Below are 47167 nucleotides of genomic sequence, written 5' to 3'. Positions count from 1 at the left end.
GCGGGCGCCCGGTCGGCGCACCCGCCCCGACGCCGCGTCCAACCCCGCGCCGCGGACCACGGCGTCGAGCAGGGCGTCGTCGGGCAGCGCCAACAGATCCCGCGCCGCCCCGCGGGAGATGCCGTCCGCGAGGGGATCTCGCTGTAGCTGCGCGTCGACGGCGGCGCGCAACCGCTCCTGCCACGCAGCCTGGGTCGACGCGTGTACCCACCACCCGTCGACGTCGCGCACTCCGTCCGGCGCCGTCGCGCCTGCGGAGACGATGCCCAGCCGACGGAGGTGCTCGACGCGTACCGCACCGCGGCGCGCGACCTCCCCCAGCGGGTCCGCCGTCGCGCCCATCCGGGTCAGCGCCTTCGTCCGGCGCGCCCCGTCGCCGCGCCGTCGCAGCGCAGGGGGTTCGGCGTCGAGCACCAGCACGCCCCCGACGATGCGGCGGCTGCCGGGGTCGCGCACCACCAGTCGATCGCCATGGACCACCGGCAGCGCGCGGTCGAGCACGAGCCGGGCGTGATCGTCGTCGAACGGCCGGAGGCCGCAGTGCACCGCGGCGGTACCGACGTGCACGACGACCCGGCCCGGAACGTCACGAAGCGACCCGCCGGTCATGCGACGCACGTCCAGCGCGGTGGTCAGCGGCCACGCGCCGGGCGAGACCAACGCATCGCCCCGTCGCACCTCGTCGTGGGAGATCCCCCGCAGGTTCAGCGCCACCCGCGTGACCGGACGCAGCACCGTCTCGGCGTCCCCGTGCGTCTGCAACCCGCGCACCACCACCCGGCGCGCGTCGCCATCGGCACCCAGCACCTCCAACGGATCGCCACGGGTCACGGTGCCCGCCGCCAGCGTGCCCGTCACCACGGTGCCCGCACCGGTGATCGTGAACGACCGATCGATCCACACCCGAAGTCGCGCAGCGGGTTCCGGATCCGGGACGGTGTCCAGCACCGAGTCCAGCGCACCGCGCAGCTCGTCGAGGCCGGCACCGGTCACCGCCGACACCACCACGGCGGGAGCATCGGCGAGCCCGGTCCCCGCGAGTTCGGCACGCACCTGCTCGAGCACCTCGGCACTACGGTGCGGCGCCCGGTCGGCGCGGCTCAGCACGATGAGGCCATGGCGGATTCCCAACGCGGCCAGCGCGTCGCGATGGTCGCCGGACTGTGCGCGCCACCCCTCGTCGACGGCGACCACGAAACACACCACCGGCACGGGACCCAGGCCGGTCAGCGTATTGCCCAGGAACCGAAGGTGTCCGGGCACGTCGACGAACGCCACGTCACGCCCCGACGGCAACGTGGTCCACGCGAACCCGAGGTCGATGGTCAGACCGCGGCGGCGTTCCTCCTCCCAGCGGTCGGGCTCGATGCCGGTGAGCGCCCGGATCAGCGTGCTCTTGCCGTGGTCGACGTGACCCGCCGTCGCGACCACGAACGACGGTGCACTCATGCGTCGACGGCGCGCAGAGCCGTCCGCACGGCCTCGAGCAGCCGTTGGTCGTCGACCTCGGGCACACAGCGCAGGTCGACCAGGCACGCCCCCTCGTGCACGCGCGGCACCACGGCGGGATCACCGGTGCGCAGGTGCACCGCCACCGCCTCGTCCAGACGAACCGCCCATCCGGGCAGCGGAACGCCCGGCGCTCCCCCGCCGCCGACGCGTCCGTCGTGCGCCACCACGTCGGCACCCACCGCGGCTGCGAGTCGCTCGGCTCGCGCACGCAAGGTCTCCGGCGCCGCGTGCACCGCCTCGGTGACCAGTGACGTACCCGCGACCACCGTGGCCTCGATGGCTGCCAGCGTCAGCTTGTCGGCCCGTACCGCGCGGGCGAGCGGATGGCCCGCCATCCTCGACACCAGGTCGGCGCGGCCCAACACGATGCCGGCCTGCGGGCCGCCGAGAAGCTTGTCGCCACTTGCCGTCACGACGTCGGCGCCCGCCGACAGCGACGTGGCGGCGTCCGGTTCGCCCGGCAGCAGGGCGTCGGGCGCGAGCAGCCCGCTCCCGAGGTCCGACACCAGCGGAACCCCGTGCGCGCCGGTCACTTCCCGCAGCTCGGTCACACCGACGGCCGCGGTGAACCCCTCGACGCGGAAGTTGCTCGGATGCACCTTCAGCACGCAACCGGTCTCGGGACCGATCGCCTCGGCATAGTCGCGCAGATGCGTGCGATTGGTGGTGCCGACCTCGCGCAACCTGGCCCCGGTCGAGGCGATCAGATCGGGCAGGCGGAACCCCGCGCCGATCTCGATGAGTTCGCCGCGGCTCACCACGACCTCGCGGCCGCCTGCCAGCGCCGTCGTCGCCAACACCAGGGCCGCGGCGCCGTTGTTGACCACCAGCGCGTCCTCCGCGGCCGGACACGCCGCGAGCAACGCGCGCCGGGCCGCGACGCCGCGCTGGGAACGTGCGCCGCCCACCAGGTCGAGTTCCACGTCGACGTACCCGCTCGCGTCGACCAGGGCCGCCACGACGCTCGGCGAGAGCGGGGCACGCCCCAGATTGGTGTGCACCACCACCCCGGTGGCGTTGAGGACCGGCCGCAACGAGGTGGCGCGATGTGCGGTCACCGCGGCGGCCACGGCCCCGGCCACCTCGTCCGGCATGATCTCCCCACGCCGGGCGCGCTGCTGACAGTCGGTCACGATCTCGCGAATGATCGTGCTGCCGAGGCGATGTCGAGCCGCCTCCACCTCGGGCAGCGCCAAGAGCTGATCGGTTCGGGGGATCAGCCGCCGTGGGTCCGGCTCGGTCACGTCCCTCCTCGGTCTGACGTTGGCGGAGGCGGACGGGAATCGAACCCGCCAGACCGAGATACTCGGCCTCACCGGTTTTGAAGACCGGGGGGACCACCAGGAACCCTGACGCCTCCAGGCGGAGATCTTGCCACCCTGCGTCGGCCTACAGTCGAGGGGTGACCCAAACCCGACGACTGACCAGCTACGCCCACGGTGGGGGCTGCGCCTGCAAGATCCCGCCCGGAGAACTCGAGGAGGCGGTCCGCGGGCTCACCGGCCAGACCAGTGGCGACGTGCTGGTGGGTTTGGACGACGGTGACGATGCCGCGGCCGTCCGCGTCGGCGACCTCGCGATCCTCTCGACGGCCGACTTCTTCACGCCGGTGTGCGACGACCCCTACGACTGGGGCCGCATCGCGGCGGCCAACGCGCTGTCGGACGTCTACGCGATGGGCGGGCGGCCGGTCGTGGCCATCAACCTGGTGGGATGGCCACGCGAGGTGCTGCCCATGGACATGCTCACCGAGGTGCTGCGCGGCGGCCTGGCCGTCGCCACGGACGCCGGCTGTCCCGTCATCGGCGGGCACTCCATCGACGATCCCGAACCCAAGTACGGCATGGCCGTCACCGGTGTCGCCGATCCGGAGCGCCTCCTGCGCAACGACGCCGCCGAGGCCGGGCGGCCGCTGACGCTGACCAAGCCGCTGGGCACCGGCCTGTTGAACAACCGCCACAAGCAGACGGGCGACGTCTCCGAGGCGGCCATCGCCACCATGACCCGGCTCAACCGCGACGCCAGTGAGCTGGCGCTCGCCGCCGGGGCGCGCGCGGCCACCGACGTCACGGGATTCGGGCTGCTCGGGCACCTGCACAAGATGTGCCGAGCCTCGGGCGTGGGCGCCGTGCTCGATCGCGCGTCGGTGCCCGTGCTCGACGAGGCACGCGATGCACTGCGGGACGGCTTCGTCTCCGGAGGAACCCGACGCAACCTCGACTGGGTCCGGCCGCACCTGCGCCCCGCGTCCGACGTCGCCGAGGACGACCTGCTGCTGCTCGCCGACGCGCAGACCTCCGGCGGGCTGCTGGTGGTCGGCGAACTGCCCGGGCACCCCGTCATCGGTCACGTCGTCGCCGGCAGCGGCATCGAGGTGCGGTAGCGCTACTCGACCGTCGTGATCGAGTCGTCGACGACGCCGGCCGCGCGCCGTGCCGCCAGCCTGCGCTTCTGCGGTTCGATCGTGTAGCGCGGATCGGTCGCCGAGTGCAGACCGGCCTCGAAGACGCCGAAGCGCGTCAACACCGAGGCCCCGAGCAGCGCCAGACCCGACACCACCGCCACGTCGCGGCGGTGGCCGCCGCACAACGCGCCCACTCCCCCGGCGATCGCCAGCCGTTCGCTCCACCGCATCATGCGCCCCGGTGCGCCGTGATGCAGCGGCTCGGCCGCCACCGGGTCCATGCGCCGTTCCATCACCTTGGTGGCCACGACGTCGCCGACGACGCCCAGCACGGCGAGCCGGCGCGCCGGTCCGGTCTCGGCCACCGGCGTGGTGATCATCGCCAGCCCCGACGCGGCCAGGCTCGCCGAACTCGCGAACACGAACGGCAGATCCTCGTGCGCGGCGTTCCACGTCGGCGTCGCGGTGTCGGCCAACAGCACCGCGGTGTAGACCCCAAGTGGCGGGGCGAACACCGCCGCCTCCAGGCCGGCCGGCCCCTCGAGCGCCTGCAGCACCCGACGCAGCGGTCCGAGCGGTAGGCGCTCGCCGGTCATCCGGTCGATCTCGGCGACGGCGGCCACCCCGATGCCCGCGCTGAACGCCGACAGGATCCACGAGCCCACGCTCATCGGCGACGTGAGCTTGAACGTGCGCAGCATGTTGACGAAGCGCTCGGGCCTGCCCAGGTCGGCGACCAGCGCGGCGGCGCTCAGCGTCACCGCTCCGAGCCCGGACAGTCGAGCGTTGCGGCGCAACGTGTCTCGGCCCGTGAGCTGCGCACCCGCGGCCAGCAGACCGGAGCCCGCAGCGACCCCGCCGAGGAACAGGTAGGCACCCACCTCGTGACCCCACGGTGCCGGCTTGACCACCGGCCGCCCGTAGTACGAGGTGAACTCCACGTCGGGCACCATCGGCATCTCGCGGGACCCGTCACCGCCCCGGCGGCGCCAACCACCCGAGCGCTTGCCGCCCGAACGCCTGTCCCCGCGTCGCCTGCGGCCCCCCTCGTCGGGCGGTCGCAGTCCGTCGAATTCGCTGGTGCTCACTACCGCGCCGTCCAGAAGGCGACCGCGGCGGCGGCGGCCATCCCGGCACCGGCGACGACGGCGCGCTTGAACATCGTGACCAGGTCCGCCGTCGGCACCCGGGGGTCCGGCGGCAGGCCGTAGACCTCTGGTTCGTCGAGCAGCAGGAAGATCGACCCCGTGCCACCGACGCCGTCGAACTCGTTGGCGCCGTAGAGCCGAGCCTCGGTCATGCCGCGCGCGTGCAGTTGGGCGACACGCTCGCGTGCCGCGACCACCAGGTCGTCGTGGTTGCCGAACGTGATCGACGTCGTGGGGCACGTCTGCGCGCAGGCAGGCGTCTGGTCCTCCAGCAGCCGGTCGTAACACAGCGTGCACTTCTGGGCGACGCCGGTCACCGGCTTCTCCACCGGGCGGTCGTCGCGTGACGCCGGCGTCTCGAACGTCCCGTCGGGACGCCGCTCCACGACGCCGAACGGGCATCCCGCCACGCACGTCCCGCAGCCGTTGCACACGTCGTGTTGCACCACGACGGTGCCGAACTCGGTGCGGAACAGCGCGCCGGTCGGGCAGACGTCGAGGCATCCCGCGTGCGTGCAGTGCTTGCACACGTCCGAGGCCATCAGCCAACGGAACTCAGGGGTGTCCGGCGGTGTCGTGTCGGGACCCGGCGGGCCCGGGATCGCCGAACCCGCGGCATGCGCGTCGGACGGTGCTCCCACGGTCGGCATGCCCAGGCTGGTCAGCGTCGCACCGCTGCGGCGGGCCTCCTCGATGCGGTCCCGGCCCTGCTCGATGAACGCCACGTGCCGCCAGGTACTCGCCCCCAGCTCGCCGGTGTTGTCGTACGACGAGCCCAGGATCTCCAGGTTGCCGTCGAGCGGATTGCGGTTCCACTCCTTGCAGGCCACCTCACAGGCCTTGCAGCCGATGCAGATCGAGGTATCGGTGAAGAACCCCTTGCGCGGTTGGGGATTCGCCCACCGTGCGTCGCCGGTGGGATCGGTGGGACCGGCCAGCTGGCCCATCAGCCCTCCAAGGTCGAATCGGTCATGTGGGCGTTGCCGGTCTCGGTGGTGACCCCGGCGCGGGACTGATACTCCTCGATCAACCGCAACAGTGCCGCACCCTGCGGCCGGCGACCGGGCCGGATGTCGCACGACCCGGCCTTGGACTCCTGGATCTGCACGTTGGGATCCAGCGTCACGCCCAGCAGGTCGTTGGCCGCGTCCCCGCTCACCACGGCGTCGCCGCCCACACCCCAGTGATAGGGCAGGCCGATCTGGTGCACCGTGTGGCCGCCGACCCGCAGCGGCGTCATGCGGTGGGTCACCAGCACACGGGCCTCGATGGCCGCCCGCGGCGAGACGATCGTCGCCCAGCCGTACGGTTCCAGCCCGCGCTCGGCAGCCAGCTCCGGTGAGACCTCGCAGAACATCTCCGGTTGCAGTTCGGCGAGATAGGGCAGCCAGCGGCTCATCCCGCCCGCCGTGTGGTGCTCGGTGAGGCGGTAGGTCGTGAACACGTAGGGGTATACGTCCGCGCCGGGCTCCCCGGCGCTCGGCGCACTCAGATTGTCCTTGCGCGGGAACGTGATCCGCGCCGGGTTCTGCTGCTGCGGGTACAGCGCGTTGGCGACCGGCGACTCCTGCGGTTCGTAATGCGTGGGCAGCGGCCCGTCCAGCATGCCCTTCGGCGCGAACAGCCACCCCTTGCCGTCGGCCTGCATGATGAAGGCGTCGTCGCCGGCCAGCGCCGCCGGTCCCCCGACCTCCGGACCGGGACGCGCACCGGGAGCGCGGTCGACGGGGAAGTCGGGAACGTCGTCACCGACCCAGCGCTGCTGGTCCTCGTCCCACCACACGTAACGCTTGCGTTCGCTCCACGGCTTGCCGTCCGGGTCGGCCGACGCCCGGTTGTAGAGGATCCGCCGGTCGGCGGGCCACACCCAACCCCATTCCCGCTGGCTCGGGGTGGGGCCACCGTGCGGCACCCGGCGAGCCGACTGATTGACGCCGTCGGCGAACACGCCGGTATAGATCCAACATCCGCCCGACGTCGACCCGTCGGCCCTCATCTCGTTGAACGACGACAGCGGGGTTCCCGCCGCGTCGCCGGTGAGGTGGAACCCGTTGATCTCCGCCAGCACGGCCTCCGAACTGGGCTCACCGTGCGCGTCGAGGGGATAGTCCCAGGTGAGGTCGAGCAACGGCCGGTCCCGTGGATCCGTGGAATCGGCCAGCCGCGCGCGGATGCGGTTGCCCAGCTCGACGAAGAACTGCAGCTCGCTCTGGCAGTCGCCCGGCGGTTGCACCGCCTGGTGCCGCCACTGCAGCATGCGCTGCGTCTGCGTGAACGTTCCCGCCTTCTCGACGTGCGTGGCGGCCGGGAAGAAGAACACCTCGGTCTGGATGTCCTCGGTCTTCAACTCCCCGGAGGCGATCTCCGGCCCGTCCTTCCACCAGGTGGCGGACTCGATCATGTTGAGATCCCGAACCACCAACCACTTCAGGTGGGACATGCCCATGCGCTGCATGGGGCCGTGGGCCGACCCGACGGCCGGGTTCTGGCCGAGCAGGAAGTACCCCTCGACCTCGTCGTCGAGCATCGACATCACCGTCTGGTACGTCCCGTGCGGCCCGGTGAGCCGGGGCAGGTAGTCATACGCCCAGTCGTTGTCCTCGCGGGCGGCATCGCCCCACCACGCCTTCAACAGGCTGACGGTGTAGGCGTCGGCGTTCGCCCAGAAACCCTTCTGCTGCTTCGATCCCACCGCGTCGAGGTACTCGGCCAACGTGTCGTGAGTGCCTGCCTTCGGCATCGGCAGATAGCCCGGAAGCAGGTTGAACAGCGTCGGGATGTCCGTCGAACCCTGAATGCTGGCATGCCCCCGCAGCGCCATGATGCCTGCGCCGGGCCGTCCCACGTTGCCCATCAGCAGCTGCAAGATGGTTGCGGTGCGGATGAATTGAGCGCCCAGGGTGTGCTGCGTCCAGCCCACCGCGTAGGCGAAGCACGTGGTGCGCTCGCGACCCGAGTTGGCCACGATGGAGTCCGCGAGATAGCGGAAGTCCTCCAGCGAGATGCCGCAGGCGTCGCGCACCATCTCCGGCGTATAGCGCGCGTAGTGCCGCTTGAGGATCTGGAACACGGTCTGCGGATCTCGAAGCGTCTCGTCCCGCTTCACCCTGGCGTGCTCCAACGCGGGGCCGCCTTCGCCGAAGCTGTGCCCGAGCGCGTGTTCTGCGGCCTCGGTGGCCTCCTCGTCGTGACCGGGCGCCTCGACCTCGCCGCCGCCCTCCTCCTGATAGGCCCAGCTGGACGTGTCGTAGCGACCCGTCTTCGGGTCGTACCCGGAGAACACCCCGCCCAGATCCTCGGTGTCCCTGAAGTCCTCGTTGATCAGCGTCGCGGCGTTGGTGTACGCGACGACGTACTCCTTGAACCACAGGTCGTTGGTGAGCACGTGGTTGATCAGGGCGCCGAGCAGCACCACGTCGGACCCCGCGCGAATCGGGATGTGCTTGTCGCTCACCGCCGAGGTGCGCGTGAACCGCGGGTCGACGTGGATGATCCGGGCGCCGCGCCTGCGTGCTTCCTCAACCCACTGGAAACCCACCGGGTGGCACTCGGCCATGTTCGAACCCTGGATGACGATGCAATCCGCATTGGCCATGTCCTGCAGGGACTGGGTGGCGCCGCCGCGGCCGAACGAGGTTCCCAGACCGGGAACCGTGGCGGAGTGTCAAATCCGAGCTTGGTTCTCGATCTGCACGGCGCCGGCAGCGGTGAACAACTTCTTGATGACGTAGTTCTCTTCGTTGTCGAGCGTCGCACCGCCCAGGGCCGCGATGCCCATCGTGCGGCGCAGCAGGTTGCCCTTCTCGTCGATCTCCTGCCAGGCGTTGCGGCGCGCGTCGAGGAAGCGATCGGCGATCATGTCGATGGCCTTGTCGACGTCCATCCGCTGCCAGTCGCTCGCCCCCGGCGCCCGGTAGAGCATGTGGATCTGCCTGCCCGGCGAGTTGACGAGCTGCTCACTGGCAGACCCCTTGGGGCACAACCGCCCTCGCGAGATCGGGGAATCCGGATCACCCTCGATCTGGACGACGCGCTCGTCCTTGACGTACACGCGCTGACCGCACCCGACGGCGCAGTAGGGGCACACGCTCTGGACGACGCGATCGGCCGTCGCCGTGCGCGGGGTGACCGCACGGGTGTGGGCTGACGTCACCGCCGGGCCGCGGCCCAGGACGTCACCGGAGCGGAGCTGCCGGAGCACCGGCCATTCGAGGAAGAACCTACGGGCTGCCACCCGGCCCAGCCTAGTCCTTCACGCATCGTCCTTCACGCATCGTCCTTCACGCGTCTGGCGGACGTCGCGGCGCGCGATTCGACGGTTGCGGCTCGACATGGTTAGCGTGGCGAACGGTTCAACGGAAGGACGTCGAGATCGTGGCCGACATCGGCTTGCAGCACCCGAGGTCCGGCCCGCTGATCGCAGGCCTGAGCCTGGTCGCACTGACGGTCGCCGTCCTGCAGACCGCCGTCGTGCCCATCCTGGGCATCGTCGCCCACCAACTCGACGCATCGCTGCTGGCCGTCAGCTGGGCCGTCACCGCGAACCTGCTCGCCGCGGCGGCCGCGACGCCGCTGATCGGCAGGCTCGCCGACGTGTTGGACAAGAAGCACGTGCTGCTCGGGGTGCTGCTGGTGGTGCTCGCCGGTTCCGTCCTCGCCGCACTCACCACGTCGCTGCCCCTGCTGATTCTGGCGCGCGTGCTCCAGGGCGTGTCCTACGCGCTGTACCCCATCTGCGTCGCGATCCTGCGCGACGAGCTACCGGAGGGCCGGGTCGTCGGCGCACTGGCGGTGCTGTCGGGGGCGCTGGGCTTCGGCGGCGGGGCCGGACTGGTGGTCACCGGGCTGCTGATGAGCGATCCGGGCGCGGGATATCACCGGGTGTTCTGGCTGACGACCGGGTTCACCGCCGTCGTCATCGGGGTGGCCCTGGTGATCGTGCCGTCACGCGGCCGGTCCGGCGACGGCACCATCGACTGGCTGGGCGCCGGCGGCCTGGCGATCGGCCTGTCGGCCTTGCTGCTGGTGATCACGCAGGGCAATGCGTGGGGGTGGACCAGCCCCATCACCATCGCCGCGGCGGTGACGACGGTGGTGGTGCTCGTGGCGTGGTGGTTCTGGGAGCGCCGTCAGGACCACCCACTGGTCTCGACCACGATGCTGACCCGTCGGGCGGTCCTGCTCACCAACGTCGCGACGGTGTTCGTCGGCATGGGCCTCTACTTCGGGTTCCTGGGCCTCACGCAGTTCGTCCAGGCCGATCGCGAGGTCGCCGGCTACGGCTTCGGGGCGACCGTGCTGCGCGCCAGCCTGGTGTTCCTCCTGCCCGGCGCGCTCGCCGGCTTCGTCACCGCGACGCTGAGCGGCAGGTTCATCGACCGCTTCGGGGCGCGGACGGTGCTGGGGGTGGGAGCACTGGCAGGTGTGGCCGGCTTCGCGTGGCTCGCCGTGGCCCATGACCAGCCGTGGCAGGTGATCACCGCGGGCGTCATCACCAACGCCTACATCAGCCTGGCCTACGGCGCCCTGCCGGCGCTGGTGGTCAGTGAGGTCAGCGGACCCGAGACGGGCGTCGCGACCAGTGTCAACGCGATCGCCAGAACCCTGGGCAGCTCGGTGGCCGCTGCCTTGGTGGCCGTGTTGCTCGGCCACGCGACGGGCCCGTCGGGACAACCGCACGAGGCCGCGTTCATCACGATCTTCGTCGGCGGCGCCGTCACGGCGGGCCTGGCCCTCATCTTGATCGTGATCTCGGGCGCGCCGCGACGCGTCGAGACGTCCGCGTCGGCCACCCTGGACTCCCGTGCGATGAACCACGAGTGGGGCTGACCCCGGCGCGGGCCCGACGAATCCGACCACACGCCGGCGACCGATCGGTCATACGCGACAATCGGGCGTGACTTCGCGGCGTTCCGGTGTGCTCGCGGCCGTGGCGGCCGTCGTCGTGGTAGCCGCGGTCGTGGCCGCCCTGGTGACGGTGGCGGCCTCCCGGGGCGACCTGTTCGGGCGCGCCGAACCGGCCGCGGCCGCTGCTGCCCAACCCGCCGCGGTGGTCGCCGACCCGCTGGCACCGGTGCCGTCCGACGCGCCACGACCGACGCCCGCCGGGCTGGCCTCCGCACTCGCGCCGGTCCTGAACAACCCCGATCTGGGCACCCTGACCGGCCGCGTCGCCGACGCGCTGACGGGGACGTCGCTGTGGTCGCGTGACCCGGACGTCGCGCAGGCGCCGGGTTCGGTCGCCAAGGTGCTCACGGCTGCCGCCGCCCTGCTCACCCTGCCGATGGACCAGCGACTCAGCACCACCGTCGTCGCGGGCGCGACGCCCGGGCAGGTGGTGCTGGTCGGTGGCGGTGACGCCACCATCACCGCGCAGCCGCCCGGCAGCCAGGGCTACTACCCGGGCGCCGCACGGCTCGACGACCTGGTCGACCAGGTGCGCGCATCGGGCCGCAGCGTCACCAGCGTGGTCGTGGACGCCTCCCGCTTCCCCGGACCCACCTTGGCCTCGGGCTGGAACCCGGTGGACATCCCCGGGGGCAGCATCGCGCCGATCGAGGCGGTCATGCTCGACGGCGGCCGACTGAATCCCACCCAGGACTACTCCCCCCGCAGCGCCACCCCGGCGCTCGACGCCGGGCGCACCCTGGCGCAGCGACTCGGCGTCGACCCGGCCACCGTCACCATCGGGACCGCTCCCCCCGGTGCCGATGCGTTGGCGACGGTGCACTCGGCGCCGCTGAGCACCCGGCTGCACTACATGATGGTGGTCTCCGACGACGTGACCGCCGAGACCATCGGCCTGGAGATCGCCGCAGCGCGAGACGAACCCGAGACGTTCGGCGGCGCGGTCGCCGCGGTCACCGACACCCTGGCCGAGGCCGGTTTCGACACCGCGGGCGTGCGCCTGTCCGACGTCAGCGGTCTGTCGACGGACGATCGGCTGCCGGCCCGCCTGATCGACGAGGTACTGCTCGCCGTCACCGGTGACGGCACGCACGCCGAGAAGCTGCGGCCGATGGTCGACGACCTGGCCGTCGGCGGCGGATCGGGCACGCTGTGGGACCGGTTCGTCAGCCCGTCGCCGGGCGCCGGATGGGTGCGGGGCAAGACCGGCACCCTCGACGGCGTCAACGCGTTGGCCGGCATGGTCACCGACGTCGACGGTCGCGTCCTGGTCTTCACGCTGATGTCGAACGGCACGCCCTCGGAGGTGGCGAAGCCGGCGCTCGACGCCGTTGCGGTGGCTCTGCGCGAGTGCGGTTGCCGCTAGCCAGGAGTCGAAGCCGGACCTGGCGACGCCGGGTTGATGGCCGCCAACTCCGAGGCCAGCACCACCAGGACGCGCGCAGAGTCCTTGGGCACGGTCATGTCCAGACCCGTCAGTTCCTTGAGCCTGCGGATGCGCTTCATCACCGTGTTGCGATGACAGAACAGGGCGGCGGCGGTGGCGCTGGCGTCGCCGGTGTCCGCGAACACCCGGATGGTCTCCATCAGCGCGGCCAACTCGGCGGGCCGACATGCCCGCAGCGGTCCGCGGATCGACTCCTCGAGCGCGGGCAGGCGCGCCTGCAGCGCGGCTCCGGCGGTCAGATGCCACACGTCGGCGATGGTTGCGGGCCCGTCGTGCTCGGGATGCATGGAAAGCGCGATCTCACAGGCGACTTCGGTGGCGAAGCGCAGCTGAGACAGGCCCAGGTAGAGCGGCGCGACGCCACAGCGCACCGACAGCAGGTCACCGTAGTCGAGGCTCGATCGGCACCCCTCCAGGACGCCCACCAGGTCCCGCCCCACCTCACCGGCCGACCACACCGCCACGATGCACTCCCGCATGGTGTAGGTGTAGGCCAGCCGTCCACGCCGACGTAGCCGTTCGGCGAACTGCTGCAGGGGATTTCCCTCGGCGGCCAACGCCGCGGCCACCCAGATGCCGTCGACCTCGCGGATGCCCAGGGCCTGCCCGGCCCTGGCGATGAACGTGACGGACGGGTATTCGTCGTTGACCAGCTGCGTCAGCAGTGACTGGACGCTCAGTGAGCGTTCCTGCGCGATCGCGACGACCTCGTCGAAGTACGCGGCATGAACCCGGCCCGCGAAACCGTCGACCACGCGCCACACGTCCTCGGCGTGGGAGGCCAGCACGGCGGCGTCGGCGTCGTCGGACAGCTCCAGCAACGCCGCCCACAGCACCGAGAAGTCGCGATGGATTGCGGCGGTGAGCTTTTCGGACTCGACACCCTGGCGTGCGCGGCGCACGCCGAGCGTACGGGTGATGCGCCGGTCGTCCTCGGTGATGGGCGCTCCATGCAACTGCCGCAGCAGCATCGTGAAGGCCGTGCGGGCTCCGTCGCGCAGGTCGGCGTTCTCCACCCGTGATTCGTAGTAGAGCCGGCCGTCCTCGATCTGCGCCATGAACGCGTCGACGAGTCGTTCGCGCTGCTCGGTCACCTTCTCGATCAGCTGCATCCAGCGTCGATGCGACCCCTCGGCCGCCCCCGATGCGATCGCCACGAGGTCCAACCGTAGCGGTCGGAGGGCCGGATGGGGTGGCTTCGGCACACCACGCCGTGTGCACCTGCACACGATTCGGCCGGGATTCCGGTGCGAGACGTCCTAGGACGGTGAGTTTTCGTCACCTAGATTGTTGTGATCGGGGCCACAGCGCCGGACTCCTCGCCTCGTCCGGCCGGCCGCCGACGCACGGGTCGATCGCCATCTCGGCACCAACGACGGAAGTGAACGACACCCCCATGACCACGACACTGATCAGCGGCGGCACCATCGTCAACGCCACCGGAACCTGCGTCGCCGACGTCCTCGTCGACGGCGAGCGCATCGTCGCCCTGCTCGATCCTCGGCTCGGCGGCATCACCGCCGACCACACCATCGACGCCACCGGCAAGTACGTGATCCCCGGCGGTGTCGATGCGCATACCCACATGGAGATGCCGTTCGGCGGCACCAACGCCTCGGACACGTTCGAGACCGGGACGCGCGCGGCGGCCTGGGGCGGCACGACGACCATCATCGACTTCGCCGTCCAGAAGTCCGGTGAGAACCCGCTGACCCAGTACGAGCTGTGGCACGGCAAGGCCGGCGGCAACTGCGCCATCGACTACGGCTTTCACCAAATCCTCAGCGACGTCGACGATTCCTCGCTGGCGGCCATGGACGAGTTGGTGCGCGAAGGCGTCACCAGCTTCAAGTTCTTCATGGCCTACAAGGGCGTCTTCCTGTCCGACGACGGCCAGATCCTGCGGGGGATGCAGCGCGCCAGCGAGAACGGTGCGCTGATCATGATGCACGCCGAGAACGGCAGCGTCATCGACGTGCTGGTGCAACAGGCCATCGCCCGCGGCGACACCTCCCCCTACCACCACGGGTTGACCCGCCCCTGGCAAGCCGAGGCCGAGGCCACCCATCGGGCCATCATGCTGGCCGACATCACCGGCGCCCCGCTCTACATCGTGCACGTCAGCGCCAAGCAGGCCGTCGAGCACATCGCCGAGGCTCGGGACAACGGCCGCAACGTATTCGCCGAAACCTGTCCGCAGTACCTGTACCTGTCGCTCGAGGAGCATCTCGGCGCACCCGGCTTCGAGGGCGCCAAGTACGTCTGCTCGACCCCGCTGCGGTCACGCGCCGAAGGACACCAGCAGCACATGTGGCAGGGACTGCGGACCAACGACCTGCAGGTGGTCTCCACCGATCACTGCCCGTTCTGCATGAAGGGCCAGAAGGAACTCGGGATCGACGACTTCTCCAAGATCCCCAACGGCATCGGCTCGGTGGAGCATCGGATGGACCTGCTCTACCAGGGCGTCGTGCTGGGTGAGATCTCCCTGCCGCGCTGGGTCGAGATCTGTTCGACGACGCCGGCGCGGATGTTCGGCATGTACGGCAGGAAGGGCGTGATCCAGCCCGGCGCCGACGCCGACGTCGTGATCTACGACCCGAAGGGTACGACGCACATCAGCGCCAAGACCCACCACATGAACCTGGACCACTCGGCGTGGGAGGGCTTCGAGGTCGACGGACACGTCGACACCGTGATGTCGCGGGGGCGGGTGATCGTCGACGGCGGCAGCTATTACGGGCGCGCCGGCCACGGCCGCTACGTCAAGCGCGAACTCAGCCAGTACCTGGTCTAGCACCCAGCCGAGTCACGAACCGTACGAGGAAGGCAAGCAATGGATTTCGGGATCGTGCTGCAACCCGATCCGCCCGCATCACGGGTGGTCGAGCTGGCAGTGGCCGCGGAGAACCGTGGATTCGACTACGTGTGGACGTTCGACTCGCACCTGCTGTGGCAGGAGCCCTACGTCATCCACAGCCAGATCCTGGCCGCGACGCGGCGAGTCATGGTGGGCCCCATGGTCACCAATCCGGTCGGCCGGGACGCGACCGTCACGGCATCGACCTACGCGACCCTGAACTCCATGTTCGGCAACCGCACGGTGTGTTCCATCGGCCGCGGTGACAGCGCCGTGCGCACCCTGTCCGGCCGGCCGGCCACGCTGGCGGCCCTGCGCTCGGCGGTCAGGGTGATCTCCGACCTCGCCAACGGCAGACCGACGGACGTCAACGGCTCCACGGTGTGCATCCCGTGGGCCACCAAGTCGCGACTCGACGTCTACGTGGGCGCCTACGGGCCCAAGGCGCTGGAGCTGTGTGGTCAGGTCGCCGACGGCTTCCTGCTGCAGCTCGCCGACGTCGACATCACCAAGTGGATGATCGAGCGCGTCAAGAACGCCGCCGCGGACGCCGGTCGAGATCCCGACGACGTCAAGGTCATCGTCGGCGCACCCGCCTACGTCGGCGACGATCTCGAACACCAGCGCAACCAGTGTCGGTGGTTCGGCGGCATGGTGGGCAACCACGTCGCCGACATCGTCGCCAAGTACGGCAGCAGCGGCGCCGTTCCCCGCGCACTCACCGACTACATCTCGGGCCGTCACGGCTACGACTACAACGGGCACGGCCGAGCCGGCAACTCGCACACCGACTTCGTGCCCGACGAGATCGTGGACCGCTTCTGCATTCTGGGTCGCGTCGACGATCACGTGGCCAAGCTCGAGGAGCTCCGGAAGGTCGGCGTCGACCAGTTCGCGCTCTATCTGCAGCACGACGGTCAGGACCACACCCTCGCCGAGTACGGCAAGTCCGTCATCCCCGCGATCAACCGCGCGGGCGCCGTGATCCTCGCCTGATCACCGCCCCAGAAGCCAGGAACCACACCCAGAAAGGGATCGACCATGACCCGCACCACCCCCGACACCGTCGTCCGAGCGGCCATCACGCAGGTTGCGTGGACCGGAGACGAGGAGTCGATGGTCGCCAAGCACGAAGAGCTCACCCGCCGGGCCGCCGCCGACGGTGCACGGATCGTGTGTTTCCAAGAACTGTTCCACGGGCCGTACTTCGGCATCCGTCCCGACGCGAAGTACTACGAGTACGCCCAGTCGGTGCCCGGGCCGCTCACCGAGCGATTCGCCACGCTGGCAGCAGAACTCGGCGTCGTGCTGATCCTTCCGGTGTACGAGGAAGAGCAGCCCGGGGTCTACTACAACACCGCGGCAGTGATCGACGCCGACGGCCGGTACCTCGGCAAGTACCGCAAGAACCACATCCCCAACGTCGACCGGTTCTGGGAGAAGTTCTACTTCAAGCCCGGCAATCTGGGCTACCCGGTGTTCGACACCGCCGTGGGCAAGGTCGGCGTCTACATCTGCTACGACCGGCACTTCCCGGAGGGATGGCGCGAGTTCGGTCTGGGCGGCGCCGAGATCGTGTTCAACCCCTCGGCCACCAAGCCCGGCCTGTCCAATCGACTCTGGGAACTCGAGCAGCCCGCGGCCGCGGCCAACAATCAGTACTTCGTCGGTGCGAACAACCGCATCGGCACCGAGAGCGAGGAATTCGGCGACGACGCCGTCACGTTCTACGGCAGCTCCTACTTCGTGGATCCTCGCGGCAACTTCGTCGGCGACGTCGCGTCGCAGGACGGTGAGGAGATCGTGATCCGCGACCTCGACCTCGGGCTGGTGCGCGCCGCGCGCAACGACTGGCAGTTCTATCGGGACCGCCGCCCCGAGTCCTACTCGGCCATCCCCGCCCACTAGCACCGGGACCGACGGATGACCGACGACACGATGGGCACCACGGCACGCGGGGCCCAGCCCGCACTCGACGATCACGGCCACCCCCTGGAACCGACGCTCTACAACGAGGACTTGCGTCCCATCCACCCGTCGATGCGCACCTGGAAGGTGCGCGTCTACCTGACCCTCTGGGTCGCGATGAGCATGAACCCGGCGACGTGGACGCTGGCCGCGTCCCTGATCGCGTTGGGGATGAACTGGTTCCAGGCGCTGTTCACGATCGTGCTCGCCAACCTGATCGTGCTGGTGCCCATGCTGCTGAACAGTCACGTGGGTGCCAAGCACGGCATCAGCTTCCCGGTGTTCGCGCGAGCGGCCTACGGGGTGCGCGGCGCGAACCTTCCCGCGGTCATGCGCGGCCTGGTCGCATGCGGCTGGTTCGGCATCCAGACGTGGTTCGGTGGGCTGGGCCTCAACCTGGCACTGGGGGCGGCGATCGGCCCGTCGTGGTCGAACGCGCCCGCGCTCGACCTCGGCATCGTCGGCACCGTCCCGTTGACGACGCTGTGCTGCTACTTCGTCTGCCTGGCCGCCCAGGTGGCGATCATCTACAAGGGATTCGAGTCGCTGCGCCGATTCCAGGCCATCGCGGCGCCCATCGTCGTGGGCGCCGTCGCCGTGCTCATCGTGGTCCTGCTGGTCAAGACCGGCGGCGATCTGGGCCCCGTCGTCTCACAGCCCTCACGCCTCGGCTGGGGTTCGGCGTTCTGGATCTCGGTGTTCCCGATCAGCCTGATGGCCAACATCGCGTTCTGGTCGACGCTGTCGCTCAACATGCCCGACTTCACCCGCTTCGCCGAGAACCAGCAGGCGCAGCGCCGCGGGCAGGCGTGGGGCCTGCCGTCGACCATGCTCGTCGTATCCCTCATGGCGATCGTGGCGACATCGCTTGCCGCACAGCACTACGGAGTGGCGCCGAGCGACCTGTGGAACCCCGACGAACTGGTCTCGCACTTCGGGAGCAGCATCGCGGTCATCATCGGGGCACTGGCGATCGTGGTGTCGAGCGTGCAGACCAACATGGCGGCCAACCTCGTCAGCCCCGCGCTGGACTTCGCCAACGCGCTTCCCAAGCTGATCACGTTCCGCCGGGGCGTCCTCATCTCGGTGCTGCTCGGAACGCTGGTGCTGCCGTGGAAGCTGCTCTCCAGCCCGGAGGCGTACGTCTTCGTCTGGCTGGGCTTCTACGGAGGCATGATGGGCGCCGTTGGCGGCGTGCTGGTGGCCGACTACTGGCTGGTGCGCAAGACCGAGCTGCGGGTACCCGACCTGTTCGTCCACGGCGGGCACTACCACTTCACCCGCGGATGGAACGTGCGCGCGGTGATCGCCACTGCGGTGGGCGCATTCGTCGCCGTGGGTGGGGCGTACTCGTCGGTGGGCGAGGACGGACAGAAGACCGGACCGTTCCCCGTGGACGGCGTGGTGCCGTTGCTCCGACCGCTCTACGACTTCAACTGGGTGGTGGCGTTCCTGGTGGCGATGGCGGTCTACTGGCTGCTCGCCGCGCACCGGTCCCACCGGCACGAGACCGTGCCCTTCGACACCGTCACTTCAACGGCAGACCGGTGATGGCGCGGGCCATGACGAGCCGCTGAATCTCGCTGGTGCCCTCGAAGATCGTGAAGATCTTGGCATCGCGGTGCATGCGCTCCACGGGGTAGTCGCGGGTGTAGCCGTTGCCGCCGAGGATCTGGATGGCCTCGTCGGTGACGTACACCGCGGTCTCGCTCGCAGCGAGCTTGGCCATCGACCCCTCGGCGTTGACGAACGGCTTGTCGTTGCGCGCCATCCACCCGGCGCGCCACACCAGCATGCGAGCGGAGTCGATGCGGGTCTTCATGTCGGCGAGCTTGAAGGCGATGGCCTGGAAGTCACCGATCTTGCGTCCGAACTGCTCGCGCTGCTGGGCGTAGTCGAGCGCGTACTCGTACGCCGCCCGCGCCACGCCCAGTGCCATGGCGCCGACGCTGGGCCGGGTGCGTTCGAACGTCTTCATCGCTGCCTGGCTCGCCGAGCGCTTGCCCTCCCGCGCCCGCGCGATCCGCTCGTCGAACTTGTCCTTGCCGCCGATGATCAGATTGCCGGGCAACCGCACGTCGTCGAGCACGACCTCGGCGGTGTGCGACGCGCGGATGCCGTGCTTGCGGAACTTCTGGCCCTGCGAGAAGCCCTTCGTGCCAGGCGGAATGATGAACGTCGCTTGTCCGCGCGAACCCAGCTCGGGCTCGACCGAGGCGACGACGACGTGGACGTTCGCGATGCCGCCGTTGGTGGCCCAGGTCTTGGTGCCGTTGAGCACCCACTCGTCGCTCGCCTCGTCGTACCTGGCCCGGGTGATGATGGCAGCGACGTCGGAGCCCGCGCCGGGTTCCGACGAGCAGAACGACGCGAGCTTGGGATCGTCGGCGGTACCGAACATCTGGGGCAGCCACTCCCCCAGCTGTTCCGGCGTGCCGCTACCCGCCAGCGACGCTGCGGCCAGTCCGGTTCCGAGGATCGACAGTGCGATGCCCGCGTCCCCCCAGAACATCTCCTCGAACACCGTGAGCATGCCGAGCCCGCTGGGTTCGGCGCTCTGCTCCGCGAAGAACTCCACGGAGTAGATGCCGGCCTTGGCGGCCTCGGCGATGATGGGCCACGGGGTCTCCTCGCGCTCGTCCCATTCCTCCGCGGCGGGACGGATCACGTCCCTGGCGAATTCGTGCACCCAGTCTCGGATCTGGATGACGTCATCGGACGGCTCGAACGAAAACGACATGGAGAGTGGTCCTTTCACCAGTTACGGTCCGGACCGACCGGCCGTGTGGGAGTGCCGAAACTCGCGCTTCAGTGAACGAATGTACACACGTGCCCCTGGTGCCGTCGACCGGCACCTCCCGTGCGGACGAGTTGGGCCCGGGCCGCCACGATCGAGGACAATCGACGACGTGTGGACCGCGACCCTGATCCTGCTGGCCCTGCTGGTGCTGCTGGTGGCCGCATCCATCGGAGGCAGCGTCTACGAAGCCGTCGTGCTCGATCCGGTGTGGCCTCATCGGCCCGCGATCGTGCAGCCGCGGCACGGCGGGGTCTCCCGCCGCCGCTTCTGGACGCCGTTGCACGTGGCGGTGGAGGTGACGCTGATCGCCTCGGTGGTGGTCACCTGGTCGCAGCCGGCGGTGCGCACGGCGCTGCTGGTGGCGCTGACCAGCCACGTCGCGGTGCGGGTGTGGACGCTGGTGGACCTGATGCCCAAGGCCGCCGCGTTCGAGGAGGCCGATCCGGCTCGCGTCGACCGAGCGCGGGCGACCAGCTGGACGCGGCGCAGCCTGCTGCGATTGCCGCTGCAGGCCGTGACGTGCGTGGCGGCACTGTCCGCGCTGATCGCGGCCGCCTGAACGCACCCACCGCCCGGCGTCCACAATGAGACCCATGGCAGGCCCCGAGGTGACCCCGTTTCGCATCGACGTCCCCGACGACGTCCTCGACGACCTGCGGCAGCGGATCGCGCGGACGCGGTGGCCCGAGCCGGAGACCGTCGCCGGGGCCGACCTCGACTGGAGTCAGGGCATGCCGCTGAGCTACGCGCGCGAGCTGGCCGACTACTGGGCCACCGAATACGACTGGCGGGCGCGGGAGCGGGCGCTCAACCGCTTCGACCAGTACCTCACCGAGATCGACGGACTACCCATCCACTTCGTGCACCAGAGGTCACCGCACCCCGACGCGCTCCCCCTGGTGATCACCCACGGATGGCCGGGGTCGATCGTCGAGTTCGCCAAGGTCATCGATCCACTGACCGATCCGACGGCCCACGGCGGGCGCGCAGAGGACGCGTTCCACGTGGTGTGTCCCTCGCTACCCGGATACGGCTTCTCCGGCAAACCCGGTGCGACCGGCTGGAACGTCGCCCGCATCGCTCGGGCCTGGGAGACGCTGATGGTGCGGCTCGGCTACACCCGTTACGGGGCTCAGGGCGGGGACTGGGGCGGGGCGGTGACCGCGCAGATCGGCAGGAACGTCGGGCACTGCATCGCGATTCACGTGAACTTCCCGATCGGCTCGCCCACCGAGGCGGCCAAGACCTCACCGACCGCCGAGGACCAGGCCGCGTTCGCCGGGCTCGGGTACTACCGCACGCAGGACAACGGGTACTTCAAGCAGCAGGCCACCCGCCCCCAGACGCTGGGCTACGGCCTGGTCGACTCGCCGGTGGCACAGCTGGCGTGGATCGTCGAGAAGTTCTGGTCGTGGACCGACTGCGAGGGCCATCCGGAGAACGCGCTACACCGCGACGAGATGCTCGACGACGTCACGCTGTACTGGGTGACCGGTACGGCCGCGTCGTCGGCCCGGCTGTACTGGGAGAACAGGGCGGCCGAGGGCGTCTCGGGTCGTGTCGAAGTACCCACCGGGGTCGCGTCGTTCCCGAAGGAGATCGGCCCGATTCCGCGGTCGTGGTGCGAGGACCACTACAACATCACGCGGTGGACCACCATGCCGCGCGGCGGTCACTTCGCGGCGTTCGAACAGCCCGAGTCGTTCGTCGACGACGTCCGCGCCTTCTTCGCGACGGTCCGCTGACGAGCCGCACCGAGGGCCGGGACTACCGGCGGCGGTTCAGCCACCAGATCGACGACGACAGCGCCGTCGCGAACGCGCACCACGCCGGGTACAGGCCGAGCACGGCCGCCGGGGCGCCGTTGGTGCGGACGGCGCGGCGCACCAGGTCGGCGCTGCTCGCCGTCAGCACGGCCGACGTGATCGCCGACGTGCCGAGCAGGCGTCGGTTGAAGAACAACCACGACCAACTCGCGTTGAGGACGAGGTTCAGCGTCAGGGCCGCCGCGTACTCGTCGCGCTGGTGCTGCTGATCCCGCTCGTCGAGCGCGTCCAGCGTCTGCGCGGACACTGCGGCGATGTCGGCGTAGAGCACCGGCCACACGATGGGGAACGCCTGGCGGGGCGGCTGGAACGGCGGCTTGCGCAGGTTCGCGTACCACGCCGACTGGGCAGGCCGACTCGCCAGTCCGCCCAGCACCGCGGTCACGAGCGTGGCGGCGCCGGTCTTGGCGATGGTTGCGGGGCGCATCGGGTCTCCTCGTCCACCGCGACGGCGTCGCGGCCTGGCTGGTCGGTGGGCGATCTCCACCGTAGACGAGCCGCGGCGGAAACCGCCCCGGACACGTCGCCGCCCCGGGCCGACCTCACGGATGGTCGCCGCCACGGCGCGGAATCTGTGTCTGCGCAACGTTCGCAAGGAGGGATTCCACTGTGGAAATGTAAATTCGTTGCGGAAACGGTTGCGAAGGTGCGTCCGATGGGTGAAGGTTTAATCCACAGCGCACGGGCTGAGCAGGCGCCAGAGCCCCTCGGGGTCGGCCTGTGGAGCGACGCACGAGGGAGACCGTTCTGACCGGCACAGGCACCACCGCCGTCGACCATACGACGGACGAGGGCGGGACCGCCCGCGGAACCGCGCGGCCCGTCATCGAGATCGACCACGTAACCAAGCGATTCGACGACTACGTGGCCGTTGCGGACGCGAACTTCTCGATCGCGGCAGGCGAGTTCTTCTCGATGCTGGGCCCCTCGGGCTGCGGCAAGACCACGACCCTGCGGATGATCGCGGGCTTCGAGACCCCCACCAGCGGCGCCATCCGACTCGAGGGCGCCGACGTCTCGAAGGTCCCGCCGCACAAGCGCAACGTCAACACCGTGTTCCAGCACTACGCGCTGTTTCCGCACATGACCGTGTGGGACAACGTCGCCTACGGCCCCCGCAGCATGAAGAAGGACAAGGCGGAGGTGACGCGCCGCGTCGACGAGATCCTGGACATCGTCCGGCTGACCGACTTCGCCAAGCGCAAGCCCGGCCAGCTCTCCGGCGGCCAGCAGCAGCGCGTCGCGCTGGCACGTGCCCTGGTGAACTACCCCAGCGCCCTGCTGCTCGACGAACCGCTGGGCGCGCTGGACCTCAAGCTGCGCCACGCCATGCAGTTCGAACTCAAGCGCATCCAGCGCGAGGTCGGCATCACGTTCATCTACGTGACCCACGACCAGGAAGAGGCGCTGACGATGAGTGACCGCATTGCGGTCATGAACGCCGGCAACGTCGAGCAGATCGGCTCCCCCACCGAGATCTACGACGCGCCCGCAACGGTGTTCGTCGCCAACTTCATCGGCCAGGCCAACCTGTGGCCGGGACGGCAGACCGGCGTCACCGGCGGTGTCGCCGAGATGGCCGTGTTGGGGACGACGCTGCGGGCCCGCCCGGGTGACACCGCCATCGAACCCGGCGGTCACGCCACGCTGATGGTCCGGCCCGAGCGCATCCGCGTCTCGGTGGACCCGTTGGGCGGCGACGTCGCCACCGTCGAGGCCACCGTCAAGGACCTGACGTTCCAGGGTCCGGTCGTGCGCCTCTCGGTGGTGGCGCCCGACGACTCGGAGATCGTCGCCCACGTCGGCCCCGAGCAGAAGCTGCCCACGCTGCGCCCCGGTGACCGGGTCCACGTCGGCTGGGACCCCGAGGCGTCGCTGGTCCTCCCGGCGGCGGACATCCCGACGACCGAAGACCTCGAAGAACTACTCGACGACTGACGATCTTCGCCCAACCGGCCCCGACCGGCCGTCGTCGCCCCCTACCCTTTCCCGCACCCCCCGAGATCCTTGAGAAAGGCACCGCAGCCATGGCACCCGAGCACGTCGACCCGCGCGTGATGTCCCGCTTCGCCTCCGCCCGCACCAATCGCCGGCGCTTCATCGGCGGGGGTGCGGCCGCCGCGGCCGCCGCGATCCTCGGCCCGTCGTTCCTGGCCGCGTGCGGCTCCAGCGGCACCGACTCCGCCACGTCGTCCGCGGCGGCGCAGAACGAGAAGCTGCTGCGGATCTCCAACTGGCCGCTGTACATGGCCGACGGCTTCGTCGCCGAGTTCCAGAAGACCAGCGGCATCACCACGGACTACAAAGAGGACTACAACGACAACGAGCAGTGGTTCGCCAAGGTCAAGGAACCACTGCAGCGGCGCCAGGACATCGGCGCCGACCTGGTGGTGCCCACCGAGTTCATGGCGGCCCGCATCAAGGGTCTCGGGTGGCTCAACGAGATCAGCGACGCGGGTGTGCCCAACAAGAAGAACCTGCGTCAGGATCTGTTGGACTCCAAGGTCGACCCGGGCCGCAAGTACACCGCGCCGTACATGACCGGCATGGTGGGGCTGGCCTACAACCGGGCGGCGACGGGCCGCGACATCCGCAGCATCGACGACCTGTGGGATCCCGCGTTCAAGGGACGCGTGAGCTTGTTCAGCGACGTGCAGGACGCGATGGGCATGATCATGCAATCGCAGGGCAATTCGCCTGCCGATCCCACCACCGAGACCGTCACCAAGGCCGTCGACCTGGTGCGGGAGCAGAAGGAGAAGGGGCAGATCCGCCGCTTCACCGGCAACGACTACGCCGACGACCTGGCCGCCGGCAACATCGCAGTGGCACAGGCGTATTCGGGTGACATCGTGCAGCTGCAGGCCGACAACCCCGATCTGCAGTTCGTCGTGCCGGAGTCCGGCGGCGACTGGTTCATCGACACGATGGTGATCCCCTACACCACCCAGAATCAAAAGGGCGCCGAGGAGTGGATCAACTTCGTCTACGACCGCGCGAACTACGCGAAGCTGGTCGCCTACGTGCAGTACGTCCCGGTGCTGTCGGACATGACCGACGACCTGACCAAGGTCGACCCCGCCGTGGCCAAGAACCCGCTGATCAATCCGCCCGCCGACATCGAGAAGAAGCTCAAGTCGTGGGCTGCGCTCACCGATGAGCAGACCCAGGAATTCAACACGCTGTACGCGGCCGTGACCGGTGGCTGAGTCGCGGGTGCCGGTGTCGAGGCGAAGGGTGGCGTAGATGGCCGGAGTGGCCACCAGTGGTAGGCAGCGCAGCAGGATCGCACCGTATCTGATGGTGCTGCCTGCCCTGGTCTACCTGGGCATCTTCTTCGTGGTGCCGTTCGTGTCGTTGGCGCGCACCTCGTTGTCGAGTTCGGGCGGGTCGGTGTACCTGCCGACGTTGACCTTCGACTGGAAGTTCTCCAACTTCGTCGAGGCGTTCCGGCAGTACGACGACCAGATCGTGCGCTCGATCGGCTATGCCGCGGTCGCCACGGTGGTGTGCATCCTGCTGGCGTATCCCCTGGCCTACGTCATCGCGTTCAAGGCGGGCCGCTACAAGAACCTCATCCTGGGTCTGGTGATCCTGCCGTTCTTCGTGACGTTCTTGATCCGCACCATCGCGTGGAAGACGATCCTGGCCGACGAGGGCTGGGTGGTCCAGGCCCTGGGCCACGTCGGCCTGCTGCCCAGCGAGGGCCGGCTGCTGTCCACCGGCTACGCCGTGGTGGGCGGTCTGATCTACAACTGGATCATCTTCATGATCCTGCCGCTGTACGTCAGCCTGGAGAAGATCGACCCGCGTCTGCTGGAGGCCTCGCGCGACCTGTACTCCAGCGCGCCCCGCAGCTTCGGCAAGGTCATCCTGCCGCTGTCCCTGCCCGGGGTGTTCGCCGGCAGCCTGCTGGTGTTCATCCCCGCCATCGGCGACTTCATCAACGCCGACTACCTCGGCAGCACCCAGACGACCATGATCGGCAACGTCATCCAGAAGCAGTTCCTCGTCGTCAAGGACTATCCCGTCGCCGCGGCGCTGAGCTTCCTGCTGATGGCGATGATCCTCGTCGGCGTGCTGCTCTACACCCGCGCGTTGGGAACCGAGGACCTCGTATGACGATTCAGCGAGAAGCGAAGCGAGATCGCGCATGACGATCGCAGACCGCATCGCGGCAGCCAACCAGGACGTGGGCGACACCGCCCCCAGGAGGTCGCTGTCGCAACGACTCAACCTCGGCGACAACCTGTTGCGCGTGGTGGCCGCCCTGGTGCTGCTCTACCTGTTCCTGCCGATCTTCGTGATCATCCTGTTCTCGTTCAACAAGCCGGCAGGCAAGTTCAACTACACCTGGCAGGGTTTCACCCTCGACAACTGGGCGGACCCGTTCAAGTACCCCGCGCTGACCGACGCCCTCAAGCTCAGCCTCAACGTCGCCGCCGTCTCCACCGCGGTGGCCGTGGTCCTGGGCACCCTGGTGGCCATCGCCCTGGTGCGGCAACGCTTTCGGGGTGACCGTGCCATCGACACCTTCCTGATCCTGCCGCTCACCGCACCCGAGGTCGTGCTCGGCGCCTCCCTGCTGACGATGTTCCTCGACCTCAACGTCGCGTCGGGCTACACGACGATCGTGCTGGCCCACATCGCCTTCGAGGTCAGCTTCATCGCCATGACGGTCCGAGCCCGCGTCCGCGGCTTCGACTGGACGCTCGAAGACGCGTCCATGGACCTGGGCGCCAGCCCCACCCGCACGTTCTTCAAGGTCACGCTGCCCCTGATCGTGCCCGGCATCGTCGCGGCGGCCATGCTGTCCTTCGCGCTGTCGCTCGACGACTTCATCATCACCTACTTCGTCAGCGGATCCACCGTCACCTACCCGCTCTACGTCAACGCCGCGGTCAAGGCCGCCGTACCTCCACAGATCAACGTGCTGGCCACCGCGATCCTCGCCATCAGCCTCGTCCTGCTCGCCGCGGGCACCCTCTACCGGCGCAAGCGGCCGTCGGTGTGACCCGCTGAGCGCACGTCAGCTGCCCACCTCGGCGGGCACGGGCGGCGCGGTGCGCGCCCCCGACCGGGCGGCACCGATGCCGGCCGCGACGACGAGGCCGATGCCGACGAGGCCGGCGGGGCCCGGCGACTGCGCGAGCACGACGAATCCGACCAGCATCGCGAATCCCGGTTCGAGTGCCATCAGCGTGCCGAAGGCCGCCGTCGTCAGTCGACGCAGGGCCAGTAGCTCGAGCGTGAACGGGACGACCGGCAGCATCAGCGCGAGACCCACTCCGATGAGCAGGAGGTCGGGAGTCATGCGGGGCAGCACTGCGGGGCCGGCCACGAGGGTGGCCACGAGCCCCGCGGTCGTCATCGACACCGCGAGCGGGGTGATGCCCTCGACGGTGTCACCCACCCGCTGGGTCAGCACGATGTAGAGCGCCCAGCACATGGCCGAGCCGAGGGCGAACGCCACGCCGAGGACGTCGACGGCACCGGCCCAGGGGTGGGTGAGCAGCAGTACGCCCACGGCCGCCAGTCCCGGCCACAGGAGCCGCTGCCGTCCACGGCCGAGGCACACCGCCACGCCGAGCGGGCCCAGGAACTCGATGGCGCTCGCGGTGCCGAGCGGGATCCGGGCCGCGGCCGCCATGAAGAGCATGGTCACTCCCGCGGTCACGACGCCCAGCAACACGCTGGTGACGAACGTGGACCTGGTGAACGCCGATGGTCGCGGTCGCACGACGAGCAGCAGGATGACGCCCGCGCACACCAGCCGCAGCCAGGCCACGCCCTCGACCCCCAGACGATCGACCAAGCCGAGCGACAGCGCCAGTCCCGTCTGGATCGTCGCCATCGACGCGATCGCCATGAACGCTCCCGTGCGGGCCGTCGTACTCATGGCCGTATTGAACGGGACGTCAACCGTTCGCGTCCACGTGATTTAGGTGGACATATCGTTCGACGATCGTGGACGGTCGACGATCGGGCCGCGCGTGTCAGCCGACGCCGTCCATGACGTCGGTCTCGGTCTTGCCGATGCGGGCGATCACGTCGGGCGAACGCTTCTTCACGACCGCGAACCACGCGACGGCCGCCACGACCACGACCAGGAACAGGTAGGGCAGGACGTTGAGCGGGTACGCGGGCACCGGATAGACGTTCGCGAAGAACACGTAGGCCATGGCCAGGACCGCGACGGTGGCCGTCACCCACACCAGGGCGTTGGGCATGCCCTCCCTGCGGGTGTAGACGACGCAGGCGATCGCGACGAGCGCGTACGCCACCATGTACCCGTAGGTGGCCCACGTGTCGACCCACACGACGATGTCCATCGGCGCCACGCCGGCGACGAGCAACACGACGTCCAGCACGATGGCCGACGGGCCCGCCACCAGCAGCACGCGGTGCGGTGTGAGGTGCCCTTCGTGCGTGCGGCCGAAGCGTTCGGCGACCACGCCCTCCTTGCCCATCACGTAGACGATGCGGCCCACCACGTTGAGCGGAGCCACGACCACCGCGAAGAACGAGGCGCCCACCCCGAACAGCAGGATCGGCGTGAACCAAGCGGGCATGCCGATCAGGGTGGCGATGTCCTGCAACGGGTTGGCGCTCTCGGCGAGCCCCGAGCCGAGTACCGCGATCTGGGTGTACGCGGCGAAGACGTAGAGCACCCCGACCACGACGGCGCTCCACATGATGGCACGCGGAATCGCGGTATAGGGATTGCGGGCTTCCCGGCCCAACGCGTCCGCCGACGAGAACCCCACGAAGCCAAGGATTCCCAGCACCATGCCCGCTGCCACGCCCTGACCGGGCACGTCCGACAGCGAGAACTGGGTCGGGTCCCACGCGGCCGGTCCGGCCCACGCCAGCGCCAACACCAGCAGGATGACGATGATGGTGACCGAGATCAGCTCCAGCGTGAGCGACACCCGGGCCGAGAGCCGGATGCCCCGGATCGTGAACAGCGTTGCCAGACCGCCCAAGACGATCGCCAGACCCACGTGCCACGCGGCGCCGGACGCCGGCAGGCCCAGCGCGACGAGCAGGTCGCTGGTGTAGGAGACCGCGCCACCCAACGATCCGGCCGCGATGCCCCAGCAACCCACCAGGAGCGTCACGCCTGCCAGGAAGGCGCCGAACGGCCCGAGCCCCTTGGCCACGTAGGTGTACAGCGATCCGGCGGAGGCGTTGCGACGCGCGAACACGACCACGCAGTAGCCGACCGAGAGGATCACGATGGTCGCGAGCGCGAACGACACGATGGTGCCGCTGCCCGCCGACAGGTAGATGGCCGCTGCCGTGAAGGCGATGACGGCGCTGGGGGCGATGTTGGCGATGGCCTGAGCGGCGAGCTCGGGCCCGGACATCACCCCACGGCGCAACCCGGCGTCGGTGGCATTCTGGGTGCTGGTCATGGCGTCGCCTTCCGAAGGTCTCGAACGCATCAGGGGATGAGCAGGGTGCGCAGGGCCTCGCCGGACTCCAGGGCGGCGAACGCATCGGCCGCTTCGGCCAGGGGGCGGCGGGCCCAGATCAGCGGATCGAGCTTGAGTTGGCCGTCCATGTACCGGTCGACGAGCGCGGGGATGTCGATGGATGGCCGCACCGAACCGTAGTTGGAGCCCAGGATCCGCTGATCGGCCTCGGCGAGGACGAGCGGCTCGAACGAGGCCTTGGCCCCGGTGGGTGGCAGGCCGACGATGACGGCCGCTCCCCCGAGGCCCAGCATCTGGATGGCCTGCTCGGTGGTGCTGGTGTGGCCGTAGGCGTCGAACGCGTAGTCCACACCGTCGGGGATGAGCGCGAACAACTGCTCGACGGCGTCGCCCGCGCTGGCGACGATGCGGTCGGTGGCGCCGAACTGCAGTGCCATCTGGGCCTTGTCGGAGCGGACGTCGATGGCCACGATGCGCTCGGCGCCGGCGAGTTTCGCGCCCTGCACCACGTTGAGACCGACTCCGCCACAGCCGATCACGGCGACGGTGGCGCCCGGTTCGACGGCCGCGGTGTTGAGCACGGCGCCCACGCCGGTGGCCACGGCACAGCCGACGAGGGCGATCGCATCCAGCGGAGCGTCGTCGCGCACCTTCACCGCGCCCGACGCCGGCACCACCACCTCCTCGGCGAAGGACGACACGCCCAGGTAGTGGTGCACCGACTCGCCGTCGATCGACAGGCGCGAGGTGCCGTCGAACAGCACGCCCTTGGGCCCCACCTCGGTGGCCACCTTCTGGCAACGCGCCTCGTGCCCGGACCGGCAGTAGCGGCATTCGCCGCACGGCGGCACCCACGACAGCACCACGTGATCGCCCACCGCCAGGGACGTGACGCCCTCGCCGAGTTCCGTGACGACGCCGGAACCCTCGTGGCCCATCACCAGGGGTGCCGGCGCGTCCCACTCGCCCCGCTTGACGTGCAGATCGGAGTGACAGACACCGGCCGCTGCGATGCGCACCCGTACCTCGCCGGCGCGGGGTGGCGCGAGGTCGACGTCGACGTGCTGGATGGGGGTCTCGGGGTCACGGAAGACGATGGCTTTCACTGGTGGGTCCTTCGACGCTCGGGGTCACGTGCAGACGCGTGAATGTTAGGAGCCTCCAGGCCCGGTGTGCAGCCGACGAATTGATGAAACGTCGGAACGCTTTCGACATTTCGTACACTTGGCCGATGGTCTATGCCGTCAGCGCCATCGCGGAGTACCTGGGTGGCGGCCTCGAGGTGGCAGGCGTCGACGGCAGCACGCCCGTCGACGACGCCGTCGGATTGGGCGAGTTCGCCGTCGCGAGCGCGCCGGGCTTCGCCACCCTGGTGATCGGCACGCCGTCGGAGTTCGCGGAGATCGGCGGCGACGCCACGGCGCCGCTGCCCGCACTGGCCACGTGCGTGGCGGTACTCGCGGGCGACGGCGCCGATGCCGGCACGCTCACCCGGTTGCACCATGCGGGCGTCACCACCCTGGCGGTGCCGCAGGTGCCCGCCGAGGTGGTGCTACCGCGGGTGGTCGCCCGCCTCGCGGTGGACCAGGCCGCCGAGGACCGGCGGGTCACGACGGGAACCAAGGTGCTCACCGTGGTCGCCCGGCGCGGCGGCGTGGTGGCGGTGGTCGCCGAACTGGCCCGACGCATCGACGGGTGGGCGGTGCTGCTGGACGCCCACGGCGAGATGATCACCACCGCGGGCGCCGGTGGCCTGCACGTCCGCGATGCGGTCGCCGCCGCCTTCCACCGGCCGGTCCGCATCCGCCACCCCGGCCTCCAGATCCACCCCGTCGGGCAGGGTGAGGACATCAGTGCGCACCTCGTCATCGGCGCCAGGGGCTCGACGAGTCGCAGCCGCGACCTGGCGTCGGCCGCGGCGGCGCTCCTGGACCTGTTGCTGCGCACCGCGGACGATCCCGCCACCGAACGACTGGGCCGCGAGGTGATGCTCTCGACAGTGCTTCGTGGCGGCAACGAAGCGTCGGAACTGTTGCGGCGGTGGGGCGTTCACGAGACGTCGCTGACGGCGTTCGCCGTGGCGTCACGCTCCCGCATGATCGATCCGGAGCGCCTCGCGATCCGATGGCTCGACCAGATCGGCGCCGTGCACGTGCTCGCCGAGGAACGCGGCCGCGTCCTCGGTTTCGTCCGCGACGATCACGCGGGCAAGCTCGCCGACGTGGTCGACGACGTCGCCCGCGGGACGCGCATGCCGCTGCGGCTGGGACTCGGCTCCCCCGCCGTCACGCACGCCCTGGCGCGGTCTGCCGCCGAGGCCACCCAGGCGTTGGAGATCGCCATGGTCGACGCGCGGCCGGTGGTCTGGTACCGATCCCTGGCGACCGTGTCCTACGTCCTCGAACACCTCGACGCCGACGCCACGACGCGGATCGCGGCGGTACTCGACCCGCTGCGCGACGACGCGGGCGAGCACGGCGCACTGACCGTGACACTGCGCGAATACCTGGCCCAGCACGGGGCGTGGGGTGCGACGGCCACGCGCCTCGGCGTGCATCGGCAGACGCTGACCCACCGCATCGAACGCATCGAGGAACTCACCGGTCTCTCGATGTCGAACCCCGACGACCGCGCGGCCGCCTGGCTGGCGCTGCGGGCGCTGGAGAACGCCGGCGGTCAGGCCTCGTAACCGCAGATGGCGTCGACCTTTTCGGCCGACTTGCTGGTGGGGTCGAATTCGTACCCCAGCCATTCGCGAGCCAGCCGCCGCGCGAGTTCCAGCCCGACGACGCGCTGCCCGAAGCACAACACCTGCGCGTTGTTCGACAGCACGGAACGTTCCACCGAGAAGCCGTCGTGCGCGGTGACCGCCCGGATGCCGGGCACCTTGTTGGCGGCGATCGCCACGCCCAGCCCCGTACCGCACACCAGCAGCGCGCGGTCGGCCTTGCCCTCGGCCACCAGGCGTGCCGCCGCTACGGCGACGTGCGGGTAGGCGGTGTCCTCGTCGGAGCCCACCCCCACGTCGGTGACCTCGACGACCCGAGGGTCGGCGTTCAGGTCACCCTTGAGGGCCTCCTTGTACTCGTAACCGGCGTCATCGGATCCGACGACGATGCGAAAGCGGGTCTCTGACACTGATTTCCTAACCCTTCGAGAGACTGTCGACGATGGTGTGCGCGCACATCGCCAGCGACGTGGCACCCGCATCCGGGGTGCCGACGCTGCGCTCGGCCAACGGACGGGCACGGCCCACCTTGGGACGCAACTGCGCCGTCGCGGTCGCCGCATCCGTGGCGACCACCGCGGCACGTTGCCAGGCATCCTGCCACGGCTCTCCGTCGGCCACCCGCCGCTCGAGTTCCTCGACGAACGGCAACAGCGCATCCAACATCGTCTTGTCGCCGGGCGATGCTCCGCCCAGTCGGATCAACGCGTCGTAGCCGTCGCGTATGCCCTGGGCCACCACGGCGGCGTCGGGCGTTCCGGTGTCGCCCAGACGCGCCCCGATCGCCGACAGCATGGCGCCCCACAACACGCCGGACGTCCCGCCGGCCTTGGCCGCCCACTCCTTGCCCGCCGCCGCCAGCACCGAGCCGGTGCCCGCACCCGAGTCGGCCGCCTCGGCGGCGGCCGCGCGGGCTGCCGCCGACCCCTTCACCATGCCGCGGCCGTGATCGCCGTCGCCGGCGACGGCATCGATGCGTCCCAGTTCGTCCTCGGCCTCGGCCAGCATCGCGGCGACCGCGTCGAGCGCGGCGGCGACCCGACGGCCGCAGGCCCGGCCGTCGTCGTCGGAGAGTTCGGCGTAGTCGATCGTCGGGGCGGCGGCGTCGGCGGCGGCGTCGGTGCGGGTGTCGCCCTCCGCCGCCACTGCCGCGCCCTTGCGGTAGGCGGGCGTGTCCGCGGGCGCTCGCCAGTAGCGCTCGAGGTCGTCGTCGAGCCACATCAGAGTCAGCGAGCAGCCAGCCATGTCCAGGCTCGTCACCAACTCGCCCACCTCGGGTTCGACGATCTCGTAACCGCGGTCGCGCAGCAGCCCCGCCACGGTGCCCCAGACCACGAAGAGTTCCTCGTACTTGGTGCGGCCCAGACCGTTGAGGATGGCCGCGACCCGCTTCGAGGTCTGCGGGCCCTCGTAGTCCGCCAGCACGCCGTCGACGAGCGTGTGCGCCAACCGTTCAGCCGTCGGCATCGCCTCCTCGGCGACCCCGGGCTCGCCGTGGATGCCCAGCCCGACGCCCATGTGGCCGTCCGGCACGGTGAACAGCGGGTGGTCGGCCCCGGGCAGCGTGCACCCGTCGAACGCGACGCCGAGCGTGCGGGTGGCCGCGTTGGACGCCTCCGCGACGCGGATGACGCCTGCGAGATCCAGGCCCTCCTCGGCGGCCGCGCTCGCGCACTTGAACACCGTGAAATCGCCTGCGATGCCACGGCGTTTCGCCTCTTCGCCCTTTGGTGCGCTGGCAACGTCGTCGGTGACCGCGAAGTAGCTGGCCTCGATGCCCTCACCCCGCAGTTGGTCGACCGCGAGGTTGAAGTTCATCACGTCACCGGCGTAATTGCCGGTGATGAGCAGCACGCCGGCGTCGCCGTGGGCGGCGCGCGCCACCGAGGCGGCCTCCTCCGTCGAGGGCGACGTGAAGATGTTGCCGACCACGGCCCCGTCGGCGAAACCACTGCCCACCGTGCCGCAGAACGCCGGGTAATGCCCCGACCCGCCGCCGATGACCACCGCCACCTTGCCGGGACGGGTCTCGTGGGCGCGCACCACGCCGCCGGGCACGCCGGTGACGTAGCGGGAGTTCGCATCCAAGAACCCGACCAGCATGTCCTCGGTGAACCGCGCGGGATCGTTGAACAGCTTGGTCATCGCAACCTTTCGCCGGTGTGGGCGTCGAACAGATAGACCCGCTCGGGCGGCGCGCTGACGACGACCTGCTGTTCGGGTTCGTAGCGCTCGGCCGCCGGGGTCTGCACGACGATACCCTCCTCCATGCCGCCGACGGTCGTGGTGGCCAGGCCGAACTCGAGCAGATGCTCGAAGTAGGCGACGGTCACCGAGATGCCGGTGCCGTCGGCGCTCAGCGAGCAGTCCTGGGGCCGGATGCCCACAGTGACCGCCGTGCCGTCGGCGACGTCGCGGGCCGAGGTCTCCACATACCCGGTACCGGAGCCGATCTCGACGCGGACCCGACCATCGACGAGTCGCGTCGTCCCGGGCACCACGTTGATCTGGGGCTCACCGACGAACTGCGCCACGAACAGGTTGGCGGGATCGTCGAACACCTCGTCGGGAGTGCCGAATTGCTGCACCACGCCGGCGTCCATCACCGCCAGCCGGTCGGCCAGCGACAGCGCCTCCACTTGGTCGTGGGTGACGACGATCGTGGTGTAGCCGAATTCCCTTTGCAGCACCTTGAGTTCGCGACGCACCCGTTGCCGGGCCGAGGCGTCGAGGTGGCTCAACGGTTCGTCGAGCAGCAGCACCGGTGGGTTGCGGACGAGCGCCCGCGCCAAGGCCACCCGCTGTTTCTGCCCGCTGGACAGGCCGGCGGGCCGCAGACCCATCAGATCGTCCATCTCCAGCCGATTGCCGATGGCGTCGACCATCTGCTCGGCGTTCTTGACCTTGCGGGCCTTCAAGCCGTACAGCAGGTTGTCCCGAACCGACATCGGCGGGTAGAGCGCGTAGCTCTCGAAGCCCACTCCGATCCCCCTCTTGGCGGCGGGCAGCTGTGAGATCTCGCGGTCACCGATCTTGATGGAGCCACTGGTCACCGTCTCCAGCCCGGCGATCATCCGCAGGGTGGTGGTCTTGCCGCACCCCGAGGGACCCAGCAGCGCGACCAGCTCGCCCGGTGCGATGTCGAGGTTGATGCCCTTGACCGCCTGGAAGCTCTCGCGCCCCCGCGCACTGTAGGTCTTGACCAGGTCGCTGAGCGTGAGACTCTGTGCGGTGGCCGTTTTCGGTGCCTCGGCGGTGGTGGTCACCCTGCTGCCTCCAGTTCGCGGTTCACGGTTCCCAGCCGTGGCGTGTCGCCGTCGCCTGCGGCGAAGACGTGGACGTCGGAATCGGCGATGCGCATCGCCACCTCGGCACCTTCTTCGGCGCCGCCTCTGCCGGAGGCCAACACGATGAGCTGCTGCCCACCGACGTTGACCGTCAGCTCCACGTTGCGGCCGAGCCGCTCGGCCAGCAGCACCGAACCCCGGATGGTCCCGCCCTCGGTGACGTGCAGATCGCATGGCCGCAGACCCACCCGCACGCGATCACCCGTCGCGACCGACACGTCCGCAGGCACCGGCACGTCGAACGAGCCGTCTCCCAACGTGATCCGATTGCCGTCGACCACGCCCTCGAGGACGTTGATCTCGGGCTGGCCGAGCGCCTTCGCCACGAAGGTGTCGGCAGGGGTCCGCCAGATCTCCTCGGGCGTGCCGATCTGCACCAGGGTGCCCTCGCGCATCACGGCGATGCGGTCGCCGAGCGCGAGCGCCTCCTGGTAGTCGTGCGTGACGTAGATCGTCGTGGTGTTCGACATCGCGCCCAGCTGCTTGAGTTCGGCCCGCATCGACGCCCGGAGTTTCGCGTCGAGGTGGCTCAGCGGTTCGTCGAGCAGGTACACGTCGGCGGGCCGAACCAACACCCGGCCCAGCGCCACGCGCTGCCGCTGACCGTTGGAGAGTTCGCGCGGAAACCGCTTGAGCAGGTGGTTGATCCCCAACGTGGTGGTCACCTGGTCGATGCGCTCGGCTTGCTCTGCCTCGGTGTAACGCCCCGTCCTGCCGGACTTCAGCGGCGATGCCAGGTTCTCGCTGACGGTCTTCTGCGGGTACAGCGCATAGCTTTCGAAGGCCATGGCCACGTTGCGGTGGTAGGGCTCGACCGCCGTGACGTCGACGCCACCGATCGACACCGATCCCCCGTCGACGTCGACCAGGCCGGCCACCGACTTCAGCGTCGTCGTCTTGCCGGCGCCGCTGGGACCCAGGATGACGAAGAACTCCCCGTTGGCGATGTCGACCGACAGGTCCTCGACCGCCCGAACCTTGCCGTAGGACTTCGAGAGTTGTTTCAGTGATACGTGAGCCATCAGGCCTTCACCGCCCCGAACGACAGGCCCCGCACCAGGTATCTCTGGATGGTCAGGGCGAGGATGAGCGGCGGCAACGCGGCGATCAGGGCCGCTGCCGCGGTCAGGTTGTAGTACGCCTGCCCGCCGCCGCCGAGGAACTTGGTGATCGCGACGGTGACGGTGCCTGCGTTGCTGTCCGCCAGGATCAGGGGGAACACGTAGTTGTTCCACGCGAAGATGAACGCCAGCAGCGCAGCGGCCGCGATCCCGGGACGCACGATCGGCAACGCCACCATCAGGAACGCGCGCTTGCGCGTGTAGCCGTCGAGCAGCGCGGCCTGCTCCAGGTCCTCCGGCAGGTCCTGGAAGTACGACCGCAGGATCCACACCACCAGCGGCATGGTGACCAGCTGCAGCACCCAGATCATGCCGACCTTGGTGTCGAACAGCCCGATCTGGTTGTAGATGACGAACAGCGGCACGATGACCATGAGTTCCGGAGCGAACCGGAACGACAGCATCTGGAACATCAGGTCGTTGGAGCCCTTGTACTGCCAGCGCCCCGCGGCGTACGCCGCCGGGATGCCGATGACCAGCGAGACGATGACCGCACCGCCGCAGTTCAGCAGACTCGTCAACATCGAGGTCTTGAAGTCGACGCTGGTCATCTGGGTGCCCTTGTCGGACAGCACGGTCGCGAAGTTCGACCAGGTGGGACTGAACTGGAAGTAGGTGGTGGTCTGCTGTTCGGCGTTCTTCAGCGCCAGCATCAGCATCCAGAAGATCGGGAACAGCGAGAACACGAACCAGATCACGATGCCGACGTCGGCCGCGACGGAGCCGATGGACAGGCGCTTCTGCCCGGGAAGCAACTCAGTTCTGTTGAACAGGGCCATGTCTAGGACTCCGCTCCGGCAGCACGACGCTGCGCCTTGCCGAGCACGCTCACCAGGTAGCGCGCGGTGATGAACACGATGATCCAGAGCAGCAGCATGTAGGTGCTACCGCGGCTGTAGTCGAGGTTGATGATCGAGTCCTCGAAGGCGCCGATCTGCAGCGACCTGGTGGCCACGCCCGGGCCGCCGGCGGTCAACACGTAGATGTGGTCGAAGACCTTGAGGTTGTCCATGAACCGGAAGATCACGGCCACCAGGATGTAGGGCCACAGCATCGGCAGCATCAGCTTGCGGAACATGTAGAACCAGCCGGCACCGTCGACCTCGGAAGCCTCGAACGGCTCCTTCGGCAACGAGCGGATGCCGGCCAGCACCAGGATGGCCACGAACGGGGTGAAGATCCACACGTCGACCAGGATCACGGAGAACAACGCGTTGCCCGCCGACAACCAGTCGAACGTGTTGCCCAGCCCGAGAACGTGATTGAGGATGCCGAACTGCGGGTTGAACATCAGCTTCCAGATCACCCCGGCGATCACCGGGGCGATCATCAGCGGCAGGATCAGCACCTTCTCGAAGATCTTGCCGATGATCGACGAACGGTTGAGCAACAGCGCCAGCCCCACGCCCAAGGCCGTCTCGACGGCGGTGGCGACCACGGCGAAGGTCAGGGTGACCTGCACGCTCTTCCAGAACACCTGGTCGCCGAGCACCGAGGCGAAGTTGTCGAACCCCACGAAGTGCGGATTGGGATTCACCGCTGCGTAGTTCAGGAAGGCGTAGTACGCACCCACCACGAACGGGTAGAGGATGCCGATGACGATCACCAGGGCGGGGATCGACAGCAGATAGGGACGCAGCTTGCGGCGCCAGCTGGGCACCTCCGGCAGATTCCGCCGCGGCGCGGCGGACGGCTCGTGCGACGAGGTCGCAGCGGCCTTCGGAGTTTGAGTCGTCATGGGTGCGCACTACTCCTAGAGGTTGACCTTGGAGGTGTTGGTCTTGGCGAGGCTGCGCAGGCGCGTCGCCGCGTCGTCGCCGCCGTAGATGTCCTGCAGCGCCACTGCCCAGTTCTGCGTGGTGTCGAAGAACTTCTTCTGCGGCGTGAACTGGATCTTCGACTGGCCGATGACGGTCTCGAATGCCTCCAGGTAACCGAACTGGTCGGCCGCGACCCGCTTGAACGTGGTGTCGAACACCGACTTTCGCACCGGGTCGGCGTACGTGCCACCTTCGACGGCCTTGTTCATCGAGTCCTTGCCGGTGGCCCACTGGATGAACAACCACGCGGGCAGCTTGTTGCGGCTGTTGGCCGACATGGCCCAACTCCACGTCCACAGGTTGGTCTTGTAGTTGCCGTCCGGACCGGCGGGGCCTGCGTACCAGGCGATGTTGCCCGCCTCCTTGCTGGCCCCCGGCTTGTTCTTGGGGTACGTCGCGGAGTCGGCGTCGAACACCATCATGGCCTTGCCGTCACCGAGATCGCCGGTGGCGTTGGGGTAGTCATAGGTGGTCCACGACGTGGGCCCGGCCTGGTGCTGCAAGTCGATCCACTTCTTGGTGAACGCGATGGCCTTGTCGCTGTCCATCTCGGCGATCAGTTCCGAACCGTTCCAGGAGTAGTCCACCGCACCTTCGCGCGAGTACTGCGTCATGAAGCCGGGGTGGATGGTGGCCCAGGACTTCGATCCGCGCGTCGACAGCCCGTACCGGTTCTCCGAACGATCGGTGAGGTCGATGGCGAGTTGGATGAAGTCGTCGAGGTTGTCGGGCAGCTTGGTGATGCCCTTCTCGTCGAAGATCCGCTTGTTGTAGGCCACGACGTTGTTCTCGAAGCCCCACGGGATGGCCCACTGGCCACCGGTGCCCAGGGGATTGCCGAGCGTGAAGTCCCACCGCGTCGACGTCCGCAGGCCCTCGAAGATGTCGTCGAAGTCGTACTCCGCGCTGGTGGCCGACGTGTTCTGCAGCCACGGCCCCAGGTCTTCCACCCATCCCGGCGGTCCGTACTGCCAGATGAAGTAGGCCCCCAGCATGAAGGCGTCGTGCTTGCCCGAACCACCCGCCAGCTCGGTGTTGAGCTTGGTGAAGTAGTCGGCCTCGGGGACGAGGTCGACGTTGACGGTGATGCCGGTGAGTTCGGTGAACTCCTTGAGCAGCGGTTGATAGGACAGCTGGTAGGGGTGCGGGGTCTGCAGGATGTTGATGGTCGACCCGGCGGCCTTGCGCCAGTCGAAACCGCCGCTGACCTCCCCCGCGCCGTTGGGGGCGCTGGCCTTGCCGCCCACGCCGCAGGCGGACAGGACGGGCAGGCTGGCGGCCGCGGCGCCGGCAACGCCCATGGCGGCCAGCATGTTCCGGCGCGAGAGCCGGGGCCCGGTGAAGCGATTCATGTCGTCTGTGCCTCTCAGGCCGGGATGAGCGAGACCTTCACGGATTCCTTGCCGCTCGCGACGAGGTCCAGGCCCTTTTGGAATTCGGTCAACGGCAGTTGGTGAGTGCAGATCTCGTCCATGGGCAGCGTTCCGGACTCGATCATCTTGATGGCCGCCGGCCAGCAGTACGGCCCGAGGTGGGCGCCCAGCACGTCGAGTTCCTTGTCGTCGCTGATGATGCTCCAGTCGACGGTGACGTCACTGCCGAACACCCCGTACTCGACGTACCGGCCGAGCTTGCGCAGGAGGTTGAGCCCCTGCGGTACGGCCGACGTGTGACCGGTGCCCTCGAGGTAGACGTCGGCGCCGTAGCCCTCGGTGAGGTCCTTGACGATCTTCTCCGCGTCCTCTTCGGCGATGTTGATCGCCAGGTCTGCGCCGCACTTCTTGGCGAGCTCCAGCTTGGCGGGCGCCATGTCCAGCGCGATGACGCGCATGGCGTTCTTCGACTTGGCACCGGCGATCATGCCGAGGCCGATGGGGCCGCAACCGGCGACCACGACGGTGTCCTCGAACGTGATCTGGGCGCGTTCCACGGCGTGCAGGGCGCACGACAGCGGCTCGGCGAACGCCGCGTGTGCCGGCTTGACGTCCTTGGACACCTTGTGCACCAACGCTTCGACGGGATAGACCATGTAGCTGGCCATGGCGCCCGGCGTGCGTCGCTTGAAGCCGTACAGGTCGTGCGGTTGGCACATGTGGTACTGGCCGCGCTTGCAGAAGCGGCACTTCCAGCACGGCACGATCTGCTCGGAGACCACGCGGTCGCCAACGGCGATGTCCCACCGCTGCGCGGCCTCGTCGTCGAGTTCGACCACGACGCCCACGAATTCGTGGCCGGGGATCACCATGGTCTCGGCCCAGGCGGGCCGATTCTCGTCACCCCAGAACTTCGCGGCACCGTGGTAGCACTTCAGATCGCTGGCGCAGATGCCGACGGCCTCGACCTTGACCAGCGCCTCGCCGGGCTTGCGCTGCGGCACGGCGACCTCTTCGAGGCGGTAGTCGTTGGGGCCGTGACAGACGACTGCCTGCATCTTTTCGGGGATCCGTGAGGTCATCCAACTGCCCTTCATCGCAATGACTGCATGTGTGGTCGCGCTCACAGTATCGACGCGGTGCACATTTGTCCAGAACCGATGTTCAGCAAGATTCCGTCCAGAACACATGTGCAGGACGGCTTTGGTGCCATACTCGTCAGATGCCCCGGTCGGCCCAGCAGAATCCCCCGACGACGGCTGCGGACGGTGCCTCCCCCAATCATCACGTGGCCGAGGCCAGCCACTTTCCGGCGTCGTTGCTCTACACCGCTGCGCGGCTGTACTACGAGGACGACGCCACGCAGGCCGAGGTGGCCGAACGGCTGGGGACCAGTCGGGCGACCGTCAGCCGCTTGCTCGCCGAAGCCAAGCGGCAGGGCATCGTGCGGATCGAGGTCGTCCCGCCCGCCGAGGCGCGGCCCGGCGACCTGGCCGATCAGCTGGCCCGCGCGCTCCACCTGGAGAAGGTGTTCATCAGTGCGCCGATGCCCATTCCGGGCGCCGGACGCACCGTCGTCGACGTGATGGGCCGGGTGCTCGCGCCCGCCGTGGCACGCGCGCTCAGCGAGGCCGGACTGCTCCCCGGCGACGGGCTGCTGGTGTCGTCGGGCCGCACCGTGTACGAGGTGGCGCAGCACGAGCTGACGCCGTTGCCCGGGGTCGTGATCGCCCCCACGGTCGGCGGCAACGATCAGCCGGAAGAGTGGTATCAGACCAACGAAATCACGCGGCTCGTCGCCAATCGCGTTGGCGGGCGCCCGAATTACCTGTTCGCGCCCGCGCTTCCGGGTCCGGAGCTCTACCAGTCGCTGCTGAAGGACCCGAGCATCCAGCGCGTGTTGCACCAGTGGCCCACCGCCCGGTGCGCATTGATGGGCGTCGGCGCTCCCCCATTGACCCGCGCCGACATCCCGCGGTTCGTGCCCACCGGGTCCGGGTCACTGCGGGCGGCCGTCGGCGACGTGTGTTCACGGTTCTACGACCGGTCGGGCAGGGAGGTCGCCTTCGAGGGCGGAGACCGGCTCATCGCCCTGGAACTCGAAGCGCTGCGCCACATTCCGGTCACCATCGCGGTGGCCGTGGGGCGGGACAAGTTGGATTCGATCGCCGCGGGTGCGCTCGGCGGCCACTTCAAGCAGTTGGTCACCGACCCCGCGACGGCGCAGGCGTTGCTCGACGCGGTGTGAGCCCCGGGGCCGCGTGTCGGCCGTCAGCGGGTTTCGCCGAGTTCGAGGTCGTCGAGCCCGCAGTCGATCGGCGGCGTGACGTTCGACTGGGTGAGGACCCGAGCGACCACCCACAGGAACAGCGCAACGCCTGCGGCGCCGGGGTCTGGCTGTCCCTTGGCCCGGTCGCCGACGTAGCTGGCGCGGCCCATCCGCGCGCGCATCGTCGCGGTGGCATGGGCCCCTTGCGCAGCTGCCTGGGCGGCCGCGCCGAAATCGTGGGTGGCACGAAGGGAACGGGCTGCCGGCTCCAGCGCGTCGACCATGGTCCGGTCCCCGACGGCAGCCTCGCCGACACGCACGATGGCGGCCAAACCGGCGGACAGTCCATCGGCCCACGCGCCTGCCGACTCCGGGTCGGCCGCGACCGCCACCGCGACTTCCGTGAAGAGCAGTCCGAGCAGCGGACCGGACGTGCCGCCGACCTCGTCGAGGAACACCGCCCCCAAGGCGGACAGCGGTGAGGGCGCTCCGTCGGCAAGACGCTGGGTGGCGACGTCGACGCCGCCTCTCAGATTGTCCCCGAAGTCGCCGTCGCCACTGTGCTGGTCGAACCGTGTGAGTCGGTCGTGGGCCACGCCGACCGCGGCAGCGAAGCCGAAGACGATGTCGCGCTCCGGGTTTCGCGCAGTCGTGTGGTGGGCGCTCATCGTGACGTCCTCTCCGTCGAGGTGCCGATCGATCGGTTCGGGAATGCGGGCGTGAAGACCGGCGCCTCCCACAGTGCGAGCATGTCGTCGTCGGTTCGGGTGAGAGTGATCGAGAAGCCACGCATGTCCAACGCGGGAACGAAGGTGCCGATCAGACTTCCCACCACCCGGCCGCCGGCTGCCTCGACCACTCGAGCGGCGTACTCGAACACGACGCTGAGTTCGAGGAGCGTGACGGCGCCCAGTCCGTTGACGATCACGATCACGTCGCCGCCGGTCGGCAACGCCGCGAGGACCTGTTCGGTCATGCGCCGCACCAACTCTGCCGTGGCGGGTCTTGCGATCGTGGCGGATGCTCGTTCGCCGTGGATTCCGACGCCGTACTCCAGTTCGTCGGGGTCGATGTCGAATGCGGCGTTGCCGGTGTGCATGGTCGTCTGCGCCCGAGACGCGACCGCGATGCTCCTGCTCACCGATGCGACACGGGCACCCAGCCGCTCGAGTTCCTCGATGCCGGCACCCTGGTCGGCGGCGGCGCCGAGGAGCTTCTCCACGACGATGGTGGCGGCGGTCCCGCGACGGCCCGTTGCCGTGTCGGCACTTTCGGTCGCCAGGTCGTCGTCGACGAGGACGCGGCGTACCTCTATCCCCTCCAGGCGGAGGCGTTCGGCGGCGATGCCGAAGTTGATCCGATCACCGGTGTAGTTCTTCACGATGTGGAGCACGCCGGCACTGCCGGCGGCATGCCGACTCGCCTCCAGAACCTGCCGATTGTGTGGCGAGGCGAAGACCTTGCCGGGTGCCACCGCGTCGAGCATGCCTCGGCCGAGGAACCCCCCATGCAACGGCTCGTGCCCCGATCCACCGCCGGACACCAACCCGACGACGCGGCGCGCACTGCGATGACGCGCCGTCAAGAAGACCGGCGATTCGTGCAATTCGACGAACTCGTGGTTGGCCCTGGCGAAGCCCGACAGCGCGATCGGCACCGGGTCGCCGTCCTCTGGGTGGAAGTGACCGGTTGACGTCGGCGGCGCCGAAGACGTCGTCATGAACCTTCCTTTCGTCATCGAGCAGTTCGAACCTACGGCACGCGTTCGCTCACTAGACCGAAGCCAACTGATCATCTAATGTATCAGATACTAATTGTCGACTTCGATTGCGAGGACCCATGAAACACGTTCCCCTGGGCGGGATGATCTCGACCGTCGTCACCCCCTTCCGGGATGACGACACCATCGATCTCGACCTGATGCGCGCGGAGGTGCGCTACCTGCTCGACGCCGGCGTCACCGCCATCTGCGCGTGCGGCAGCACCGGAGAGGGACAGACCCTGTCCCTCGAAGAGAGCAAGGCCATCTGCGAGGTCGTCGTCGACGAGGTCAACGGCACGGTACCGGTCATCGGCGGCGTCATCCAGAATTCGACGGCGCAGGCCATTCGGTACTCCCTGGCACTGAAGGACGTGGGCGTGGACGCACTGCAGGTCACGCCGGTGCACTACGTGTTCGCACCGTCGCCGACGGAGACCGTCGAGCACTACAGGTTGATCGGTGAGGCAACCGACCTGCCCATCATTCTCTACAACGTGGTGCCGTGGGCGCTGGTCCCGCTCGAGACGATCAAGATGATCGCCGACGTCCCTCAGGTGGTCGCCATCAAGCAGAGCGGTGGCAACATGCATCTGCTCGTCGATCTCCTTGCCGACGTGAGCGACCGATTCGTCATCCTCGCCGCCTTGGACAACCTGCACTACCCGGCGTTCGTGCTCGGCGCGCATGGTGCGCTGGCGGCCATCCCCACCGTGACCCCGCACCTGTCGGTGGAACTGTGGGAGGCCACGCAGAAGGGCGATCACGAACTGGCCCGCCAACTCCACCATCGAGTCCTGACCGTGTGGCGCGCCATTGACGGACCGAACCTCCCGGCGTTGCTCAAGGAGGCATTGCGCTTGCAGGGCCGCAACGGCGGCCTGCCGCGGAAGCCGTTCGCGCCTGCGACACCCGAGGATTCTCGTCGAATCGAGAAAGCTCTGCGCGCTGCTAATCTGATCGACTGAACATCAGATGCTGAAGATGGAGCGCCAATGAGCATCTCGCCGTCAGCACCGCAACCGATGACGAACGACTTGATGGTCGACTCCATTGCCAGCCAGCTGTATCGCGTGCTCAGGGATCGGATCACCTCCGGGTTCTATCCACCGGGTGACCGCCTGGACCCCCAGGCGGTCGCCCGCGAGTTCGGTGTGTCCCGTACCCCCGTACGCGACGCGATCGCTCAGCTCGATCACGACCAGCTCGTCGAAACTCGGCCGCGCTCAGGGACGTTCGTCGCTCGACCCGGCATTCGGGACGTCCACGAGGTGTGTCAGCTGCGCAAGGGCATCGAATGGGTGGCGACGGGCGTCGCGGCCGCGACGATGCCGCTGAGCAAGATCGCCGACCTTCGGGCCGAGGCCGAGGAGGCGATCGTCGCCTTGCGCAACGGCGATTTCGAGCCGTTCTTCCACAGCGACATGCGGTTGCACCGCGAGATCGTCGCCGAAACCCGGAACGAGCGGATGATGAAGGCTCGCGGTTCGGTCGAGCCGTTCATCGCCTGGCTGCGCGTCCTGGGCGCGACCGGTCCTCATCGCGCCGAAGGCTCGAGCGCACGACATCTGCAGATTCTCGACGCCATGGCGGCCCGCGACGTCGTCGCGGCACGAGAGGCCGCCGCCATCCACCTCGACGAGGTCGAGGAATGGACCACCGAAGACATGAGAAACAGCGCCCCCGACTGAGACGGCTGGGGCGCTGTCCAGAAAGGGACCCGGGCCACCATGACGATCTCCACCGGCACCACCTCCACCTCCACCGGCGCCACCTCCACCGGCACGGCGACGGCGACCCTTGAGTCCGCCCTGGCCATGGCCGCAGACGCGGCCCGGCCCATGGCGCGGGCATCGGCCAAAGAGCGAGCATCCTGGTTGCGTACCGTCGCCGATGCACTCGACGCCGCCTCCGAGGACTTGGTCCCCCTGGCGATCCGCGAGACCCATCTCCCCGAACCGCGGCTGCGCGGCGAACTCTTCCGGACCACCTTCCAGGCCCGACTCCTGGCGGATGCGGTGGAGCACGCCCACGGCGTCGACGTGCGCATCGACCCCGCCGACGCCGACTGGCCGATGGGTCCGCGCCCGGACCTGCGTCGCACGACCGTGCCGCTCGGGCCGGTCGTCGTCTTCGCGGCGAGTAACTTTCCGTTCGCATTCTCGGTCTTCGGCGGCGACACGGCCAGCGCCCTCGTCGCCGGCTGCCCGGTGATCGTCAAGACCCATCCCGGTCACCCCGAATTGTCCGTCGCGACAGCCGACGTGGTGATCGACACCCTCTCCGGCATCGCCCCCAAGGGGGCCATGGGAACCGTCTCATCCGACGACGACGGAGCCGCTGCGCTGATGGACCCCAGGATCAAGGCCGGGGCTTTCACGGGTTCGACCCGGGTCGGCAGGATCCTGTTCGACATCGCCACGTCTCGCCCGGAACCCATTCCCTTCTTCGGCGAACTGGGCTCGACCAATCCGGTGGTGGTCACGCTCGACGGTTGGCGCGCCCGCGCCGACGACATCGCCCGGGAGTTTGCCCAGTCCGTCTCTCTGGGAGCCGGCCAGTTCTGCACCAAACCGGGCGTCGTCATCGTGCCCGATGCGGATGACTTCATCGCCAGGGTGCCCTCCGTCAGCGTCGGCGAGATGCTCAACGAACGAATCGCGCAAGCCTTCGTGGCATCCGCCGACGGCCTGTCCGCACTCGTCGGTCCGCCGACGAATGCGGTCACGGGGCGGCCGTTCGACGGGCCGATGCCGCTGTTTCGAACGACGTCCGAGGCGATCCTCGACGCACCTCACATCCTCGAGCACGAGGTCTTCGGGCCGGCGGCGGTGGTCGTGGAGTATCGAGATGCCGCCGACGCGCTGGCGGTCGTCGACGCCGTCGGTGGTCAGTTGACGGGCACCGTCATCGGCGCCGAAGAGCCGGATGCGCAGGCGCTGGCGCTGATTCCGCGACTCGCCGAGCACGTCGGCCGCGTGGTGTGGAACCAGTGGCCCACCGGCGTGTCGGTCACGGCCGCCCAGCAGCACGGCGGCCCCTACCCCGCCAGCACCGCACCTCAGACGACCTCCGTGGGTACCGCCGCCGTCGATCGGTTTCGCCGCCCCGTGACGTTCCAGAACGTGCCGGCCGCCGCACTGCCGCTCGAGCTGCGCTGATCACTCGGAGATGGCGGACACTGCACGACGGGTGTTGTGTCCGCCATCACCGCCAATTAGTATCTGATACATCACATATCAACTACGGACATCTTCGACATCCCGGCAAGGGGAATCATGAACGAGCATGCATCGACGCAGAGCACGCGAGCACCGTTGCGCAGGGTCGTCACGGCCAGCGCGCTGGGCACGACCGTCGAGTACTACGACTTCACGCTGTACGCCACGACGGCGGCACTGGTGTTCAACAAGGTCTTCTTCCCGTCCGACTCGCCGTT

Annotated in this window: 40 protein-coding genes and 1 tRNA gene (1 of these 41 running past the window's edge); 19 read left to right on the top strand and 22 right to left on the bottom strand. The window is 69.0% G+C overall.

Translation table 11 applies throughout. The annotated features are described in order from the left end of the window. From selB to AC30CM_RS08985, 3 genes are all read right to left on the bottom strand, one after another. Window positions 1-1449, bottom strand: a 1449-nt coding sequence (gene selB, locus AC30CM_RS08995; protein ID WP_490116503.1) for a selenocysteine-specific translation elongation factor, incomplete at its 3' end; no start/stop codon positions are given. Continuing rightward, the gene (gene selA, locus AC30CM_RS08990; protein WP_490116502.1) at window positions 1446-2756 is read right to left on the bottom strand and encodes an L-seryl-tRNA(Sec) selenium transferase; all 1311 of its coding nucleotides are present in this window, start codon (window positions 2754-2756) and stop codon (window positions 1446-1448) included. The genes selA and selB, both read right to left, overlap by 4 nt. 20 nt (window positions 2757-2776) lie before the next feature. Further along, a tRNA-Sec gene (locus tag AC30CM_RS08985) sits at window positions 2777-2872 on the bottom strand. 42 nt (window positions 2873-2914) lie between these two features. Between AC30CM_RS08985 and selD the strand changes: the two genes are divergently transcribed. Then, window positions 2915-3895, top strand: coding sequence for a selenide, water dikinase SelD (gene selD, locus AC30CM_RS08980; RefSeq protein WP_490116501.1), 981 nt, complete (start codon window positions 2915-2917; stop codon window positions 3893-3895). Between the two features lie 2 nt (window positions 3896-3897). Here the strand turns inward: selD and nrfD are convergent, their stop codons facing one another. From nrfD to fdh, 3 genes are read right to left on the bottom strand one after another with little or no spacing between them, the layout of a single operon-like run. After that, a complete protein-coding gene (gene nrfD / locus AC30CM_RS08975; RefSeq protein ID WP_490116500.1) occupies window positions 3898-5004 on the bottom strand; it encodes an NrfD/PsrC family molybdoenzyme membrane anchor subunit in 1107 nt (368 codons plus the stop codon). Further along, window positions 5004-6011 (bottom strand): 4Fe-4S dicluster domain-containing protein, encoded by a 1008-nt coding sequence (locus AC30CM_RS08970; RefSeq protein ID WP_490116499.1) that lies wholly within the window; start codon window positions 6009-6011, stop codon window positions 5004-5006. The genes nrfD and AC30CM_RS08970 overlap by 1 nt, the downstream gene beginning before the upstream one ends. Next, window positions 6011-9298 (bottom strand): formate dehydrogenase, encoded by a 3288-nt coding sequence (fdh, locus tag AC30CM_RS08965; protein WP_490116498.1) that lies wholly within the window; start codon window positions 9296-9298, stop codon window positions 6011-6013. Before fdh ends, AC30CM_RS08970 begins: the two co-directional genes overlap by 1 nt. A gap of 140 nt (window positions 9299-9438) precedes the next feature. Between fdh and AC30CM_RS08960 the strand changes: the two genes are divergently transcribed. Both AC30CM_RS08960 and dacB read left to right on the top strand, forming a co-directional pair. After that, the gene (locus tag AC30CM_RS08960) at window positions 9439-10893 is read left to right on the top strand and encodes an MFS transporter (RefSeq protein ID WP_490116497.1); all 1455 of its coding nucleotides are present in this window, start codon (window positions 9439-9441) and stop codon (window positions 10891-10893) included. 67 nt (window positions 10894-10960) lie between these two features. Beyond that, window positions 10961-12337 carry a D-alanyl-D-alanine carboxypeptidase/D-alanyl-D-alanine endopeptidase gene (dacB, locus tag AC30CM_RS08955; RefSeq protein ID WP_490116496.1) on the top strand — a complete coding sequence of 459 codons (1377 nt, stop codon included), beginning with the start codon at window positions 10961-10963 and terminating at the stop codon, window positions 12335-12337. On the opposite strand, the gene AC30CM_RS08950 is transcribed toward dacB, so the two are convergent. After that, entirely contained in the window at window positions 12334-13575 is a 1242-nt protein-coding gene (locus AC30CM_RS08950) for a PucR family transcriptional regulator (protein ID WP_490116495.1), read from the bottom strand. The two genes, dacB and AC30CM_RS08950, sit on opposite strands and share 4 nt — an antisense overlap. Before the next feature lie 239 nt (window positions 13576-13814). Here AC30CM_RS08950 and hydA point away from each other — a divergent pair, with 239 nt between their 5' ends. From hydA to AC30CM_RS08930, 4 genes are read left to right on the top strand one after another with little or no spacing between them, the layout of a single operon-like run. After that, window positions 13815-15215: a dihydropyrimidinase gene (gene hydA / locus AC30CM_RS08945; protein ID WP_490116494.1), complete on the top strand. Its 1401-nt coding sequence runs from the start codon at window positions 13815-13817 to the stop codon at window positions 15213-15215. A 39-nt stretch (window positions 15216-15254) separates the two neighbouring features. Next, entirely contained in the window at window positions 15255-16274 is a 1020-nt protein-coding gene (locus AC30CM_RS08940; RefSeq protein WP_490116493.1) for a TIGR03842 family LLM class F420-dependent oxidoreductase, read from the top strand. Window positions 16275-16319: 45 nt separating this feature from the next. Further along, window positions 16320-17186 (top strand): nitrilase-related carbon-nitrogen hydrolase, encoded by an 867-nt coding sequence (locus AC30CM_RS08935; RefSeq protein WP_490116492.1) that lies wholly within the window; start codon window positions 16320-16322, stop codon window positions 17184-17186. Window positions 17187-17201: 15 nt separating this feature from the next. After that, complete coding sequence (locus AC30CM_RS08930) at window positions 17202-18797, top strand: NCS1 family nucleobase:cation symporter-1 (RefSeq protein WP_490116491.1); 1596 nt, start codon at window positions 17202-17204, stop codon at window positions 18795-18797. Here AC30CM_RS08930 and AC30CM_RS08925 read toward each other — a convergent pair. Then, complete coding sequence (locus AC30CM_RS08925) at window positions 18775-19986, bottom strand: acyl-CoA dehydrogenase family protein (RefSeq protein ID WP_490116490.1); 1212 nt, start codon at window positions 19984-19986, stop codon at window positions 18775-18777. The two genes, AC30CM_RS08930 and AC30CM_RS08925, sit on opposite strands and share 23 nt — an antisense overlap. A 169-nt stretch (window positions 19987-20155) precedes the next feature. On the opposite strand from AC30CM_RS08925, the gene AC30CM_RS08920 reads away from it, so the two are divergent. Continuing rightward, window positions 20156-20605, top strand: coding sequence for a hypothetical protein (locus tag AC30CM_RS08920; RefSeq protein ID WP_490116489.1), 450 nt, complete (start codon window positions 20156-20158; stop codon window positions 20603-20605). Window positions 20606-20654: 49 nt separating this feature from the next. Continuing rightward, window positions 20655-21791 carry an epoxide hydrolase family protein gene (locus tag AC30CM_RS08915; protein WP_490116509.1) on the top strand — a complete coding sequence of 379 codons (1137 nt, stop codon included), beginning with the start codon at window positions 20655-20657 and terminating at the stop codon, window positions 21789-21791. Between the two features lie 22 nt (window positions 21792-21813). Here AC30CM_RS08915 and AC30CM_RS08910 read toward each other — a convergent pair whose 3' ends face one another. Further along, window positions 21814-22299 (bottom strand): TspO/MBR family protein, encoded by a 486-nt coding sequence (locus AC30CM_RS08910; RefSeq protein WP_490116488.1) that lies wholly within the window; start codon window positions 22297-22299, stop codon window positions 21814-21816. Window positions 22300-22736: 437 nt separating this feature from the next. Here AC30CM_RS08910 and AC30CM_RS08905 point away from each other — a divergent pair, with 437 nt between their 5' ends. The 4 genes from AC30CM_RS08905 to AC30CM_RS08890 all read left to right on the top strand — a co-directional run bounded on the left by AC30CM_RS08905 (window position 22737) and on the right by AC30CM_RS08890 (window position 26886). Beyond that, complete coding sequence (locus tag AC30CM_RS08905) at window positions 22737-23810, top strand: ABC transporter ATP-binding protein (protein ID WP_490116487.1); 1074 nt, start codon at window positions 22737-22739, stop codon at window positions 23808-23810. Window positions 23811-23899: 89 nt separating this feature from the next. Next, entirely contained in the window at window positions 23900-25081 is a 1182-nt protein-coding gene (locus AC30CM_RS08900) for a polyamine ABC transporter substrate-binding protein (protein WP_490116486.1), read from the top strand. Window positions 25082-25118: 37 nt separating this feature from the next. After that, a complete protein-coding gene (locus AC30CM_RS08895) occupies window positions 25119-25994 on the top strand; it encodes an ABC transporter permease (RefSeq protein WP_490116485.1) in 876 nt (291 codons plus the stop codon). Window positions 25995-26025: 31 nt separating this feature from the next. Next, window positions 26026-26886, top strand: coding sequence for an ABC transporter permease (locus tag AC30CM_RS08890; RefSeq protein WP_490116484.1), 861 nt, complete (start codon window positions 26026-26028; stop codon window positions 26884-26886). Between the two features lie 15 nt (window positions 26887-26901). Here the strand turns inward: AC30CM_RS08890 and AC30CM_RS08885 are convergent, their stop codons facing one another. From AC30CM_RS08885 to AC30CM_RS08875, 3 genes are all read right to left on the bottom strand, one after another. Next, window positions 26902-27771: an EamA family transporter gene (locus tag AC30CM_RS08885; protein ID WP_490116483.1), complete on the bottom strand. Its 870-nt coding sequence runs from the start codon at window positions 27769-27771 to the stop codon at window positions 26902-26904. Window positions 27772-27868: 97 nt separating this feature from the next. After that, the gene (locus AC30CM_RS08880; RefSeq protein WP_490116482.1) at window positions 27869-29290 is read right to left on the bottom strand and encodes an APC family permease; all 1422 of its coding nucleotides are present in this window, start codon (window positions 29288-29290) and stop codon (window positions 27869-27871) included. A 29-nt stretch (window positions 29291-29319) separates the two neighbouring features. Next, entirely contained in the window at window positions 29320-30417 is a 1098-nt protein-coding gene (locus tag AC30CM_RS08875; protein WP_490116481.1) for an alcohol dehydrogenase catalytic domain-containing protein, read from the bottom strand. A 125-nt stretch (window positions 30418-30542) separates the two neighbouring features. On the opposite strand from AC30CM_RS08875, the gene AC30CM_RS08870 reads away from it, so the two are divergent. Then, window positions 30543-32000 (top strand): PucR family transcriptional regulator, encoded by a 1458-nt coding sequence (locus AC30CM_RS08870; protein WP_490116480.1) that lies wholly within the window; start codon window positions 30543-30545, stop codon window positions 31998-32000. Here AC30CM_RS08870 and derI1 read toward each other — a convergent pair. From derI1 to eltD, 8 genes are read right to left on the bottom strand one after another with little or no spacing between them, the layout of a single operon-like run. Beyond that, entirely contained in the window at window positions 31988-32449 is a 462-nt protein-coding gene (derI1, locus tag AC30CM_RS08865; protein ID WP_490116479.1) for a D-erythrulose 4-phosphate isomerase DerI1, read from the bottom strand. The genes AC30CM_RS08870 and derI1 overlap by 13 nt on opposite strands. A 7-nt stretch (window positions 32450-32456) precedes the next feature. Beyond that, on the bottom strand, window positions 32457-34184 hold the full coding sequence (gene derK, locus AC30CM_RS08860; protein WP_490116478.1) for a D-erythrulose 4-kinase: 1728 nt from the start codon (window positions 34182-34184) through the stop codon (window positions 32457-32459). Continuing rightward, complete coding sequence (locus AC30CM_RS08855; protein ID WP_490116477.1) at window positions 34181-35305, bottom strand: ABC transporter ATP-binding protein; 1125 nt, start codon at window positions 35303-35305, stop codon at window positions 34181-34183. The genes derK and AC30CM_RS08855 overlap by 4 nt, the downstream gene beginning before the upstream one ends. Next, entirely contained in the window at window positions 35302-36408 is a 1107-nt protein-coding gene (locus AC30CM_RS08850) for an ABC transporter ATP-binding protein (protein ID WP_490116476.1), read from the bottom strand. Before AC30CM_RS08850 ends, AC30CM_RS08855 begins: the two co-directional genes overlap by 4 nt. Further along, window positions 36408-37286, bottom strand: coding sequence for a carbohydrate ABC transporter permease (locus tag AC30CM_RS08845; protein ID WP_490116475.1), 879 nt, complete (start codon window positions 37284-37286; stop codon window positions 36408-36410). The genes AC30CM_RS08850 and AC30CM_RS08845 overlap by 1 nt, the downstream gene beginning before the upstream one ends. 2 nt (window positions 37287-37288) lie before the next feature. Continuing rightward, entirely contained in the window at window positions 37289-38245 is a 957-nt protein-coding gene (locus tag AC30CM_RS08840; RefSeq protein ID WP_490116474.1) for a carbohydrate ABC transporter permease, read from the bottom strand. 15 nt (window positions 38246-38260) lie between these two features. Continuing rightward, window positions 38261-39679, bottom strand: a complete 1419-nt coding sequence (locus tag AC30CM_RS08835; RefSeq protein WP_490116473.1) for an extracellular solute-binding protein — start codon at window positions 39677-39679, stop codon at window positions 38261-38263. A gap of 14 nt (window positions 39680-39693) precedes the next feature. Beyond that, a complete protein-coding gene (gene eltD, locus AC30CM_RS08830) occupies window positions 39694-40782 on the bottom strand; it encodes an erythritol/L-threitol dehyrogenase (protein WP_490116472.1) in 1089 nt (362 codons plus the stop codon). Between the two features lie 140 nt (window positions 40783-40922). Between eltD and AC30CM_RS08825 the strand changes: the two genes are divergently transcribed. Next, a complete protein-coding gene (locus AC30CM_RS08825; RefSeq protein WP_490116471.1) occupies window positions 40923-41948 on the top strand; it encodes a sugar-binding transcriptional regulator in 1026 nt (341 codons plus the stop codon). 23 nt (window positions 41949-41971) lie between these two features. Here AC30CM_RS08825 and AC30CM_RS08820 read toward each other — a convergent pair whose 3' ends face one another. Beyond that, window positions 41972-42637: a DAK2 domain-containing protein gene (locus tag AC30CM_RS08820; protein ID WP_490116470.1), complete on the bottom strand. Its 666-nt coding sequence runs from the start codon at window positions 42635-42637 to the stop codon at window positions 41972-41974. Beyond that, window positions 42634-43689, bottom strand: a complete 1056-nt coding sequence (locus tag AC30CM_RS08815) for a dihydroxyacetone kinase subunit DhaK (protein WP_490116469.1) — start codon at window positions 43687-43689, stop codon at window positions 42634-42636. The genes AC30CM_RS08820 and AC30CM_RS08815 overlap by 4 nt, the downstream gene beginning before the upstream one ends. 119 nt (window positions 43690-43808) lie before the next feature. Here AC30CM_RS08815 and AC30CM_RS08810 point away from each other — a divergent pair, with 119 nt between their 5' ends. From AC30CM_RS08810 to AC30CM_RS08795, 4 genes are all read left to right on the top strand, one after another. Then, a complete protein-coding gene (locus AC30CM_RS08810; RefSeq protein ID WP_490116468.1) occupies window positions 43809-44696 on the top strand; it encodes a dihydrodipicolinate synthase family protein in 888 nt (295 codons plus the stop codon). Window positions 44697-44723: 27 nt separating this feature from the next. Then, a complete protein-coding gene (locus tag AC30CM_RS08805) occupies window positions 44724-45419 on the top strand; it encodes a GntR family transcriptional regulator (RefSeq protein ID WP_490116467.1) in 696 nt (231 codons plus the stop codon). A gap of 39 nt (window positions 45420-45458) precedes the next feature. After that, the gene (locus AC30CM_RS08800) at window positions 45459-46889 is read left to right on the top strand and encodes an aldehyde dehydrogenase family protein (protein ID WP_490116466.1); all 1431 of its coding nucleotides are present in this window, start codon (window positions 45459-45461) and stop codon (window positions 46887-46889) included. Between the two features lie 117 nt (window positions 46890-47006). Then, on the top strand, window positions 47007-47167 hold the beginning of the coding sequence (locus tag AC30CM_RS08795) for an MFS transporter (RefSeq protein WP_490116465.1). It continues 1192 nt past the right edge of the window; 161 of the gene's 1353 nt are visible here — the first part of the coding sequence; its start codon is at window positions 47007-47009; the stop codon falls past the right edge of the window.

This window comes from Mycobacterium sp. DHQP2018-32-09 (assembly GCF_058148405.1).
The sequence above is the reverse complement of the archived record's forward strand: the minus strand, read 5'-3'. Positions and strand labels throughout refer to the sequence as shown.

Excerpts from the sequence above, each read along its gene's own strand:
- AC30CM_RS08840 (WP_490116474.1), bottom strand. The coding sequence starts at position 38,245 with ATGACGACTCAAACTCCGAAGGCCGCTGCGACCTCGTCGCACGAGCCG.
- AC30CM_RS08850 (WP_490116476.1), bottom strand. The coding sequence starts at position 36,408 with ATGGCTCACGTATCACTGAAACAACTCTCGAAGTCCTACGGCAAGGTT.
- AC30CM_RS08935 (WP_490116492.1), top strand. The coding sequence starts at position 16,320 with ATGACCCGCACCACCCCCGACACCGTCGTCCGAGCGGCCATCACGCAG.
- AC30CM_RS08890 (WP_490116484.1), top strand. The coding sequence starts at position 26,026 with ATGACGATCGCAGACCGCATCGCGGCAGCCAACCAGGACGTGGGCGAC.
- AC30CM_RS08880 (WP_490116482.1), bottom strand. The coding sequence starts at position 29,290 with ATGACCAGCACCCAGAATGCCACCGACGCCGGGTTGCGCCGTGGGGTG.
- AC30CM_RS08845 (WP_490116475.1), bottom strand. The coding sequence starts at position 37,286 with ATGGCCCTGTTCAACAGAACTGAGTTGCTTCCCGGGCAGAAGCGCCTG.
- AC30CM_RS08870 (WP_490116480.1), top strand. The coding sequence starts at position 30,543 with ATGGTCTATGCCGTCAGCGCCATCGCGGAGTACCTGGGTGGCGGCCTC.
- AC30CM_RS08910 (WP_490116488.1), bottom strand. The coding sequence starts at position 22,299 with ATGCGCCCCGCAACCATCGCCAAGACCGGCGCCGCCACGCTCGTGACC.
- AC30CM_RS08930 (WP_490116491.1), top strand. The coding sequence starts at position 17,202 with ATGACCGACGACACGATGGGCACCACGGCACGCGGGGCCCAGCCCGCA.
- AC30CM_RS08900 (WP_490116486.1), top strand. The coding sequence starts at position 23,900 with ATGGCACCCGAGCACGTCGACCCGCGCGTGATGTCCCGCTTCGCCTCC.
- AC30CM_RS08815 (WP_490116469.1), bottom strand. The coding sequence starts at position 43,689 with ATGACGACGTCTTCGGCGCCGCCGACGTCAACCGGTCACTTCCACCCA.
- derK (WP_490116478.1), bottom strand. The coding sequence starts at position 34,184 with ATGACCAAGCTGTTCAACGATCCCGCGCGGTTCACCGAGGACATGCTG.
- AC30CM_RS08925 (WP_490116490.1), bottom strand. The coding sequence starts at position 19,986 with ATGTCGTTTTCGTTCGAGCCGTCCGATGACGTCATCCAGATCCGAGAC.
- AC30CM_RS08825 (WP_490116471.1), top strand. The coding sequence starts at position 40,923 with ATGCCCCGGTCGGCCCAGCAGAATCCCCCGACGACGGCTGCGGACGGT.
- hydA (WP_490116494.1), top strand. The coding sequence starts at position 13,815 with ATGACCACGACACTGATCAGCGGCGGCACCATCGTCAACGCCACCGGA.
- AC30CM_RS08970 (WP_490116499.1), bottom strand. The coding sequence starts at position 6,011 with ATGGGCCAGCTGGCCGGTCCCACCGATCCCACCGGCGACGCACGGTGG.
- AC30CM_RS08820 (WP_490116470.1), bottom strand. The coding sequence starts at position 42,637 with ATGAGCGCCCACCACACGACTGCGCGAAACCCGGAGCGCGACATCGTC.
- AC30CM_RS08800 (WP_490116466.1), top strand. The coding sequence starts at position 45,459 with ATGACGATCTCCACCGGCACCACCTCCACCTCCACCGGCGCCACCTCC.
- AC30CM_RS08810 (WP_490116468.1), top strand. The coding sequence starts at position 43,809 with ATGAAACACGTTCCCCTGGGCGGGATGATCTCGACCGTCGTCACCCCC.
- AC30CM_RS08885 (WP_490116483.1), bottom strand. The coding sequence starts at position 27,771 with ATGAGTACGACGGCCCGCACGGGAGCGTTCATGGCGATCGCGTCGATG.
- AC30CM_RS08940 (WP_490116493.1), top strand. The coding sequence starts at position 15,255 with ATGGATTTCGGGATCGTGCTGCAACCCGATCCGCCCGCATCACGGGTG.
- eltD (WP_490116472.1), bottom strand. The coding sequence starts at position 40,782 with ATGACCTCACGGATCCCCGAAAAGATGCAGGCAGTCGTCTGTCACGGC.
- AC30CM_RS08805 (WP_490116467.1), top strand. The coding sequence starts at position 44,724 with ATGAGCATCTCGCCGTCAGCACCGCAACCGATGACGAACGACTTGATG.
- AC30CM_RS08895 (WP_490116485.1), top strand. The coding sequence starts at position 25,119 with ATGGCCGGAGTGGCCACCAGTGGTAGGCAGCGCAGCAGGATCGCACCG.
- AC30CM_RS08835 (WP_490116473.1), bottom strand. The coding sequence starts at position 39,679 with ATGAATCGCTTCACCGGGCCCCGGCTCTCGCGCCGGAACATGCTGGCC.